At 56.5% G+C, this 57,671-nt stretch carries 52 protein-coding genes and 1 tRNA gene (2 of these 53 cut by a window edge); 25 read left to right on the top strand and 28 right to left on the bottom strand.

The window, feature by feature from the left end; translation table 11 throughout:
* The 4 genes from KP705_RS05695 to KP705_RS05710 all read right to left on the bottom strand — a co-directional run.
* Positions 1 to 1,022: the 5' portion of an ABC transporter permease subunit gene (locus KP705_RS05695; protein WP_215764165.1), read on the bottom strand. Its footprint begins 625 nt before the window's first position; 1,022 of the gene's 1,647 nt are visible here — the first part of the coding sequence; it begins with the start codon at positions 1,020 to 1,022; its stop codon lies beyond the left edge, outside the window.
* A 90-nt stretch (positions 1,023 to 1,112) separates the two neighbouring features.
* Entirely contained in the window at positions 1,113 to 1,568 is a 456-nt protein-coding gene (gene dut / locus KP705_RS05700) for a dUTP diphosphatase (RefSeq protein ID WP_064273230.1), read from the bottom strand.
* Positions 1,569 to 1,591: 23 nt separating this feature from the next.
* Entirely contained in the window at positions 1,592 to 2,782 is a 1,191-nt protein-coding gene (gene coaBC / locus KP705_RS05705) for a bifunctional phosphopantothenoylcysteine decarboxylase/phosphopantothenate--cysteine ligase CoaBC (RefSeq protein WP_215764166.1), read from the bottom strand.
* Between the two features lie 3 nt (positions 2,783 to 2,785).
* A complete protein-coding gene (locus KP705_RS05710; protein WP_064273224.1) occupies positions 2,786 to 3,574 on the bottom strand; it encodes a class I SAM-dependent methyltransferase in 789 nt (262 codons plus the stop codon).
* A gap of 30 nt (positions 3,575 to 3,604) precedes the next feature.
* On the opposite strand from KP705_RS05710, the gene mutM reads away from it, so the two are divergent.
* The 16 genes from mutM to KP705_RS05790 all read left to right on the top strand — a co-directional run bounded on the left by mutM (position 3,605) and on the right by KP705_RS05790 (position 25,420).
* Positions 3,605 to 4,438, top strand: a complete 834-nt coding sequence (mutM, locus tag KP705_RS05715; RefSeq protein WP_215764167.1) for a bifunctional DNA-formamidopyrimidine glycosylase/DNA-(apurinic or apyrimidinic site) lyase — start codon at positions 3,605 to 3,607, stop codon at positions 4,436 to 4,438.
* 124 nt (positions 4,439 to 4,562) lie between these two features.
* The gene (rpsT, locus tag KP705_RS05720) at positions 4,563 to 4,832 is read left to right on the top strand and encodes a 30S ribosomal protein S20 (RefSeq protein WP_046901507.1); all 270 of its coding nucleotides are present in this window, start codon (positions 4,563 to 4,565) and stop codon (positions 4,830 to 4,832) included.
* A gap of 314 nt (positions 4,833 to 5,146) precedes the next feature.
* On the top strand, positions 5,147 to 6,562 hold the full coding sequence (gene dnaA / locus KP705_RS05725) for a chromosomal replication initiator protein DnaA (protein ID WP_046901506.1): 1,416 nt from the start codon (positions 5,147 to 5,149) through the stop codon (positions 6,560 to 6,562).
* A gap of 96 nt (positions 6,563 to 6,658) precedes the next feature.
* Complete coding sequence (gene dnaN / locus KP705_RS05730; protein WP_046901505.1) at positions 6,659 to 7,783, top strand: DNA polymerase III subunit beta; 1,125 nt, start codon at positions 6,659 to 6,661, stop codon at positions 7,781 to 7,783.
* A 10-nt stretch (positions 7,784 to 7,793) separates the two neighbouring features.
* On the top strand, positions 7,794 to 8,897 hold the full coding sequence (gene recF, locus KP705_RS05735) for a DNA replication/repair protein RecF (protein WP_046901504.1): 1,104 nt from the start codon (positions 7,794 to 7,796) through the stop codon (positions 8,895 to 8,897).
* 82 nt (positions 8,898 to 8,979) lie between these two features.
* Entirely contained in the window at positions 8,980 to 11,424 is a 2,445-nt protein-coding gene (gene gyrB / locus KP705_RS05740; RefSeq protein WP_215764168.1) for a DNA topoisomerase (ATP-hydrolyzing) subunit B, read from the top strand.
* The gene (locus KP705_RS05745; RefSeq protein WP_215764169.1) at positions 11,414 to 12,232 is read left to right on the top strand and encodes a DUF3108 domain-containing protein; all 819 of its coding nucleotides are present in this window, start codon (positions 11,414 to 11,416) and stop codon (positions 12,230 to 12,232) included. Before gyrB ends, KP705_RS05745 begins: the two co-directional genes overlap by 11 nt.
* 77 nt (positions 12,233 to 12,309) lie before the next feature.
* Positions 12,310 to 13,644 (top strand): bifunctional UDP-N-acetylglucosamine diphosphorylase/glucosamine-1-phosphate N-acetyltransferase GlmU, encoded by a 1,335-nt coding sequence (gene glmU / locus KP705_RS05750; protein ID WP_215764170.1) that lies wholly within the window; start codon positions 12,310 to 12,312, stop codon positions 13,642 to 13,644.
* The gene (glmS, locus tag KP705_RS05755) at positions 13,644 to 15,470 is read left to right on the top strand and encodes a glutamine--fructose-6-phosphate transaminase (isomerizing) (RefSeq protein WP_046901501.1); all 1,827 of its coding nucleotides are present in this window, start codon (positions 13,644 to 13,646) and stop codon (positions 15,468 to 15,470) included. The genes glmU and glmS overlap by 1 nt, the downstream gene beginning before the upstream one ends.
* 93 nt (positions 15,471 to 15,563) lie before the next feature.
* Positions 15,564 to 18,551: an FAD-binding and (Fe-S)-binding domain-containing protein gene (locus KP705_RS05760; RefSeq protein ID WP_215764171.1), complete on the top strand. Its 2,988-nt coding sequence runs from the start codon at positions 15,564 to 15,566 to the stop codon at positions 18,549 to 18,551.
* Positions 18,548 to 20,128, top strand: coding sequence for a hypothetical protein (locus tag KP705_RS05765; RefSeq protein ID WP_046901499.1), 1,581 nt, complete (start codon positions 18,548 to 18,550; stop codon positions 20,126 to 20,128). Before KP705_RS05760 ends, KP705_RS05765 begins: the two co-directional genes overlap by 4 nt.
* Before the next feature lie 52 nt (positions 20,129 to 20,180).
* Positions 20,181 to 21,149, top strand: coding sequence for a glycine oxidase ThiO (gene thiO / locus KP705_RS05770; protein WP_046901498.1), 969 nt, complete (start codon positions 20,181 to 20,183; stop codon positions 21,147 to 21,149).
* A 41-nt stretch (positions 21,150 to 21,190) separates the two neighbouring features.
* On the top strand, positions 21,191 to 21,388 hold the full coding sequence (thiS, locus tag KP705_RS05775; protein WP_046901497.1) for a sulfur carrier protein ThiS: 198 nt from the start codon (positions 21,191 to 21,193) through the stop codon (positions 21,386 to 21,388).
* Position 21,389: 1 nt separating this feature from the next.
* Positions 21,390 to 22,175 carry a thiazole synthase gene (locus KP705_RS05780; protein ID WP_046901496.1) on the top strand — a complete coding sequence of 262 codons (786 nt, stop codon included), beginning with the start codon at positions 21,390 to 21,392 and terminating at the stop codon, positions 22,173 to 22,175.
* Positions 22,176 to 22,781 carry a thiamine phosphate synthase gene (locus KP705_RS05785; protein ID WP_046901495.1) on the top strand — a complete coding sequence of 202 codons (606 nt, stop codon included), beginning with the start codon at positions 22,176 to 22,178 and terminating at the stop codon, positions 22,779 to 22,781.
* A gap of 74 nt (positions 22,782 to 22,855) precedes the next feature.
* Positions 22,856 to 25,420 (top strand): cation:proton antiporter, encoded by a 2,565-nt coding sequence (locus KP705_RS05790; protein ID WP_064273200.1) that lies wholly within the window; start codon positions 22,856 to 22,858, stop codon positions 25,418 to 25,420.
* Positions 25,421 to 25,436: 16 nt separating this feature from the next.
* Here the strand turns inward: KP705_RS05790 and KP705_RS05795 are convergent, their stop codons facing one another.
* Entirely contained in the window at positions 25,437 to 26,816 is a 1,380-nt protein-coding gene (locus KP705_RS05795; protein ID WP_308267192.1) for an MFS transporter, read from the bottom strand.
* A gap of 515 nt (positions 26,817 to 27,331) precedes the next feature.
* Between KP705_RS05795 and KP705_RS05800 the strand changes: the two genes are divergently transcribed.
* Positions 27,332 to 28,960, top strand: coding sequence for a hypothetical protein (locus KP705_RS05800; RefSeq protein ID WP_064273197.1), 1,629 nt, complete (start codon positions 27,332 to 27,334; stop codon positions 28,958 to 28,960).
* A 38-nt stretch (positions 28,961 to 28,998) separates the two neighbouring features.
* Here KP705_RS05800 and KP705_RS05805 read toward each other — a convergent pair whose 3' ends face one another.
* Genes KP705_RS05805 through KP705_RS05840 form a run of 8 tightly spaced genes read right to left on the bottom strand, consistent with a single transcriptional unit; the run spans position 28,999 to position 36,801 of the window.
* The gene (locus tag KP705_RS05805) at positions 28,999 to 29,790 is read right to left on the bottom strand and encodes an MBL fold metallo-hydrolase (protein WP_046901492.1); all 792 of its coding nucleotides are present in this window, start codon (positions 29,788 to 29,790) and stop codon (positions 28,999 to 29,001) included.
* Complete coding sequence (locus KP705_RS05810; protein ID WP_046901491.1) at positions 29,787 to 30,572, bottom strand: TatD family hydrolase; 786 nt, start codon at positions 30,570 to 30,572, stop codon at positions 29,787 to 29,789. The genes KP705_RS05805 and KP705_RS05810 overlap by 4 nt, the downstream gene beginning before the upstream one ends.
* Entirely contained in the window at positions 30,569 to 32,107 is a 1,539-nt protein-coding gene (gene metG / locus KP705_RS05815; RefSeq protein ID WP_215764172.1) for a methionine--tRNA ligase, read from the bottom strand. The genes KP705_RS05810 and metG overlap by 4 nt, the downstream gene beginning before the upstream one ends.
* 29 nt (positions 32,108 to 32,136) lie before the next feature.
* A complete protein-coding gene (locus tag KP705_RS05820; protein ID WP_046901489.1) occupies positions 32,137 to 33,060 on the bottom strand; it encodes a DNA polymerase III subunit delta' in 924 nt (307 codons plus the stop codon).
* Positions 33,057 to 33,722 (bottom strand): dTMP kinase, encoded by a 666-nt coding sequence (gene tmk / locus KP705_RS05825; protein WP_046901488.1) that lies wholly within the window; start codon positions 33,720 to 33,722, stop codon positions 33,057 to 33,059. The genes KP705_RS05820 and tmk overlap by 4 nt, the downstream gene beginning before the upstream one ends.
* The gene (locus tag KP705_RS05830) at positions 33,706 to 34,977 is read right to left on the bottom strand and encodes a D-alanyl-D-alanine carboxypeptidase family protein (RefSeq protein ID WP_211513667.1); all 1,272 of its coding nucleotides are present in this window, start codon (positions 34,975 to 34,977) and stop codon (positions 33,706 to 33,708) included. The genes tmk and KP705_RS05830 overlap by 17 nt, the downstream gene beginning before the upstream one ends.
* Positions 34,974 to 35,831, bottom strand: coding sequence for a septal ring lytic transglycosylase RlpA family protein (locus tag KP705_RS05835; RefSeq protein ID WP_215764173.1), 858 nt, complete (start codon positions 35,829 to 35,831; stop codon positions 34,974 to 34,976). Before KP705_RS05835 ends, KP705_RS05830 begins: the two co-directional genes overlap by 4 nt.
* On the bottom strand, positions 35,818 to 36,801 hold the full coding sequence (locus tag KP705_RS05840) for a lytic transglycosylase domain-containing protein (protein WP_215764174.1): 984 nt from the start codon (positions 36,799 to 36,801) through the stop codon (positions 35,818 to 35,820). Before KP705_RS05840 ends, KP705_RS05835 begins: the two co-directional genes overlap by 14 nt.
* A 180-nt stretch (positions 36,802 to 36,981) precedes the next feature.
* On the opposite strand from KP705_RS05840, the gene KP705_RS05845 reads away from it, so the two are divergent.
* On the top strand, positions 36,982 to 37,548 hold the full coding sequence (locus KP705_RS05845) for a DedA family protein (RefSeq protein WP_064273192.1): 567 nt from the start codon (positions 36,982 to 36,984) through the stop codon (positions 37,546 to 37,548).
* A gap of 4 nt (positions 37,549 to 37,552) precedes the next feature.
* Positions 37,553 to 38,617 (top strand): ATP-grasp domain-containing protein, encoded by a 1,065-nt coding sequence (locus KP705_RS05850; protein ID WP_215764175.1) that lies wholly within the window; start codon positions 37,553 to 37,555, stop codon positions 38,615 to 38,617.
* A 6-nt stretch (positions 38,618 to 38,623) separates the two neighbouring features.
* On the opposite strand, the gene KP705_RS05855 is transcribed toward KP705_RS05850, so the two are convergent.
* The gene (locus tag KP705_RS05855) at positions 38,624 to 39,088 is read right to left on the bottom strand and encodes an MlaD family protein (protein WP_046901483.1); all 465 of its coding nucleotides are present in this window, start codon (positions 39,086 to 39,088) and stop codon (positions 38,624 to 38,626) included.
* Between the two features lie 128 nt (positions 39,089 to 39,216).
* Here KP705_RS05855 and KP705_RS05860 point away from each other — a divergent pair, with 128 nt between their 5' ends.
* Together KP705_RS05860 and KP705_RS05865 are read left to right on the top strand one after the other, a co-directional pair.
* A complete protein-coding gene (locus KP705_RS05860; RefSeq protein WP_215764176.1) occupies positions 39,217 to 40,059 on the top strand; it encodes an undecaprenyl-diphosphate phosphatase in 843 nt (280 codons plus the stop codon).
* A gap of 39 nt (positions 40,060 to 40,098) precedes the next feature.
* Positions 40,099 to 41,628, top strand: a complete 1,530-nt coding sequence (locus KP705_RS05865; protein ID WP_046901481.1) for an APC family permease — start codon at positions 40,099 to 40,101, stop codon at positions 41,626 to 41,628.
* A 27-nt stretch (positions 41,629 to 41,655) separates the two neighbouring features.
* On the opposite strand, the gene KP705_RS05870 is transcribed toward KP705_RS05865, so the two are convergent.
* Positions 41,656 to 42,588, bottom strand: coding sequence for a GIY-YIG nuclease family protein (locus KP705_RS05870; RefSeq protein ID WP_046901480.1), 933 nt, complete (start codon positions 42,586 to 42,588; stop codon positions 41,656 to 41,658).
* A 122-nt stretch (positions 42,589 to 42,710) separates the two neighbouring features.
* Positions 42,711 to 43,898: a mechanosensitive ion channel family protein gene (locus tag KP705_RS05875; RefSeq protein WP_064273188.1), complete on the bottom strand. Its 1,188-nt coding sequence runs from the start codon at positions 43,896 to 43,898 to the stop codon at positions 42,711 to 42,713.
* A gap of 174 nt (positions 43,899 to 44,072) precedes the next feature.
* Between KP705_RS05875 and KP705_RS05880 the strand changes: the two genes are divergently transcribed.
* Positions 44,073 to 44,147, top strand: a tRNA-Met gene (locus KP705_RS05880).
* Between the two features lie 72 nt (positions 44,148 to 44,219).
* Positions 44,220 to 45,089 carry a glycosyltransferase family 2 protein gene (locus tag KP705_RS05885; protein WP_200898352.1) on the top strand — a complete coding sequence of 290 codons (870 nt, stop codon included), beginning with the start codon at positions 44,220 to 44,222 and terminating at the stop codon, positions 45,087 to 45,089.
* A 40-nt stretch (positions 45,090 to 45,129) separates the two neighbouring features.
* Here the strand turns inward: KP705_RS05885 and KP705_RS05890 are convergent, their stop codons facing one another.
* Both KP705_RS05890 and prmC read right to left on the bottom strand, forming a co-directional pair.
* Positions 45,130 to 45,564: a DUF4167 domain-containing protein gene (locus tag KP705_RS05890; protein WP_374195552.1), complete on the bottom strand. Its 435-nt coding sequence runs from the start codon at positions 45,562 to 45,564 to the stop codon at positions 45,130 to 45,132.
* Between the two features lie 259 nt (positions 45,565 to 45,823).
* On the bottom strand, positions 45,824 to 46,672 hold the full coding sequence (prmC, locus tag KP705_RS05895) for a peptide chain release factor N(5)-glutamine methyltransferase (RefSeq protein WP_046901476.1): 849 nt from the start codon (positions 46,670 to 46,672) through the stop codon (positions 45,824 to 45,826).
* Between the two features lie 30 nt (positions 46,673 to 46,702).
* On the opposite strand from prmC, the gene KP705_RS05900 reads away from it, so the two are divergent.
* Positions 46,703 to 47,161 (top strand): hypothetical protein, encoded by a 459-nt coding sequence (locus KP705_RS05900; protein ID WP_046902057.1) that lies wholly within the window; start codon positions 46,703 to 46,705, stop codon positions 47,159 to 47,161.
* 4 nt (positions 47,162 to 47,165) lie between these two features.
* Here the strand turns inward: KP705_RS05900 and prfA are convergent, their stop codons facing one another.
* The 6 genes from prfA to KP705_RS05930 all read right to left on the bottom strand — a co-directional run bounded on the left by prfA (position 47,166) and on the right by KP705_RS05930 (position 54,298).
* A complete protein-coding gene (prfA, locus tag KP705_RS05905; protein ID WP_046901475.1) occupies positions 47,166 to 48,227 on the bottom strand; it encodes a peptide chain release factor 1 in 1,062 nt (353 codons plus the stop codon).
* A 3-nt stretch (positions 48,228 to 48,230) separates the two neighbouring features.
* Complete coding sequence (gene hisS, locus KP705_RS05910; RefSeq protein WP_046901474.1) at positions 48,231 to 49,472, bottom strand: histidine--tRNA ligase; 1,242 nt, start codon at positions 49,470 to 49,472, stop codon at positions 48,231 to 48,233.
* Positions 49,472 to 50,623 (bottom strand): flavodoxin-dependent (E)-4-hydroxy-3-methylbut-2-enyl-diphosphate synthase, encoded by a 1,152-nt coding sequence (ispG, locus tag KP705_RS05915; protein ID WP_046901473.1) that lies wholly within the window; start codon positions 50,621 to 50,623, stop codon positions 49,472 to 49,474. The genes hisS and ispG overlap by 1 nt, the downstream gene beginning before the upstream one ends.
* Positions 50,624 to 50,684: 61 nt before the next feature.
* The gene (locus KP705_RS05920) at positions 50,685 to 51,920 is read right to left on the bottom strand and encodes a helix-turn-helix domain-containing protein (protein ID WP_046901472.1); all 1,236 of its coding nucleotides are present in this window, start codon (positions 51,918 to 51,920) and stop codon (positions 50,685 to 50,687) included.
* Positions 51,921 to 51,935: 15 nt separating this feature from the next.
* Positions 51,936 to 52,970, bottom strand: a complete 1,035-nt coding sequence (locus KP705_RS05925) for a nitronate monooxygenase family protein (protein ID WP_046901471.1) — start codon at positions 52,968 to 52,970, stop codon at positions 51,936 to 51,938.
* A gap of 5 nt (positions 52,971 to 52,975) precedes the next feature.
* Positions 52,976 to 54,298, bottom strand: coding sequence for an aspartate kinase (locus tag KP705_RS05930; RefSeq protein ID WP_046901470.1), 1,323 nt, complete (start codon positions 54,296 to 54,298; stop codon positions 52,976 to 52,978).
* 175 nt (positions 54,299 to 54,473) lie between these two features.
* Between KP705_RS05930 and ubiG the strand changes: the two genes are divergently transcribed.
* Positions 54,474 to 55,229 carry a bifunctional 2-polyprenyl-6-hydroxyphenol methylase/3-demethylubiquinol 3-O-methyltransferase UbiG gene (ubiG, locus tag KP705_RS05935; protein ID WP_046901469.1) on the top strand — a complete coding sequence of 252 codons (756 nt, stop codon included), beginning with the start codon at positions 54,474 to 54,476 and terminating at the stop codon, positions 55,227 to 55,229.
* Between the two features lie 41 nt (positions 55,230 to 55,270).
* Here the strand turns inward: ubiG and KP705_RS05940 are convergent, their stop codons facing one another.
* The 4 genes from KP705_RS05940 to KP705_RS21095 all read right to left on the bottom strand — a co-directional run.
* Positions 55,271 to 56,542, bottom strand: coding sequence for a lactonase family protein (locus KP705_RS05940; RefSeq protein WP_046901468.1), 1,272 nt, complete (start codon positions 56,540 to 56,542; stop codon positions 55,271 to 55,273).
* A 105-nt stretch (positions 56,543 to 56,647) separates the two neighbouring features.
* Positions 56,648 to 57,124 carry a DUF2147 domain-containing protein gene (locus KP705_RS05945; RefSeq protein ID WP_046901467.1) on the bottom strand — a complete coding sequence of 159 codons (477 nt, stop codon included), beginning with the start codon at positions 57,122 to 57,124 and terminating at the stop codon, positions 56,648 to 56,650.
* Complete coding sequence (gene grxC, locus KP705_RS05950; protein WP_046901466.1) at positions 57,125 to 57,382, bottom strand: glutaredoxin 3; 258 nt, start codon at positions 57,380 to 57,382, stop codon at positions 57,125 to 57,127.
* A 7-nt stretch (positions 57,383 to 57,389) separates the two neighbouring features.
* Positions 57,390 to 57,671: the 3' portion of a phosphoribosyltransferase family protein gene (locus tag KP705_RS21095; protein ID WP_308267193.1), read on the bottom strand. 195 nt of this gene lie beyond the right edge of the window; only the last 282 of its 477 coding nucleotides appear in the window; the start codon falls outside the window, past its right edge; the stop codon is at positions 57,390 to 57,392.

Raw genomic sequence — 57,671 nt, forward strand, 5'->3', positions numbered from 1 at the left:
CTCTGCGCAACGGCGACACCCAGAAAGAGCAGGGAGGCCGCAGGAACAAGCCAGCCAGGCACCGGCAGGGATTTCGGGGAGGAGGGTTGAACGTAGCGCATCGTCCGACCGATCCGGCAGTTACCGATCCCGCTAATGAGCGTGTGCAAACTCACGCTAACACCGTTCAAAAGACCTGTTTCTCTCCAGAACTGAAGCATCCAGGAGTGCGTACGTTTTTTCTGTGGCTGAGGACCATCCAGCCTGTACCGCTGCGCCCATCCGGTCATAGGCCTGATCAGACACTGGTCCATGATCACGATCAGAAGAACCGCGCAGACTCCAGCTTCCAGAAACCAGCTCAGATGATGGGTTTCAAGCGCGACCAGCGCCTGCGCCCCGCACCCTCCGACGTCACGCCGCATCAGTAGGGTCATAAGACCCTCCACACACAGCAGGCGAAACCATAACCCCGGAATGGCCTGCACAGCACGGAACGTCACCAGTGGAATGGCAACCGGAACCTGCAACCGCCAGAAGTGCTGCCAGCCCGTCATACGCAGGCCTGTGGCGACTTCTTCAAGCTCGGCTGGAAGCGTGTCCTGGGCGTCAAGAAGAGCCGTCAGAACACGCCAGATCATATTGAAGGCCGTTGCCGCTACAATCACGACAAGGGGAGGAAACAATAGAAGTAAAAGCCCCGTCAGGCCAAGCCCCGGAACAGCGCGTGCAACAGAGAGTGCAGGCACCAGAATACTGCGAAACCGTGGAAACTGTCGCGCCGTACCTGCCAACACGAGCGACACAACAACAACTGTCGTCAGAGCCAGAACCGCGTGGAAAACAGTCCAGACGACTTCCTGCCAGATCGGGAATGCCGGCTTGAGTGGCAAGGGCAAGGTGCCTGGCACCCAGACCGCGCTCTTCAGCAGGAAAAGACACAGACCCGTCATGGCAAACAGAATGGATAACTCTACGCCACTCATACGCTGTCGCCAGCGATGCATGACGCGAATGGGCATGGCCAGCGGGCTGCCCGTCATGATGACTGTTGTCCTCCCGGTTTCATGATGACCGAGAGTAAGGAAGGTTCTTCCGGAGGCTCAAGTGTTTTCTGCATATCCCGAAATGTCTCAGTGGCCTGTGCTGCCAAAACCGCGTGCACCGCGATCCGTTTCATCGAGAGAAGAAACTTCCTGCCACTTCAAATGGGAAACCGGTGCCAAAACCCCCTGAGCAATGCGGGTGCCACGCTCTACCGTGAAGGGCTCACTCCCGGCATTCATGACAATAATGCCAATTTCCCCGCGATAATCTTCATCAATCGTGCCAGGAGAATTCGGGAGTGTAATGCCGTGCTTCAGGGCCAGGCCAGACCGAGGGCGGATTTGAAGTTCGTAGGCAGAGGGCAGGGCAATGCATAACCCTGTGGGAACAAGTGCACGACCACCCGGTGCGATGACAATCGGTTCTGCAATCGCAGCAACAAAGTCGAAACCAGCAGCACCAGAGGTGGCGTAAGCTGGCAGAGGCAGCCCCTCGGAATGAGGAAGGCGTGTAATCCGTACATCAATAAGATCGGTCATCATGGGGCCTTTCTTATCTTGGATTTTCAGGGGATTGAAGAGACGAGGACGTCAGAAATCCGCTGTACCAGTTTCCCGGCAACCTGAGACTTGTCCATTTCAGGCCAGGTTTCGATGCCCGTCTCAGTGATCAGGCTGACCAAATTTCTGTCTGCTCCAAAGACACCGCGACGCACATCGTTGGCCACCAGCCAGTCACACCCCTTGCGCTGACGCTTGGCAACAGCATTTTCGAGCACGTCATCAGTCTCAGCGGCGAAGCCGACGATCAGTTTCGGCCTATTTGCCAGTCGACAGAGAGTTGCAAGGATATCCGGGTTTTCAACCAGTTCTAGAACTGGCGGTCCCTCACTGGTCTTCTTGATTTTGCCCTGAGCCGCTGCCTTTGCGCGCCAGTCACTGACCGCGGCGGTGCAAACGGCAATTTCGGCAGGAAGCGCGGCTTCACATGCCCCTAACATCTCACGTGCTGTCTGAACCTTTACACAGACGACACCTGCCGGGACAGGTAGAGTAACCGGACCACTGACAAGTGTTACTTTTGCGCCTCGCGCAGCAAGAGCGGCGGCAATCGCATAGCCCTGCTTGCCAGAAGAGTGATTGGAGAGAAACCGAACAGGATCCAGAGGTTCAACTGTTGGCCCCGCAGTAACAAGCGCATGCCTGCCGTCCAAGGAATGATCGGACGCCAGCGCCTCCAGAATTGCGTCCCGAATGACGTCAGGTTGGCTCAGACGGCCCGGACCAAACTCCCCACACGCCATACTGCCTTCATCGGGACCTACAACCCGCACACCACGCTTTTTGAGAAGGGCGAGGTTGGCCTGTGTCGCGGGATGCTCCCACATGCGCACATTCATGGCAGGAGCCAGCAGTATAGGCGTCGTGGTGGCTAAAAGGAGCGTTGTGGCCAGATCATCGGCCATGCCATGCGCCATACGGGCCAAGAGATTGGCTGTAGCCGGACAGACCACAACAAGATCTGCGCTGCGCGCCAGAGCGATATGGCCAATCTCGCTCTCCTGCGTGGGAGCAAAGAGCGCATCATGCACCTGCTCCCCCGACAGAGCTTCAAGGCTAAGAGGTGTAATGAACGCTTTTGCCGCATCCGTCATAACCGGCGTCACGGAGACATTGTCTGCCTTCAACAGACGCACCAGCTCCAGCGCCCGATAAGCAGCAATGCCTCCGCCAACAATCAGCAGAACGCGGCGCATCAATTACAGACGCCAACCGGAGTGGATGGCAGCAATACCGCCAGACAGGTTGCGATACTGAACACGCTCCAATCCTGCATTCCGCATCATCTGAGCAAGTGTTTCCTGGTCCGGGAACATACGGATGCTCTCAGCAAGATACTGGTAGCTCTCAGCGTCCTTGGCGATCAACTGCCCCATCTTCGGGAGAACCTTGAAAGACCACGTATCATAGACAGGCGAGAGAGCCGCAATTTCGACACGAGAGAATTCAAGACAGAAGAAGCGTCCACCTGGCTTCAGAACACGACGCGCTTCACGAAGCACTGCATCCTTGTCCGTGCAGTTCCGCAGACCAAAAGCAATGGTCACGCGATCAACAGAACAATCGGGCAGGGGAATCGCTTCGGCGTCGACGACGCACACTTCAATCTGGCCAATCAGACCAGCCTTGATTGCGCGATCACGCCCTACGGACAACATCGCCGAGTTGATGTCAGAGAGAATGGCCGGGCCACCGCCCGCACGCAGCCAGCCGAATGTAATGTCACCTGTACCACCAGCCAGATCCAGCAGCTTCATGTTCGGACGGGCACCGAGCATGCCCACGAAAATCCGCTTCCAGACGCGATGGATCCCCAGCGACATGACATCATTCATGATGTCATATTTGCCAGCGACGCTCTCGAACACCTCCCTGACCATGGTCTTCTTCTGGTTCCGCGGGACATTGCGGTAACCAAAATCCGTGGTGTCTCCGGTCTGCTCGGAAGACGGGAAGGGCGGGACGTTATGTTCAGCGCTATCGGTCATGGGGCAATCGATATATCTTTGTGACCAGTCATGCCAGAGCTTCCAGAAGTCGAAACCGTCATGCGTGGGTTCCAGGATGCCTTTCAGGGGCAGAGGATCCGTCACGTTACTGTCAACCGCCCGGACCTGAGGTGGCCATTTCCCTTGGATCTCCGGGAAAGGCTTGAAGGGCAGACCGTGCTCTCCTTTCATCGTCGCGCAAAGTATATCCTGATGCGCGTCGAGAACGGATGGAGCATGATGCTGCATCTGGGAATGTCCGGCAGACTGCTCCTTGGGCAGTCTGGCATGAATACGACTCCGCCAAAACATGAGCACCTTGTCCTGCAAACGGAAAACGGAGCACGCGCTGGCCTTGTTGACCCACGCAGGTTCGGCATGGTGGATGTGGTTCCCACACATCAGGAAAACGCACATCGCCTTCTGAGCAGCTTGGGAATCGAGCCTTTATCCGCGAATATGACTGGCACGTATCTTCATACGGTCATGCAGGGTCGCCGCACGCCGATCAAAACAGCGCTTCTGGACCAGAAGCTGATTGTGGGCCTCGGCAATATTTATGTGTGTGAGGCACTGTTCCGAAGCCATATCCATCCCGCACGCGCTGCCACAACGCTGACAGAGGCAGAAGCCGACAGCCTTGCGAATGCCATTCGAACTGTTCTGGAAGAGGCCATCGCGTCAGGAGGCTCCTCTTTAAGAGACTACGTTCAGGCTGACGGTACGAAAGGGGGATTTCAGGATCTCCACCTTGTTTATGGGCGGGAAGGCGAGGCATGCCGCCACTGTGGGGCAGGCTCCATCATTTCACGCATCACCCAGGCGGGGCGCTCCACATTTTTCTGTGCAAACTGCCAGAAATAGTGGCCTCCGCCCCATTGCCGGCAGTGTGTATAAAATGTGTAAAACGCTTGACGCCGCCGCTCATGACGGGTAGAGGGCGCCAATCATTTTCCGCGACAAGACCGCTAACTGAACCGAAAGATCCATGGCAAATACAGCTTCTGCCCGTAAGCGCATCCGTCAAAACGAACGTCGCCGCGAGCGCAACGTCGCCCGCATGTCCCGTATGCGTACCTTCATCAAGAAGGTCGAACAGGCCATCCAGTCCGGCGACAAGACGGCTGCTGCCGAAGCATACAAGGTTGCACAGCCTGAAATGCAGCGCGCTGCCGGTAAGGGTGTCGTTGCAAAGAACACGATCAGCCGCAAGCTGTCTCGTCTTTCTGCCCGCATCAAGTCTCTCGCCACGGCCTGAGACCCTTTGCAGGGTTTGAACTGAAGAACGCGCTCTCTCACGGGAGCGCGTTCTTTTTTGACTATATGGCAACACCCCTCTGCAGCACTTCTGAACCTTTCGTGTTCCAGCTTGCTTCGGTCTGACCAGAAGCCTATCCTGTCAGATCAAGTCAGTGCCAGAGGCTCTGTTTTCTCCGGGAAGCGTCAGCTTTTTCTGAAGCGCCATGCAGCTTGTGTGGTCACTTCCCGTTGAGGACGTATTCACCCTGCGCGCAGGGAATCAAGACAGACGCCCCGCAAGTCCCGGGGCCGAAATGAAAGGGGGTACCATAGGTGGAAAACGCTCAGTATCTGGACGCCAGCGCCTCCGCCCCCGGCTCGTCGAGCCCGCTGGAAACTTCCTGGCACAGGGTTCGCGAGAAACTGAAGGGCGAGGTCGGTGAAGTCGAATACCGCACCTGGCTTCGTCAGATCGTTCTTGGCCCACTGGAGGATGGTGAACTCATCCTTTATCTGCCGACGCGCTTTCTGAGAGACTGGGTTCGCAGCCAATACGAAGAGCGTCTCCAGACCCTGTGGCGCACCGAACGACAGGACGTGCAGGGCATTGAACTGCAGGTCAAACGCGGCCTTCCCGAGGTCCTTCCATCAGTTGAGACGGACGGTGACAGCGTCATCGAGGAAGTGACAGCGCAGGTTGCGACCAGTCATGAGGTTCGCAGCGACCTTGCTGTTCCGCTGGACCCACGCTTTTCTTTCGATACGTTCATCGTCGGCAAGCCAAATGAGTTTGCCTATGCCTGTGCACGTCGTGTGGCCGAAAAACCATCCAGCCCCGGTTTTAATCCGCTCTTCCTGTATGGTGGCGTCGGCCTCGGCAAAACGCATCTTATGCATGCCATTGGGTCTGAACTGACGAAGACGGGCAATGTCTCGGTTGCCTATATGTCAGCTGAGAAGTTCATGTACCGCTTCATCGCGGCGATCCGCTCGCAGTCCACCATGGAGTTCAAGGAACAGCTTCGTTCCGTGGACGTCCTGATGATCGACGATCTTCAGTTCTTGATCGGCAAGGATAATACGCAGGAAGAGTTCTTCCACACGTTCAACGCCCTTGTTGATGCCGGACGTCAGATCATCGTCAGCGCAGATAAAAGCCCATCCGATCTGTCGGGGCTTGAAGACCGCCTGAGAACGCGGCTCGGCTGCGGCATGGTCGCAGATATTCATGCCACCACCTTTGAATTGCGTATTTCCATTCTGGAAGCCAAGGCGAAAGCCTCAGGCACGCATGTTCCCTCAAAAGTGCTTGAGTATCTCGCCCACAAGATCACATCGAACGTTCGTGAGCTTGAAGGCGCACTGAATCGCCTTGTCGCACACGCCGATCTGGTCGGGCGCCCTGTCACACTGGATACGACGCAGGATGTCCTCAAGGACATGCTGAAAGCGCATGACCGTCGCGTCACAATCGAGGAAATCCAGCGCAAGGTTGCCGAGCACTGGAATATCCGCCTGACGGACATGTCTTCTGCGCGCCGTGCACGTGCTGTTGCTCGCCCACGGCAGGTGGCAATGTTCCTCGCAAAGCAGCTGACAAGCCGCTCTCTTCCCGAGATCGGACGCAAGTTTGGCAATCGTGATCACACAACCGTCATGCATGCGGTCAATCGCGTTGGTGAACTGATGGAGCAGGATCCGTCCTTTGCAGAAGACGTCGAACTTCTGCGCCGGATGCTTGAAGGCTAAGGAAGACGACAAGTCGCCTTCGGTGCCTTTCACCGGAGGCGGCTGTCTGCTAAGAAACGGCAAAACTTAAAGATTGCCGACCCAGGGAAAAAAACGATGAAATTCAAGGTTGACCGCACCCTGCTGCAACGGGCCCTGGCGCATATTCATGGCGTTGCAGAAAAGCGGAACACCATTCCCATTCTGGCGAATGTTCTTTTGTCTTATGAAGGCGATGTGCTTCGCCTCACGGCCACGGATATGGAAATTGCGGTCGTCGAAGACGTTCCGGCAGCAGGTGAGCGTCTAGGTTCCACCACAGTCCCCGCAGCCGTGCTTTTCGAAATTGTACGCAAGCTGCCAGACGGCGTGGAAATCGAGTTCGATCATCCGGAGAGCGACGCGCCTCTCGCACTGCGTGCAGGCCGTTATGCGACGAGCCTCAACGTTCTTCCAGTTGATGATTTCCCGGCCATGGTTGCTGGCGATCTCCCGCACCGCTTCCGTATTCCTGCGGGAACGCTACGCGGCCTGATCGACCGGACGAAATTTGCTATTTCCAACGAAGAAACGCGTTATTACCTGAACGGCATCTATCTGCACGTTACGGAAAGCGGCGCCATCCCGATGCTCCGCGCCGTCGCAACGGATGGACATCGCCTTGCGCGCGTCGAGACCGAACTTCCGGAAGGCGCACGTGGCATGCCGGGCGTTATCATCCCGCGCAAGACCGTTGCTGAACTTCGCAAGCTGCTGGACGAGGGCGCTGCGGATCTGGAGGTTTCCCTTTCAGATACACGCATTCAGTTCCAAGCTGGCCCTGTCCTGCTGACGTCCAAGCTGATTGACGGCACGTTCCCGGAATATGAGCGCGTGATCCCCAAGGGCAATGACCGCATCCTGCGCATCACGAAGAAGGATTTCGCAGCCGCAGTAGGTCGCGTTGCTGCCATCAGCCAGGAGCGCTCCCGCCCAGTCAAGCTCTCTGTCACGCACAACATGCTGACATTGTCGGCCATCAGCCCCGATCAGGGCGTGGCACAGGAAGAGTTGGACGACAGCACGGTCACGTATGACGCGCCTCCGATCGAAATTGGCTTTCAGGCGCGGTACCTGACGGACATTACGGATCAGATCGATGTTGAAGTCGAGTTTGCTTTCGCAGATAGCTCAGCTCCAACGCTGGTTCGTGACACAGCATCACCTTCTGCATTGTATGTTCTGATGCCGATGCGGGTCTGATCGGTCCGCATTGAGACTAACGCGCCTTGCCCTGACGGATTTCCGGAATTACCGGCACTCCGTCTGGAAGCCTGAGACAAATATCTCCGTTCTGACCGGCCAGAATGGCTCTGGAAAGACCAATCTTCTGGAAGCCGTTTCGCTTCTGGCTCCTGGACGAGGCCTGCGAGGCGCACCTCTTCAAGCGCTGTGCCGCACAAATGCCGATCACTGGGGCGTTGCAGCAACGCTCTCTCATGGGATCGACCAGACTATTCTTGGGACTGGAGCAAACCTCTCCGAGAACGGCCGGCGTTCATTTCGGCTTGATGGCTCTTCCGTTCGGTCTCAGGCAGAAATTGCTCAAATCTTTTCCTGCGTCTGGCTAACGCCACAGATGGATCGGATTTTTCTTGAAGGCGCGGGCGGCAGGCGGCGCTTCCTTGACCGCCTGGTCATGGCACTTTCTCCGGATCATGCCCGGCAAATGACCGCTCACGAGCGATCAGTTTCCAGTCGTAACCGCTTGCTGTCAGAAAGACCGGACGAGGGGCTCTGGCTCACGTCGCTGGAAGATTCCATTGCCCGGCATGCGGTCGCCGCATCAGCCGCTCGGCTGGCGCTTGTGGAAAGCATGAACACTCACCCCTTCGACAGTTCCGATTTTCCAAAAAGCCGCCTGCATCTTGACTGCGCCATTACGCAGCAACTGATGATCAGCCCTGCTTTGCAGGTGGAAGACTGGTTGCGGGCGAAGTTAAGGGACAGTCGGCGGGAAGACCGCCTTAAAGGCAGTACATCTTTGGGTGCTCATAAGGCGGATTTTCTTCTTTTTGATCAGACCACAGGACGGTCTGCAGAACTCTCAAGCAGCGGGCAGCAAAAAGCCATGCTTTTGGGGGTCGTTCTGTGCCATGCTGCACTGATCGAACAGAGCAGGGGCGACGCACCTGCCATTTTGCTGGATGAACCGCTTCTTCATCTGGATGAGCCCAGACGGGACGCGCTTCTGTCCAGTCTTAGCAAGCTGAAAACGCCGGTTCTCCTCACCGGAACAGATCCTGATCCGTTTTCCAGCCTGATTGAAAAAGCAGGCTTTTTCAGCGTGCAGGATGGCCATATCCAGCCCGCATGATGTGTGTGCTCTGGCCTCACGGCCTGTGACACGCTATAGTCATACAACAGTTTTTCAGAGTTCCACGGAGACCGCCTCGCGCATGTCAGAGACCCAGAACCAGCCGGAGATTCCAGGCGCAGACGGTGACGATTACGGCGCCTCCTCGATCTCGGTACTGAAGGGACTGGACGCTGTCCGCAAACGCCCCGGCATGTATATCGGTGACACGGATGATGGCTCCGGCCTGCACCACATGGTGTTCGAAATCATCGATAATGCCGTTGACGAAGCCCAGGCCGGACACGCCACCCGTTGCATCCTGACACTCAACGGAGACGGCTCCGTTTCCGTTCGTGATGACGGCCGCGGCATCCCAACAGACATGCACGAGGAAGAGGGCATCAGCGCCGCTGAAGTCGTGCTGACCAAGCTGCATGCTGGCGGCAAGTTCAACCAGAATTCCTATAAGGTTTCCGGCGGTCTGCATGGCGTGGGCGCAGCTGTGGTGAATGCTCTGTCCGAATGGATGGAAGTTCGCATCTGGCGGAATGGCCTGGAGCACAAAATCCGCTTCCAGCACGGTGAACGCGATGAAGCCCTGACGGTTGTAGGACCGTCAGACGAGCCACGCGGCACATTAGTGACCTTCAAGCCAAGCAAGCAGACCTTCACGAAGGTCGATTTCGAGCTTTCCATTCTGGAACGTCGTGTTCGCGAACTGGCATTCCTGAATTCCGGGCTGGAAATTATTTTGCGCGATGAGCGTCACGCTGAAAGCAAGGAACTTCGGTTCTTCTACGAAGGCGGCCTGAGTGCTTTCGCGGAATGGCTTGATGCTTCCAAGACGTCCATTGTTAACCCGCCAATCACGGGCCTCATTGACCATACTGAAAGCGGTATCCGCGTCGAGTTCGCTCTGACGTGGAACGACAGTTATCACGAGACAATGCTGTGCTTCACCAACAACATTCCGCAGAGAGACGGCGGCACACATCTGGCTGGCTTCCGTCAGGCATTGACGCGTGTTGTTGGCAAGTATGCGGAAAGCGTTGCCAAGCGTGAAGCAGGGTCGCTGACGGGTGAGGACATGCGTGAAGGCATGACCGCCATCCTGTCCGTCAAGGTTCCGGACCCGAAGTTCTCGTCCCAGACGAAGGACAAGCTGGTATCGTCCGAGGTTCAGCCGGTCGTTCATGCAACGGCAGCTGACTCGATTTCGCATTGGTTTGAGACGCACCCCAAGGAAGCCAAGGCGATTGTCGCCAAGATCATTGACGCAGCCAGCGCCCGTGAGGCTGCCCGTCGTGCGCGTGAACTGACGCGCCGTAAGGGTGTGCTCGACGTTTCTTCGCTGCCTGGCAAGCTGGCTGACTGTCAGGAGCGTGATGCGTCCAAAGCAGAAATCTTCATCGTTGAGGGTGACTCTGCAGGTGGCACAGCCAAGCAGGGACGTGACCGTCGCTTCCAGGCCATCCTACCGCTGCGCGGCAAGATCCTGAACGTTGAGCGCGCCCGTTTCGACAGAATGCTTGGGTCTGCCGAAATTGGTACACTTATCACGGCGCTCGGTACGGGCATTGGTCGTGGTGAAGTCGATCAGGGTGGCTTTTCGGCTGCCAAGCTGCGCTACCACAAGATCGTCATCATGACAGACGCTGACGTGGACGGTTCCCACATTCGGACGCTGCTTCTGACGTTCTTCTTCCGCCAGATGCCCGAACTGATCGAACAGGGATATCTTTATATCGCCCAGCCGCCACTCTATCGAGCCAAGCGTGGCCAGGAAGAGCGTTATCTGAAGGATGATGCTGCGTTGGAGCAGTATCTGCTCGACAAGGCCCTGGCAAATGCTTCGCTACGCTTCGGTGACGGCCTTGAGCTCACAGGAGAAGAACTTCGTGAAGAAGTCCGCTTCCTGATTGCAGCGGCACAGAACCTGAAGAATATCGCAACCAAAATTCCTGTTTGGATTTTGGAGCAGGCGGCTGTATCCCGCGTGCTTGATATTGATCCAGCAGCGATCAGCGATCGTATTCCAGAGTTCCAGCGCCACCTGGAAGAAGCGTCGCCTGCCAATGAACGTGGTTGGAAAGTTTCACTGTCCAGCACGGGTATTGAATGTGCCCGCTCAGTTCGTGGCGTCAGCGAGATCTACCGTCTGGAGCAGAGTATTTTAAAATCTGCTGAAGCACGCTGGCTTGCTTCGGAAGGCGAGCGTCTGGCCCGTGACTTCATGACGCCAGCCATACTTCGTCTGGACACGCAGGAGTATCCGCTGTTTGGCCCGTCCAACGTCATGGACCGGATTTTTGCTCAGGGTCGTCGTGGCCTGACAATCAACCGGTTCAAGGGCCTTGGCGAAATGAATGATGAGCAGCTCTGGCACACAACACTTGATCCTTCGACCCGTACTTTGCTGCAGGTCAAGGTTGGCGATGTGGAAGAGGCTGGCCAGGTGTTCTCCACACTGATGGGCGATGTGGTTGAGCCACGCCGAGACTTCATCGTGGGTAATGCCCTCAAGGTTGCCAACCTTGACGTTTAAGGGCCTTCGCGCGCTGGCCGCAGCAGGAATGTTGTTGGCTGGCCTCGCGCCTACAGCTCATGCGGCCGGACAGGTCAACACAACGTTCGCCATTTATATGCGCGGACTTCATGTGCTTGACGCAGATGCCTCATATCAGATCGAACCTTGGGGCTACGGCGGAACGACGCATATCAGACCGGCAGGCCTGATCAGCTGGTTCGTGACGATGGATATTCATTCCCGCGTCGAGGGCGACTTCGTTCCGGGCGGGAATGTCAAACCCATCCGTTATGACAGTGGAGGGTTATCCCGGGGCCAACATCGGCGTGTTTTGCTGACCTACAATGGCAACACACCGCATGTAGACATTCTGGAGCCTGCTGAGACAGACCGCGATCCCATTCCGGACAGCGATCTCCCCCATACCATTGATACGCTCAGTGGAATGGCACGACTTCTTGAAACCCTGACCCAGACGAAAAGCTGTGAGGGATCTGGCGTTATTTTTGATGGGCTTCGTCTGACAAAAATGACGGTGCATGGTCCCATTACATCTGACATTCCTCAAAGTCATAAGCAGGCCTATTCCGGCCCGGCGCTTCGCTGCGACTTTGTCGGGCAACAGATTGCAGGCTTTGTAAAAGACTCTCCAAATCGCTCGAAAATGGCCGCGCCACAGCCAGGGTCAGCCTGGTTCAAAGAGATCGATGGTGTTGGACTTGTCCCAGTGCGGATCGAATTCAATCATCCCAAGCTTGGGCACGTCACTGTTGTCATGCAACAGCCACTTCCACCGTCAAAATCCACAGCCGTCCTTTCGCAATAAATGGCAATCGGAAGTGATGGAGCCTAACTCAACCATCGTTTGACGGATTGGCGTGGTTTGGATACCCGGAACGGAACATGACCAATACCGCACGCCACACCACAGCCATCATCCTTGCAGCGGGCCTCGGCACGCGGATGAAATCACGTCTTCCCAAGGCTTTGCATCGCCTTGGAAACCGCCCGATGATCACACACCTCATCGATACTGCCCGAGAAATTTTTGACGACGTCGTTGTCGTCGTTGGACCCGATATGCCTGAACTGGAAAAAGCCGTTCAGCCATACCGGACAGTCGTTCAGACCGAACGTCTGGGCACCGCACACGCGACCAACACTGCAAAAGACCTGTTCGGAGACGGCGACATCGCAGTTCTCTATGCAGACAACCCGCTCATCACAGCCGATACAATGCGTCGTCTCACGGAAGCCCGACAGGGCGGGGCGAGCCTAGCACTTCTTGGGATGCGCCCGAGCAATCCAGGTCGTTATGGACGCATTGTTGAAGAACAGGGCCGCGTCAGCCGAATTGTAGAATACAAAGACGCAAACGAGCAGGAACGTGAAATCACACTCTGCAATGCAGGCGTCATGTGCGCAGGTGCCGCAGATTTCCGGCGGTGGCTGGCCGCTGTTGGCAACGACAATGCGCAGGGTGAGTATTATCTGACCGATGTTGTCGCAATGGCCGCTTCGGAAGGGCGCGTCCAGTGCGTCGAAGCGCCCGAGACTGAGCTGGCTGGCGTCAATTCACGTGTAGAGCTTGCCCAGGCAGAAGCCACACTTCAGCAGCGTCTGCGCATGTCTGCGATGGAAGGCGGCGTCACACTTGTCTCCCCAGAAACCACATTCCTCAGCACTGACACCTGCCTGGAGCCGGATGTCGTCGTTGAACCAAATGTCTTTTTTGGACCAGGCGTCACGGTTCGCAGCGGTGCCCTGATCCGTGCATTCTCTCATCTGGAAGGCTGCACCGTGGGCGAGGGCGCCATGATCGGCCCCTATGCACGACTAAGACCCGGAACAATCTGCGCTGCCGATACCCACGTCGGTAATTTCGTGGAACTGAAAAATGTCGATCTTGGCCCTGGCGCAAAAGCCAATCACCTGACCTATCTGGGTGACGCCTCCGTCGGTGCACAAACCAATGTCGGAGCAGGGACCGTCACCTGCAATTACGATGGATACCTCAAGCACCGGACGACGATCGGCGCCCGCAATTTTATCGGCTCTGATGCCATTCTGGTGGCCCCCGTCACAATTGGCGATGACGCGTTGATCGCTGCGGGAAGCACCATCACGGAAGACGTTCCGGCCGGAGCACTCGCTTTCGGGCGCGCTCGCCAGACAATCAAGCCAGACCGCGGACTTGAAATCAAACAGACCCTTAAAGCCAAAAAGGAGCAGGGCTGATGTGTGGAATTTGTGGCGTTGTAGGCCATCGTCCAGCCACCCCGATCGTCTTCGAGGCTCTCCGCAGGCTTGAATACCGCGGATATGACTCCGCAGGCATCGCCACGCTTACAGCCGACGGCACGATTGATCGCCGACGCGCTGCTGGCAAACTTGATAATCTTGAGGCTGTTCTAAAGGCTGATCCGCTAACCGGCACCACTGGCATCGGCCATACGCGTTGGGCCACGCATGGCGCACCGACAGAAGCCAATGCCCATCCCCATGCGGCAGGCCGGGTTGCCATCGTGCATAACGGCATCATCGAAAACTTCGCGACATTGAAGGCCGAGCTTGAAAGTGAAGGCCGGATTTTCCTGTCCGACACAGATTCAGAAACAGTCGCCCATCTCGTCGATTTCTACCTTGATCAGGGCAAAGCACCGCGTGATGCCGCTTTCGCGGCCATCAAGCGTCTTGAAGGCGCTTATGCCATTGCCATCATCTTTCAGGGTCATGATGGTCTGCTCATCGGCGCACGCCACGGTGCGCCTCTCGCTGTAGGTTACGGCGACGGCGAGATGTTCCTTGGCTCCGACAGCCTCGCCCTGGCACCTCTGGCAAGCCGCATCACCTATCTGGATGATGGAGACTGGTGCGAACTGACGCCTGGGAATGTCATCATCTTCAACGGGGACGGTCAGGAAGTCAGCCGTCCGATCCAGAACATTGCGTTCATGGCGGGGCAGGTCGGCAAGGATGGCTATCGCCATTACATGGAGAAGGAACTGCACGAGCATCCGGTCGCCATCGGCCAGACGCTCCAGCGGATCACAGACCCAGCTTCCAAAACAATTGCCCTGCCGAAAATGCCTTTCGATCCGGCACAGGTGCCCCGCGTCACGATTACCGCCTGTGGGTCTGCTTTCTATGCGGGCATGGTCGGGCGCTACTGGCTTGAATCACTCGCTCGCGTTCCGGTGGAAATCGATGTGGCGTCTGAAATGCGCTATCGCGATGCACCGCAACCAGACAAGGGCGTGGCACTGCTGATTTCCCAGTCTGGAGAGACGGCAGATACGCTTGGCGTCCTGCGCAGCCTCAAGAAGGCAGGACAGAGCATTGTGTCGGTTCTAAATGTCGAGCATTCAACGATGGGTCGCGAAAGCGATCTCGTCCTGGGCATGGTTGCTGGTCCGGAAATTTCTGTAGCCTCAACCAAGGCTTTTACGGCGCAACTCTCCGTTCTTGCAGCTCTTTCTGTTGATTTTGCACGCGCTCGTGGAACGATCGACAAGGCACGCGAAGAAACCCTGACAGCAAGCCTGCTTGATTTGCCGTCCCGGGCCGCCGAAGTGTTCACACGCGTTGAGGCCATTCAGGAAATGGCGCACATTGTCGCGGAAGCTCGCGATGTTCTGTATCTGGGTCGTGGTATCTGCACACCAATCGCGTTCGAAGGCGCTCTAAAACTCAAAGAAATCAGTTATATCCATGCGGAAGCTTATGCAGCTGGTGAACTGAAGCATGGTCCGATCAGCCTGATCGATAGAACCGTTCCGGTTGTCGCGATTGCTCCATCAACCATCCTGTTCGACAAGACGCTTTCCAATCTTCAGGAAGCCAAGGCTCGCGGCGGCCGTATTCTAGCCTTTACAGATGCCGCCGGCGCCAAGCGTCTGGAAGGTGTTGCGGAGCATGTTGTCATCCTGCCAGACGTCGATGCGTTCGTTGCCCCCATTCTCTATGCTATCCCAGTACAGATCTTAGCGTATGAAGTCGCACTTCTGAAGGGTACGGACGTCGACCAGCCTCGCAATCTGGCGAAATCTGTCACGGTGGAATAAGGACATTTTCTTTCCGTAAGGAAGGCTTTCCAAGACGCTTCATTTCGTCGAGGATAGTCTTCCAACACGCTATACGACCGGGGAGAAACGAACATGGGTGGCGATGCAGATCTGACAGGTGTGGCCGGACGGTCCGGCCTCTATCTTGCCGCATCTGAATTGCACATCCGCGATGTTTTCCTCGCCAGACTGGCTGCCGAAGGCTTTGAGGGTGATGTCACACCTCAGGTGTCTGCCCGATTAGTCGGAGCGACAGACAACAGCATTTACCAGCGCCTTCCACTGGCCGTCATCTACCCCCGAACAGCTGAAGACCTGAACCGTGCCGTGCGTGCGGCAGAAGACGGCTCTCTCACACTCGCCATGCGTGGAGGCGGCACAGGAACCAACGGTCAATCCCTGACTGCAGGGATTGTCGTTGATGTGGCCCGATATCTGGATCGCATTCTGGATTTTGACCCTGACACTGGGCACGTAACCGTCGAACCCGGCGTTGTTCTGGCCAGACTTAATGCCTTTCTCAAGCCCCATGGTTATTTTTTCCCGCCTACAGTTTCAACTGCGACCCGTGCCACGATCGGCGGAATGATTGCGACCGACGCTTCAGGCAAGGGCTCTCGCATTTACGGCCGCACATCCGACTACATTGAGACCATGGATGTGGTGCTGTCGGATGGCAGTAATCTCTCTGTTGAAAAACTGACCAGCGACGCTCTTGAGCACAAGAAGACCGGTAGCGATCTCTCTGCGCGGGTCTATCGCGAAGTGTACCGCGTAGTGACCGAGCAGGCGAACGAAATCCGCCGGGTTTTCCCAGACATGAACCGAGGACTGACGGGTTATAACCTCGAAAACGTTCTTCTTGAGAACGGCCAGTTCAGTCTGGCTCGCCTGCTGGCGGGTTCAGAGGGAACACTGGCCCTAACGAAGCGTGTTGTGCTGCGTGTTCGGAAGCTTCCGAAATATCGTCAGCTTCTCGTCGTGCGCTACGCCAGTTTCGACAGCACCCTTCGAGACGTCCAGACCATTCTTCCTGCCAATCCTTCGGCAGTAGAAGTGCTGGATGACCGTGTGCTGGAGAAAGCGTCACAGGATATTGTCTGGCAATCCCTGGAAAGCGTTCTTGGTGCCCGTTCTGAGCAACCCGTGCGGGGGATGAGTTTTGTTGAGTTCGTTGGAGATGACGAAGACCATCTCCATCAACAGATGCAGGAAGCCGTCACCCTTCTTGAAAGCTCCCCTTACGAAGTTATTGATTATAAACCCGTTTCTGATCAGTCGATCATCAACCAGCTCTGGACTCTGCGTGAAAAATCCGTAGGGCTTCTCGGCCGTCCGGATGGCCGCAAACAGGGCGTGGCTTTTGTCGAAGACACAGCCGTTCCACCGGAAGCCCTAGCTGATTATGTGTCTGAGTTCCGGGCCATTCTCGACGGATATGGATTGTCTTACGGCATGTTTGGGCATGCCGATGTTGGCTGCCTGCATGTCCGTCCTTTTCTGGATATGCTGTCCGAACATGATCGAGCCCTGATCCGCCCGATCTCCGATGCCGTGGCCAACCTGACCAAACGCCATGGTGGGTTGTTGTGGGGGGAGCATGGGAGGGGTTACCGCGGAGAATTTTCACCTCTTTTCTTTGGGGAGACACTCTTCGCAGAGCTCTGCCGCATTAAAGAAGTCTTTGATCCCAAAGATATTTTTAATCGCGGAAAGCTTGCGCCCGTTGGCGTCAAGTATCCAGTAGAACGGATAGACGGCATTCCGTTCAAAGGTCAGTTTGACGAGCAGATTTCCTCAGATCTGCGAGATGACTTCAGCCTCTCCGTGAGCTGCAATGGAAATGGGGCCTGCTATAATCGCGAACCTGACATGGCCATGTGCCCGTCTTACAAGGCTACCAAGGACAGGCTTCAATCACCTAAGGGCCGAGCGACCTTGCTGCGAAGCTGGGCGCGACTGAATTCGCTCCCAGATACCGCCGCTGACAAAAGTGCGCTTCCCGAGATGACAGCCGAGCTCAAAGCCAGTCTGGACACATGCCTGTCCTGTAAGGCCTGTGCCACGCAATGTCCGATCCGGGTGGACATTCCATCCATGCGGTCAAAGTTTCTGGACCTCTACTTCCTCAAGCATCGCCGCCCGGTAAGGGACTATCTCGTGTATTGGCTCGAGCCTCTCCTGAAAGTCGGTCGACAGATGCCGACGCTCGCCAATATTCTGATGCAGAACCCGATCTCGACTGTGTTTCTCAAGCAGCTGGGGCTTGTCGATCTTCCGAAGATCAGCCCCGCGAGACTGCCCAAAATCACGCAGGTCAGCACCGAATGGCTTGAACAAGCAGGAAACAATGACCGGTCCGTTGTTCTGATCCAAGACTCGTTTACGGGAAGCTTCGATGGTGGTGTCATCGAAAGCGCATATACGCTTCTCAAATCTCTTGGGATGGACCCGCGCGTCACGTCCGTTTGGGATAATGGCAAGGCCAGGCATGTACGAGGATTTCGTAAAGGCTTCTCAGCCACTGCTCGCAAGACCCTGAAGCAGCTCAAGAATATCGCTCGTCACGGCGTACCCGTTATTTCTCTGGATGCCGCTACAGGTCTGATGTTTGAACAGGAATATCGGGATGTCGCAGGGTCGGAAGCCATCCCAACCGTACTTCCACTGGAAGCCTTCCTGAAACGCCAGATCACCAAGGGCATCATACCTTCAAATGCGGTAAAACCTGACACAGCAGCATTGACCATCATCTCACATTGCACAGAGCAGGCTGTACGTCCGGGAAGTGCTGAGGACTGGAGCACCGTTCTGCAACACCTCGGCGTTCAGGCACATGCGGGCAAAGCTGGTTGCTGCGGGATGGCTGGCCTGTTCGGCCATGAGAAGGAACACGCCGATCTGTCCGCCAGCATTTTTGCCCAGAACTGGGCCAGCAAGGCGGAAGGCAATATTCTGGCAACCGGTTTCTCCTGTCGTTGCCAGGCAAAGCGTCTTGCGGGACGGCGGCCTGCTCATCCAGTCGAAATACTTGCATCTCACTTTCGGATAAAAAATGAGAAAGTCTTCTCAACTCAATGATATCAAAAATATTTCTTGGAAATTTTTCTTTTAGAAGCGGCTATTTTATTGCCTCGGTCATAGGGCTAACGCTTTATCTCGTTCTAGCGGTTTACGTCTGTTCGCTGTGGCCCAAGACATCGGATCAGGCGTCCTATTTCCTTGCCGGACTGGATGTACTGCATGGAAACTGGCGCCTGCATGACTGGGTTCTGACCCCGCCGGATTTCTGGACGTCCGATATCCCTCTCAGCGCCCTCCTGAGTGGACTATGGCACCTGTTAGGCAGACCGGCAGGCAGCCCATTTCTTCTGATGGTGCAACCCGCAATCCTATGGGTCGGCGTTGTCGCGTCAGCTTTCTCGGTGGTTTTTCTGCGCTTGCGAGGCATTGAGGAACGCCTCGGCGCAGCGACCCTCCTTCTGCCAGTGCTTGCCTTTCCCCTGATGCGCTCTCCGATGGCGTATTTCATCACGCTGTCTGCGATCCATATGGGCGCGCTGATTTACGGTCTTTGGGCACTTCACTGGGCTGACCGGTTTCTCTCATCGGGCTCCTACCGGTCACTGGCGGCCGTCGCAGTGATACTGTGCCTCGGGGTGATTGGAGACCCGTTACTCGCAGTGACAGGAGCGGGGGCGATCATCGCCTACGCTTTTCTGGCTCAGCACTTTGCTCTTCGCCAACGTGGGCTTTTGATCCTCGCATCCATGGCAGGCACCGTGTTGGCCAAAGCCATTCTGCACATCAATGCCGTGACCGGCGGCTTTGTCACGGAGCCGTTGGAAACCCGCTTTGCGCCGTGGGAACAACTGGGCAGCAACTTCGGGACATCCGTTCGCTCCATTCTTCTTCTCTATGGAGCAGAACCCTCTGGGCAGGCCGTAGCATCCACGATACCGGAATGCCTCCGGCTTCTTCTCGTTGCCCTTGCTCTTGCTGCAGCTTTCAAGATTGCCCGATCAGGATGGCAGAGCCAGCGCCAGATTGCCGCATTCCCCATGATGCTGCTTCTGTCCGCAGCCCTGAATTTCGTGGCGCTCTCTCTCAGCAACCGCATCGCTCTGGATGGGAGCCCCATTGCTGTCGCGCGGTATCTTTTTCCGCTTTGGATTGATCTGGCCTGCCTCACAGCGCTTGTCTGGCCGAAGAAAGGCGTAACCGTGAGTCTGGCAGCCATGATCTTGGTCGTTACCCTCATTACAGATTACCGGAACCTCCCAGCGCATTCGACTGGCCTTCTAAGTTCCGATGATAACCAGCTTCTCAGCCGACTTGAGCGCGATCTCCCTCCGGATGGTGTGGGTTCCTGGTGGAGTTCCGGCAATCTGGAAGTGGCCTCTCTCGGAAAAATACACATTTACCCCGGGATGAAGCAGGGAGACGGCACGGTTGCGCCGTTCGTGCACATTCGCAAGAAAATGGATTGGCATAGCTTTAATGGAAAAGCCTTTTTCGTCCTGATCCCACACCCGGAAGAAACCTTCGGGGAAGCTGAGGCGCTGCGAACATTTGGCACTCCGGCCAAACGTCTGACGGAAGGGCGCTATACGATCTTTCTGTACCCTGCCGATCATCTCCCCGTGCGCGCCTCCTGACCAAACAGTCAAGCCATGTTAAACACGTCCCGCTTTTACGAGGAGGACATGGATGACTGGACCTCGCATTCTGGTTCGAGGGGCTGGCGTAGCCGGAATGGTCACTGCTGTGGCTTTGGCGGAACACGGCGCGCACGTCACAGTTCATGACATCGGCGGCCGCGTTGGCGCTGGTGCCTCGTGGTTTGCGGGCGGCATGCTGGCACCCTGGTGTGAAGCAGAATCAGCACCAGACGAGGTCACTCAGGACAGTTTAACGTCGCTCGATTGGTGGAAATCCCACGTTCCAGACGTTGTGCAGGCGGGCAGTCTTGTCGTCGCGCCACCTCGCGATACACCAGAGTTAAACCGCTTTGGACGCCGCACCAGTCACTTCGAAATCCTCAACGCCTCCCAGATTGATACGCTGGAGCCAGATCTGGCAGGCCGCTTCGATAAGGCGTTGTTCTTTGCGGAAGAAGGGCATGTCGATCCTCGCAAGGCCCTGCTGGCTCTTGCTCAACGCCTCAAGCAACAAGGTGGCCAAGTCCTGACAGTTCAGGCGATTAACGATGATGAATTCGACTGGGTTGTGGACTGTACGGGCGTAGCGGCACGGACCATGCAAAATGACCTTCGAGGCATGCGCGGGGAGATGGTTTTGCTGCGCTGCCCGGAAATCAGCCTTCACCGACCTGTCCGCATGCTGCATCCGCGCATTCCGGTCTATATTGTACCGAGGGCAGACAGCGTCTTCATGGTCGGGGCCACTATGGTCGAGAGTGATGATACGCGCGGCATTACGGTGCGTGCCGTGACCGAACTGCTCAATGCGGCCTATACGCTGCATCCTGCTTTCGCGGAAGCCGAACTTCTGGAGGCTAATGCTGGCCTCAGACCCGCCTATCCTGACAATGTTCCACGGGTGAGGCAGAACGGGAAGAGCATCTCCCTCAATGGCATGTATCGTCACGGTTTCCTGCTTTCGCCAGCGCGTGCACAAGAAGTCTGTGACATCATTTTCGGAACGGATCGGGCCTGAGACCCTTTCTTCCTCTTATACCCCTGGATGGGAGAGACATCATGCAGATCACCGTGAATGACGAACTCCATGAAGTTCATGCGCGAACACTTGGCGCGGTCCTTGATGAACTGGGCTACGGCAAGGCGCGTGTCGCGACGGCCCTGAACGGTTTTTTCATTCCAGCCACCCAGCGGAGTGCACAAACAGTGGAAGAGGGCGCCGTGCTCGAAATTCTTGCCCCCATGCAGGGAGGCTGACATGCAGTTCTACGGCACTGAACTCTCTTCAAGACTGATGCTGGGCACAGCCCAATATGACAGCCCCGCTATTCTCGCAGACGCGGTAAAAGCTGCTCAGGCTGGTGTTGTAACCGTGTCTTTGCGTCGCGAAGCTGCGGGCGCTCAGGCAGGACAGGCATTCTGGTCTTTGATCCAGAGCCTGAACGTCCCCATTCTCCCTAACACCGCAGGCTGTCATGGGGTGCGGGAAGCGGTCACTACCGCACAGATGGCCCGGGACGTTTTCGGAACGGACTGGATCAAGCTGGAAGTGATTGGCCAGGGAGACCTGCTTCAGCCCGATGTCTTTGGGCTGGTCGAGGCCACACGCATCCTGACGGAAGATGGCTTCAAGGTCTTTCCATACACAACGGAAGATCTGGTTGTGGCAGAACGGTTGCTCCGTGCGGGTGCTGAGGTGCTGATGCCATGGGGCGCACCAATTGGTTCGGGCAGGGGGTTGAACAATCTCTTCGGCCTCCGCGCATTGCGCAGCCATTTCCCGGACATCCCCATGGTCGTGGATGCCGGCATTGGAAAGCCCTCTCATGCCACGGCAGCTTTTGAGCTCGGATACGATGCCGTTCTGATCAACACGGCCGTCGCCAAAGCAGGAAACCCGGCCCAGATGGCCACCGCGTTTCGTCTGGCGTGCGAAGCCGGGCTTGCCGGATTTGCTGCAGACCCTATGGAAGAACGCGATATGGCGGTGCCCTCGACCCCGACCCTCGGTCTGGCCCGCAGCCTCGGTGGAGAAATGCTGTAAATGTCCCGTCTGCCTTCGAAAATCTATCCCGTTGTTGATCATCCTCGTTGGGTCGAACGCCTCGGCGGAGCAGGCGCGCGTTTCATTCAGTTGCGCCTCAAGGACATGCCGTCGGAAGAAATCCGGGCACAGGCTGAAACTGCCCAGGAACTGGCCGCCCGCCATAATGTCGCCCTTGTGCTGAACGATTATTGGGAGCTGGCAATCGAACTTGGCTATGAGTGGCTGCATCTGGGGCAGGAAGATCTTGAGACCGCAGACCTTGAGGCCATCCGCCAGACGGGTATTCGCCTCGGCATCTCGACCCATAGCCATGAAGAACTGCAGCGTGCTTTGGCCTGCAAGCCCGATTACGTTGCACTCGGTCCGATCTGGGAAACGAAACTGAAGAAAATGGCGTTTGGTCCGCAAGGTGTTGAGCGCTTGACCGAGTGGCGTGAACTCAGCGGCGATGTCCCTCTGGTTGCCATTGGTGGCATCACGCTTGATCGGCTGCCGTCCTGCCTGAAGGCAGGGGCAGACAGCGTTGCCGCCGTAAGCGATTTCATTCGCGCCGAAGACCCGGAAAGCCAGGTCAGACAGTGGCTTGCCGCCGCTGACACATAATTTGCAAGACAGAGCTATCGTGGGGCGGCAACCGTCTCTAGGATGGTTTTCGAACCAAGGGAGTACGGAATACAATGATGGTGACAGGCCTTGCAGCCGTTCTTCTCGCGATTGCGTTCCTGCTCACGCTCGTCAGCATCATTCAGCCTCTGGCCAAACGGCTTGAGATTTCCGAAACGGTTCTGCTGGCCCTTGCTGGCATCGTTCTGGGTGGCGCTGCGTCTCTTGTTGTTCGTTCCTCCGCAACGGACCTGCTGGATGGCGCCGCCGAAGCCCTGATCTATTTCCCGATCAACAGTGAGGCCTTCCTGTTGATCTTCCTGCCCATTCTGGTGTTCCAGGGTGCCATGGGAATTGATGTTCGTCGTCTGGCCCATGAAACGGCGACAGTGCTTCTGCTGGCGGTTGTGGCGGTTGTGGTTTCCACAGCCACCATTGGTCTGGCGCTTTACCCCTTCGCCAATCAAAGCCTGGTGGTCTGCCTTCTCCTCGGGTCCATTGTCGCCACGACTGATCCATCAGCCGTGGCAGGAATTTTCCGGGAGATCGGCGCGGCATCACGTTTGACGCGCCTTGTTGAAGGTGAGGCGCTCCTGAACGATGCTGCCGCGATTGCGATTTTCGCAATTCTGCTGGCCTCCGTCACCTCCCACCGGCACATCCATCTCGGTGAGGCGGTCGTTGATTTTGCGTCCGCTTTTGGTGGCGCCATTGTTGTCGGCGTCTGTCTTGGCCGCTTGACCCTGCTGCTTATTGCGGGCCTGGGCGGCGCACCGGCAGCAGAAATCACCCTGACGCTCGCTCTGCCATACACGGTCTATATTCTCTGTGACGAAATGCTCGGCTTCTCCGGCGTTGTCGCCACGGCAGCAGCCGGCCTGACAGTCTCAGCTTACGGACCTTCCACCTTCCGTCCGCAAGTCTGGCGCTTTCTGAACGAGCTATGGCAGCAGCTCGTTTTCTGGGCAGGCTCTCTGGTATTCCTGCTTGCCTCCATGCTGGTTCCACGCCTCCTGATTGGCATGACCAAATGGGACTGTGTGCTCATCCTGATCGCAAGCGTAGCAGGCTTGGTCGCGCGCGGTGCCGTTGTGTTCGGTATGCTGCCGATCCTTGCGTTCACGAAGCTTTCGCCTCCTGTCCCAACGCCTTTCAAGGCTACCATGGTCTGGGGCGGACTTCGTGGCGCCATTACTCTGGCGCTCGCGCTGGCCGTGACCGAAAATCAGAGCGTCTCAAGCCCCGTGGCGCATTTCATCGGTATCATCGCGACAGGCTTCGTGCTGATTACCCTACTGGTTAACGGGACGACCCTGCGTTCACTCGTCCTGTTCCTGAAGCTTGATCAACTGTCACCAATCGATCAGGCAATCCGCCAGCAGATCCTCGGGATCGGCCTTGGTGAAGTCGCGGAACGGACGCGCGTGATGTCTGATGAGCTGGGCTTTAGCGAACAGACGCGCATTGGTGTCATCAGCCGGATCGAGAAGCGCGCTGAAAAGGAGAGGGCGGCCAATAACTTTGAATCTGCCCTGAGTGACCGCGCTCGCGTCAATATCGCGCTCATCACGATTGCCAATCAGGAACGCTCTCTTCTGCTGGACCTGTTTCGCATTCAGGGACTGTCGCGTCGTGTCATGGAAACGCTTCTGCGGACGGCTGAAGCCATGGCCGATGGCGCTCGTCTCGAAGGACGCTATGGCTATGTCCGCGCCCTAAAGCGCCGACTACAGCCGCCGGTGAGGTTCCGGGTTGCCCAAGAACTGCACAGCCGCTTCCATTTCGACGAACCTCTGATGTACGCGATGATGGAACGCTTCGAGATGCTGATCATCGCGCATCTCGTGTCACTGTCGTTACAGCGCTTTGTGAGGCAGCGCATGGAGCCAACCCTCGGCCCGCGTATTACGGAAATCGTGTCCGAGGTTCTGGGTCGTCAGCGCAAGCTTCTGGACGATGCTCTGGAGACACTCCGCCTGCATTATTCCGGTTACTCGGAAGCTCTCGAAAGCCGTATTCTTCGTCAGATCGCGCTCCGCCTGGAAGACGAAGAATATGATGCTCTTCAGGCTGACAATCTCATTTCCGAGGAGCTGCATCGGGAACTACACCGGGATATTGAACGCCGGAGCGCCCGGCTTGAAGCTCCTCTGCGCTTTAATCTCAAGAGCGGCATTGAACAGCGGCTGCGAGCTTTTCCTGCCTTCAATGGCGTACCCGACAGCGTTCTTCACACCCTTTCCCGCAAAGTTGCCATGCGATTTGTTTCTCCGGGAGAAGTTCTTTTCAAGCGCGGTCAGAAGGCAAGGATTGTCTACGCACAGGTCGCAGGCCTTGCCGAAGTTCATCTTCCTGAGCGTGAAATCCTGTTTGGCAGCGGAGACCTGATCGGCGCTGCCTCCGTGATCCGTGGAGAGCGGCTACCAGGCACGGTCCGTTCACTTCAGTTCAGCCATCTTCTGGCAATTCCCAAGCCGGTATTCGAGAAGCTGATCACCGATTATCCAATTGTCCAACGCCTCATCATCGCCCGCAGCAACAAGCGCGCAGACGGCCTGCTGGACCCGTACGTGGTCAAAACGGCAGAAGGTGTCAGGCTTGCCCCGGCCCAGGGACTCAAGGGAATAGCATCTTCCTGAGCCCCTAGACCCGACATTAGATAACCTTCTTTTGTGGGGCCAAAAGGTCCCGCCAAAAGAAAGCACATCCCATCAGAATAAATGCGGCCAGAAGGCAGGCCCCACTATGAATGAGCCAGAAGGGAACATCCCCGACATGGCCAATCAGGGTTGAAAGCTTTCCGATCATCAGGTTCGCCAGAAAGAGATGCAGGGTGAAGCAGGCGACAAGGATAGTATTAAGGCTCGCAGGAGCAGCACGAGAATATAACGCCATACCGATCGCGTAGCTCATGCTGAAGCCGATATCGTTGATCGTATGAAAAGCAATGCCCCATAACAGACTGACCTGGTGTGGCGCAGGGTACAGCCATGATGCCAGGGCAAGGATGAGCGGGGCACAAGATGCGACGAACGCCCCAATTGCAACCTTTGTAATTTCCGCGGGATCGGGACGTCGGCGATTGTACAGCTTCCAGAAACCAAGAACAGAAATCGTACAAACAGTACTGACCAGACCATCCAGCGACACAAGACTGCTGACCGGAAACGGGTGCCCCAGAAGTGTCAGTTGGTAATGCTCACGACCCCATAACAAATAACCATCGAAAATTTCAGAATTTGGCAGGGCACTCAGAGCCAGAACTGGCAAAAGCGCCAAAAGCAGAACTGTTGTTTTCTTTTCCGCAGGGGTCAAAGATGGGCGAGGGGCGATTGCTTTGGAATTGCCGTCCTCCGGTAACCAGCGCCTGCCCAGCATATAGACGAAAAGCCCCGTCAGCATCCCTAGACTGGCTGCCAGAAAGCCCCAGTGCCAGACCTTGATGGCAAGATAAGCGCATAGGGCAGGAGCTGCGATGACCGCAGCCTGAACACCCAACGAATAGATCTGATAGGCCTCTGAGCGTCGTGGATCGTCCAGTACATAAAGAGCGCCAACCTGCGCGCGTAGACCACCAGCCGCTCCAAGCCCTAACAAAAGCGTGGTGATGGCGATGACAAAACTCCAGTCAAAAGACATGAGAACATGCCCGACCGTCATAAGGATCGCACCGAGGAGAATTGTCCGGGTTCGACCGAGAAACCGGTCAGCGACGATACCGCCGAGAAGAGGGGTTGCGTAAATCAGCGCCAGAAAAAGGCCGGTAATCGCACCTGCCGTAGCCTGTGTCCCGACTGGTGCGTAAAGCGCGCCAAGGAAAGACTTTAACGCGCTCATACCCAGCACATGGTCCACATGCCCGGGTTGGAGCAGGTAGTCCGCCAGATAGAGCACCAGAATGGCCTGCATGCCGTAAAGCGAGAATGCTACGCAGCCTTCAGTCAGCACCAGGACCCAAAGCCCTCTGGGATGCCCAAACAAATCCCTGGAAGACGGCACTTTCACGGCATCGACCACAGGGTCGTTCGGAATCACTTCGGTCAAAGCAGTCTCACAGCCTGAAGAGAGGAGAGACCATGGGTAAAGGCCAATCAGACCATGGGTAAAGAGGCTCAAAAATTTATGGCAAAATGCCATCAACAATTTGCGATCAGCTGCCATGGCATTTTGCCACTAAACGAAAATTCTCACTCGACGACATGTCAAAAAGCCACAAACATCAGGCAGAGTGGCAAAATGCCATTAATCACTTAACTCAATGCAAAGAACGCCAAAACAGGCCAAAACCGTGGAGAATAAGCAGATTTTAGTCTCCGATGCTGGGTCTGCAAATGCGGAAGAGGCTCCATATTTTGCTTCACACACATGTCGTATAATATATATTATGCCAACTTATATATCAAAAACAGCCGGAAAACTCACATATCCGTGATACACGATGACTTGTTGCGAAGAATGTCATTTTTGGCGCTAACGTGAAACGAAGTTCAATTCTTCTGGTGAACGAACCCATTGTCGTGAACCGGATCCTCCGCTGGAGCGGTTGTTGCATGCCACGCCTTTCATTGCGCCAGATTGCTTTTCTGAGCTGCGTTTTTTCTGTTGGGTCTCTCACGGTTCTTCCTGCAACCGCACACGCCGACGATTACACCGAACTTCTGGATATCCTCCGGGCCAAAGGCAGTCTGACACACGGAGAATATAACAGCCTTCTGGCACACCATCTGCGACACACCCGATCCGAGGCATCCTCGAACCAGGATGGCACCTCAAGCCCTCCGACAAAACGCAACCGGTACCGCCGCTACAATCCAACTCAATATGATGGCAGCCTTGAGCCCCCCGACGTCACAACCATCGCTGCTGCTCAGGCTGCACGCCGTGCAGCCAGTGAAGCTGCGGCTGATGCACGTGACACACGTTCCATGCTCCGCCAGGCGCGCGCGAGCTACGATCCAGACAGTGTTGTGCGCGTCAAACCTTATGTCGCAGGCAAAGGCGTAACCGTTCAGGCCGGCCAGATCGAGATCAATCTCTCAGGCTTCGTCAACGGATTTTACACGTATAACAGCCCTGGTGGCGGCAAGCCCGTCGCCGGTGGCGTCTCCACCGGCTCCAGTGGATTTGATTCCTCATCCGTCAGAAACGGCCTGCTTCCCGGTGGCCTCATCCTGAAGCTGAATACGGTTCAGGATGGCATCAAGCTTGGCGCCGTCTTCGGAATGTATCCGGGACTGAACAACGCAGATGTCGGCGCGTTCAACGCCAACTCCGGTGGCAGCCCCGTGGGCCTCGGAACAGCGGGCGTTGATTTCCGTCAGGTGTACATGACAGCTGGCACCGACAGACTTGGTACGATCAAGATCGGTCGTGACATTGCCCTGTTCGCATCTGATGCCATTCTGAATGATGCAACACTGCTGAGTGTCGGCAGCACGGGCAGCAATGCCAACCCGGCCAATACGTCTCTGGGCCGCATCGGTGTAGGTTACGTCTACACGGACTGGCTCCCACAGATCACCTATATTTCCCCCAAATGGCATGGTCTTCAGGGATCTGTCGGCATCATGACGCCTCTGGATCCATTCAACTATGCTGGCGGTGGACTGTCTGCGACAAGCACGCAGCACAGCTCGCCAATGGTTCAGGGTAAAGTTACCTACGACGCAAAAATTGCAGGTTTCACCACACGCCTCTGGGCCAGCTTCCTGACCCAGCACGTCCAGAACCTGACAAGCTCAACCCTGGGTACAGACAGCCGCAAAGGCGCGACCGTCGCTGCGGGCGATGTTGGCGTCAAGCTCTCCCGGGGACCGTTTGAAGGCGTGGCTTATTACTATTACGGTAATGGTTTGGGCACGACCGGCCTGCTGTTTGACGGCATTTCCCAGTCCGGCCGCAAGCGAAACTCGGAAGGCTACTACGTTCAGGCCTCCTACAAGATTCTGCCACGCCTGAAGCTGGTTGGCAGCTATGGTGTCAGCAATCTTTATCAGGCTGCAGGCGAAGACAATCCATCGCTGGTCCGTCGCAATCAGTCCGAAGTCGGGGCACTTTATTACACACTGACAGACTGGATGTTCCTTGTGGGTGAATATGCCCATACGGAATCCGATGCTCATGGCCCGAACCATGAGAGCGATCACACCATGTCAGCGGGCGCGATGATCACCTTCTGAGCCCGGAAAAACCGGGCAGACCACCCTGCCCGGTTTTTTCAGAACGTCAGAACCATTCCGTCATAAGCCGGACGCACATCCGGCGGCAGTGTCTGGCATAGAATGTCGTAATCCATATCCGTGCCCATATGAGTCAGGATTGTCCGCCCTGCCCTGATTTTCGTGCGCCATTCCAGTACACGTTCCAGCCAGGCATGAGCTGGATGCGGTTCATATTGGAAGCAATCCACAACCCACGTATCCACGCCATCCAGAAGCGTCAGAGCGTCTTCGGACAATGTTTCCACATCCGTGGAATAGGCAAATTTTCCAAACCGCAGCCCCAGAGACGTGATCCGCCCATGTCGCTGCTCGAAAATACGCCCTTCCAGACCGGGAAAATCGACGTCTTCGCCAGCCGTAACAACCTGCTCATTGAAAACTGGACGATAAAAATCCGGGCCTTTCCAAGGCGCAAACGCATAGGCAAACCGCTGCCGAAGCTCTTCCAAAGTGCTTTGCGCGGCCAAAAGCGGAAGTGGTTTATCAATCACACGGTTGATGGCCCGCAGATCATCAAGTCCTGCGATATGGTCACTATGCGGGTGCGTGTAGAGCACTGCATCAATGTGGCTCAGGCCACAATTCAGCATTTGAGAGCGGAAGTCCGGCCCGGAATCAACCAGAAGCCGAAACCCGCCCTCACCTTCAACAACAATCGAAGAACGCGTACGCCTGTTCTTGGGGTTCTGCGGATTGCAGTGCCCCCAGATCCCCGTTTGTGAGCCGTTCTGACCGCCCAGCATTGGCACGCCAGCAGAACCTCCACATCCAAGGATTGTGACTTTCACAGGCGTGTCCTTGCAAAAAGGCGATGTACGTTTTCGGTAGTGATATCCGCGATTTTTTCAGCGGAAATCCCCCGCTCCTGCGCCAGTCGCGCAGCTGTGTGGGCCACATATCCCGGCGTATTCGGCTTACCGCGCTTTGGAACGGGCGCAAGAAACGGACTGTCTGTTTCAACCAGCAGCCGATCCTCAGGAACGATCCGCGCAACGTCCCGGATTTCCTCACATTTCGGAAACGTCAGAAGCCCGGAGAAGCTGATATAGCCCCCGAGTTCGAGCGCAGCCTCAGCGAGCTTGGGCCCCGAGGCAAAGCAGTGAATCAGAAAAGGAAACGCGCCCTTCCCGCTCTCTTCGCGCAAAATGGCGATCGTATCGTCGTCTGCCTGTCGCGTATGAATGACGACCGGCAAACCTGTCTCACGAGCCGCCGCAATATGCGTGCGAAATGCAGCGTGCTGCGCCGGTTTCGCCTCATCTCCACTGTGGAAATAATCCAGCCCGGATTCACCAATAGCCACCACGCAGGATGGCTCAGCTTTCTGAACCAGCTCTTCCACAGAAGGAAGACGCTCTTCACCCACATGATCCGGATGCGTGCCGATGGCACACCAGACGCGAAGGTCTGGCGCGTCAAAGCGCGTCAGACCAATCTGGGTCTCTGCCTGTGAAAAGCGCGTCCCGATCGTAATCATGCCAGCCAGACCAGCCTCACGCGCAACATCAAGTGCAGCGGGGACATCGTCCAGACGATCAAGATGGCAATGACTGTCGATCAGTCCCGTCATTCTGCGTCCTCGACGACGAAGCGCGGGAACAGCCCTTCCGGCTTCGGCAAGGTGCGACCACCTGGAAGCGGCGTTTCAAGAGCGGCGAATGTGCGCTCGTTCTCTTCCACACCAAGTTGGGTCAGCATCTTGTCCATCGTGTTGGGCATATATGGCTGAAGCATCGTCGCAATCGCACGGATCACATCCAGCAACACACGCAGAACATGCGCCATCCGCTCTGGATCAGTCTTCTTCAGCGCCCAGGGAGCCTGACGGTCAATGTACGAATTGGCCGCACGGATGATCTTCCAGACTTCCTCAAGCGCATCCGTAATGGCTTTGCGCTCGATCTGCTCGCTCATCAGAGACGGCAAAAGCTGCGCCGTGGCCAGAATGGCCAGATCGTCTTCCGTTTGTGGCCCGCGTTCCGGGACAACGCCACCAAGATTGCGCGCCACGAGGCTCAGCGTCCGCTGGCACAGATTGCCGAGATCGTTCGCAAGTTCGACGTTTGTGCGCGTAATCATCGAACGACGGCTGAAGTTTGAATCACCACCAAACGGCACTTCTCGCATCAGGAAGAACCGCAGTGCATCCAGACCAAACTCATCAGCCAGCGCCTTCGGGTCCAGAACGTTGCCGAGAGACTTGCTCATCTTCTCGCCTTCGACCGTCCACCAGCCATGGGCGAAGACGCTTTTCGGCAGCTCAATGCCCGCAGCCATCAGGAACGCGGGCCAGTACACGCAATGGAAGCGGGCGATTTCCTTGCCAACAATATGCAGGTCAGCCGGCCAGAACTTCGCACGCGGATCATTCAGATCCGGGTAGCCCACAGCCGTCAGATAGTTGGCGAGCGCATCGAACCAGACATACATGACGTGATCCGGATCGTTCGGAACCGGAATGCCCCATTTGAAACTGGTGCGACTGACGGAAAGATCCCTCAGCCCCTGCTTCACGAAGCTCTCGATTTCCCGACGCGGTCCATGCGGACCAATAAACTCGGGATTGGCTTCATACAGCTTCAGCAGACGGTCCTGAAACTCGGACAGTTTGAAGAAGTAGGACGGCTCCTTGACGCGCTCTACCGGCGCACCGGATGGCGCAACCATCGTGCCATCTGGCTTCTTGACCAGCTCATCTTCACCAATGAACGCTTCATCGCGTGTGGAGTACCAGCCTTCATACGCGCCGAGATAGATGTGACCATTGGCCGCAACTTTTTCCCACAGCGCACTTGCAGCAACCTTGTGGCGCTCATCCGTCGTGCGGATGAACTCATCCGTGGAGATCGCCATGTCCTGCTGCATCTGGCGGAAAGACGCAGAAATCTTGTCGGCATAGGCCTGCGTTTCCATGCCCTGAGCGGTCGCGGTCTGCTCGACCTTCTGGCCGTGCTCATCCGTGCCGCTGACGAACAGAACGTCTTCACCATTCAGGCGATGAAACCGGGCCAGAACGTCCGCCGCGATGGACGTATAGGCATGCCCGATATGCGGAGCGCCGTTCACGTAGAAAATCGGAGTTGTAATGGTGAAGCGCCGCGTCATGTCCACTCGTCTTGTCATGCCTGAGCCATTCACGTTCCGGCAGCGAGTTCCACTGCCTGACGGATGGCCTGGGCCTTGTCCAGATTAAAACCGTCTGTCTGCCGCCTCAGTGTATCAAGTTCCGAACACTGACGGGCAGAAGAATCAGCAACAGGCAGGTCGCCACGTCGTGCTGCCGAGCGTGCACGGTCTGCCAGTCCCTCGCCTAGCAAATCACAGAGCAATGCGAAACCTTCCGTCTCACGGGCAATCCGGTCAATGAAAGGAAGCATATCAGCCGTAAGCGTCTTCCCTGCCAGTATTTCCGCCACAAACGCAGCAATCGCTCCATCCCGATCCTGAGCAAGAAACAATGCGCGCCCAGGAGAACCATGAGACCGTGCAAGAACATCCTCCGGAACGTCAGGAACCAGAACGCGCATATCCGCGTCAGGCAGAGGCGAAAGGGCAAGCGCGCGACATCTGCTGCGGATAGTCGGAAGCAGCCGTCCCGGAGACGCGGTTGTCAGCAGCAGGATAGCTTTCGGAGGCGGCTCTTCAAGAATTTTCAGAAGCGCATTTGCTGCAAAACGGTTCAGATATTCTGCGCCGTCCACGATCACGACACGCCAGCCACCTTCCGTGGCTGTGTGGTGCAGGAAGGATTGCACGGGCCGCACATCTGCAGCGGTAATTTCTCCCCGCAAACGGCCTTTTTTCTCGTCCATAGCACGGGAGATTTCCAAAAGATCTCCGTGCGTCCCAGCCGTAATGCGCCGTGCGGCTGCAGATGCTGGATCTTCTCCATTCAGCAGTATCCGCGCCAGCCGGAACGCGAGCGTCGCCTTTCCAATCCCGGCGGGACCGGAAATCAGCCATGCATGATGTAAACGCCCAGATGCAAGGGCAGCACGAAACGTCTCTTCAGCCGCTTCGTGGCCTCGCAGGTCGAATGTATGCCGTGGATCCGTCACGCGTCAGACGCGCACGCCGTATGACCGAGCTTCTCCGACACAGCATCCAGAAGGGATCGGCTAACAGCTTCAGGAGTCCGGCCGGCGTTAATACGCTTCACGCGCTCCGGTTCTGCCTTGGCAATCGCATCGAAGCCAGAAAGCACACGCTGATGAAAAACCTCAGCCTGTCCTTCGTATCGGTCTGTCCGGCCTCCGCGGCTCTCCAGCCGCTCCAGCGCCTGTTCGCGTGGCAGTTCAAGCAGCAATGTCAAATCCGGCTCTCGCCCGACAAGACGTCGCGCGCCAGTAATGAAGTTCAGACGTTCCGTTGATCCTCGCCCAACACCGTAGCCCTGATAAGCCAGTGTCGAATCATGGAACCGATCGCAGACCACGACTGCGCCGCGCTGAAGAGCCGGAAGAATGAGATTATCCAGATGGTCACAGCGGGCTGCCATATGAGCCAGCACCTCTGCCCGCCAGGACAGCTCTTCTTCTCCAAACAGCAGAAGATGCCGGATTGCTTCTGCGCCCGGCGTTCCGCCCGGTTCACGCGTCAGAATGGCTTCGTACCCTAGCCCACGAATGTGATCTGCCAGAAGGCGCGCCTGCGTGGATTTCCCCGCGCCCTCGCCACCTTCCAGCGTAACGAACAAACCGTTTTTAATTTGCAGGGCCATGACCAAGGCGCGCCATTGCACGTCCAACCAGTCCGAGTTTTGCGACAGATGCACCCGCCTGAAGCGGCACACGAATATCACCCATGCCCGGCGCTGAAATTACGATCGCGCCACAGGCCTGACCTTCAACGACCGGTGCGATCACTGGTGACGCATAATCCACTGCAATATGGGAGCGCTGCTGCCAGCCCACCGGCATGGTCATCACAATGTCAGCACCCGCGACAAGCGGTACAGCCTTGTGTTCACCCATCCAGACCGGCGCATGATCGACAACCTGCCCCTTGCGGAACAACGTGGCATTTTCGAAGTTTGCAAACGCCCAGGACATGAGGCGTTCACCTTCATGCGCGCGCTCATTGCTGGACGCTGTCCCGTTAATCACGACAATCACGCGATTTCCGTTCCGGCTGGAGCTGGCACAGAGACCAAACCCACCAGCATCGGTATGACCCGTCTTCAGGCCATCAGCCAGTCCCTTGTCGACCAGAACGTTACGGTTGCCCTGACGGATCTTGTTGAACGTGAATTCCGTCTCACCGAAGAAATGGTAATATTGCGGGAAGTCACGGATCAGATGCATGGCTACGGTCGCGACGTCATGCGCGGACATGTAATGCCCTTCAGCGGGCAGACCTGTCACGTTCATGAAGTGCGAATTCGTCAATCCGATCTTCGGAGCTTCCTCGTTCATCATGGCGACGAAGCGCTCTTCAGAGCCAGCGATCCCTTCTGCGAGCACAACGCAAGCGTCATTGCCTGACTGAATGACCATGCCCTGGATCAGTTCAGAGACAAGTACGCTCTCGCCCAGCGGCACGAACATCTTGGAACCCTGCGTCCGCCAGGCTTTCTCACTGACCGGGAGCCCCTGCTCCAGGTGCAGACGTCCGGTCGCCAGCATGCCGAACACGATATAAGCCGTCATCATTTTCGTCAGGGACGATGGTGCCATCCGCTCATCTGCAGATTTATCCAGCAGAACTGCACCTGTGGTGGAATCTACAATGTAAGCCCAACGCGCAACAGTATCGAACGGACCAATCGGCGTATTGGCAGGCGTCCCTACCGGAGCTGCCGACACGTCAGAAGCAGCGGCTTTTGCATGAGCTGCAGCATGATGGTGGGGGCGTGCCAACGCACTCAGCGGCCCGCCAAAAGAAGCACAGGCTGCAAAGCCCGCAACACCACCGAAAAGAGAGCGTCTAGTCCGCACGTTCGTCCCCAGTTGTTCGGCCTTTGTCACGGCCGTCATTCCACAATGATCCGCGCGCCCTCTACCCCGCACGCATGGGTCCGGTCCAGTGCCGCATCGGCCTGGGCGGTATCGGTATAGGGTCCGGACCTTACGCGCCAGTCCAACCCTGCTCCATCTGGCACACGCTGAACCTCGCCGGAACAGCGCACAGCCACACTTGCGGCGGCCCCATGCCCGGAAAATTTTCCAAGAAGAACATATAGCCCCTGTGGACCTGTCATCCCCTGAGACCACGTTACAGGCAACGGCGTAAGCGCAGCAGACGGTTGGCCACCCACAGACGAGTCGCTGCCATAGACTTTTTTCGAAGCGCTACCATCAAGCGACTCTGCGCGAACTTCCCCAACCGGAGCAGACTGGACGTCCAGATGCGGCGCACCCGTCAGTCCCTCCATAACGGAACGGCTCGCGGTTTCGTCTTCAACAATCTCAACAGGCGTATCAGACGTCATGCCCAGCATATCTGCGGCCTTGGGGGACAACGCGACAACGCGCCCTGCACTTTCTGGCCCTCGTCGGGTCAGCCGGATCCGAACCACCCGCCCATTCAGCAGATTTCGGACAGTCACAATCGACGGCAGTTGAAGGGTTTGGTGTGACCCGGTCATTCCACCCGAAGACCAAGCCTCTCCGTCAGAAGCCAGTTGCCCATGTAACGGCGCCTCACGTGTCGCAAGACCCGTTGCCCGATAGTCGAACTGCTCATTGGGATAAAACCAACCCTGCGGGCCGTGCCACGCATTCCCCAGTTCATAGTGGGGATGCGGCGCAATAGCAGGCTCATCATCCTGATGACACGCCCCAACCAGGGGCAAGAACGCCAGAAGTGGCGCGAAATTACGGAGAAACAATGCCGGTTCCCAGAAGACCTACGCCCAGCGCGTAATAATCAGACGGGTTGTAACGACGGATCACGTTGAAATTATGGTAAACCATGAAGGCCTGCGTCCCCGGACCATCTGGCTGCACAATCGCGCCTTTTACGTCCGTACGGGAGAAACGCTCACCATCTGCCCGCCGCACGCCGCGAGACATCCACTCTGCCAGCGACTTGGTATTGGTCCGGCCAATCTCACTTTTATCTAACGCGCTGGCCAGTGTGACTTCCTGGCCCCATGGCTCGTAAGGCTGCCAACCGCATTTCCCGAGATAGTTCGCGATAGACGCAAACACATCGGGCTGGGACGTCCAGATATTACGCTTGCCGTCACCATCACCATCAGCCGCATACCGCAGATACGCGCTCGGCATAAACTGAGCCTGCCCCATGGCACCGGCATAGCTGCCCATCATGGCTTCCGGTGCGATATCACCATCATTCAGGATCTGGAGGGCCTTCATCAGCTCCCCACGGAAGAACGTTGAACGCCGTCCATCGAATGCCAGAGTCGCAAGGGCATCCACGACAGAGAAAGTGCCGGTATGCGCACCAAAACCCGACTCGAGACCCCAGATCCCCATCACGCCCCGATCGTCACACCCAAAGCGTTCACTGACAGGTGCCATGACGTTCTCTACGCCCGAATAGACAGTCCGGCCCTTCTGAAAACGCGACTCCGGCAGCACGCGATCACGATACTGCGCCCATGTCAGGGTGAACTCCGGCTGATGCCGATCGAGCTTGAGAACCTTGGCATTGGGTTCTCGCGTCAAAGCCAGAGCACGGGAGACGATGCTGGCAGAAAGCCCCTGCGCCAGTGCCTGCGATCGGACGCTGGCGAGAAATGCACCGTAGTCCTGAGCTTCAGCAGAGCGGATCCCCATCGCAGCCGCTCCGGCAACAGAGGAAAAGGCAGCAAGAAGATGACGTCTTTTAAGCACGGGAATATCAGCCCCCAGAGGGTGGTTCATTTTAAGCGCACGCTAGCAACCTGTGATGCTCCCTACCAGTCTTCCGCAAAACCTTTCGAGCATTCTCCGGTCAAAACGCCCGGCGTGAGATTGTCGCCAGCGCGCTGACATGCGACATCAACGTTCCATGATCATGGAACATCCCGCGGCATGATAGCCATTGGCCCCGCCCTGGCGTCACAGCCTGCCTGGCTGAAAGCAGTCAGCATCATTGTGGGGACCTTTATCCTCGAAGACGTGGCAACCGTTCTTTCCGGAGTGGCTGCGCGTGCGGGGCATGTCAGCATCGCCCTGGCCCTAGGAGCACTCTGGTTTGGCGTCGCAATCGGTGATCTCGGGCTATATGGCCTTGGGGCCGCTGGTGCACGCTGGCCCCGTCTTCGCCGTTTCCTGACGCTTCCCAAGCAGGAACGAACGCAGGACTGGTTTTCCAAGAACGTCATCCGCATCGTCGCCATCTCCCGCTTCGTGCCCGGCGCGCGCCTCCCACTCTACACTGCCTGTGGCTTCTTCCACGCACCGTTCCTGCGCTTTGCCCTGACAGCAGTGCTCGCCACCCTTGTGTGGACAACACTACTGTTCCTGCTGGCCATGCGCATTGGCGGCTGGCTTCTGGCGCATCAGGGAGGCTGGCGCTGGGCCGGACTGGCGGGATTTGTTCTGTGTATTGTTGTTGTCGGGCGCCTGATCGCCCGTATCCAGACCGTGAGCCAGTAACCGAATGTCCAAGACAGAGACTGAACAAAATCCCCTCTCGCTTTTCGAGTTCTGGCCCGGTTCCATCTTTTACACGCCCATCGTCCTGTACTGGATCGCAATGGGCCTGAAGTACCGGGATCTCAGCATTCCGACGGCCGCCAATCCGCGCATCGAGACCGGGGGTCTTTGCGGAGAGAGCAAGTCTTCCATTCTCGACATGGCTGGCCCAATCGCCCAGGAGGCTATTGCTCCTTACGCTGTTTTTGCGAGTGGCATGGGCGCGCTGGATCGTGCGCTGGCCGCGATGGAACGGAAGGAGCTATCATTTCCGGTGGTGGTCAAACCCGATATTGGCTGCAACGGAACAGGCGTGAAACTCGTCCGCTCCCGGGAGCAACTCGAAAACGTTCTTCCTCAGTTCCCGAACGACGTTGACCTGATGGTGCAGGAACTCATCGACTATCCTGTCGAAGCCGGCCTGTTTTACATCCGCCACCCCGATCAACAGCAAGGCCGCATCACGTCGGTAACATACAAGGAAGCCCCGGTTCTTACTGGCGACGGACATTCTACCATCGAAGAACTCATCATGAGCGATCCTCGCATGGGTCAGGTTCCGCAAATCTATCTTCCGCGTCTGGCGGGTCGGGAAAAGTCCGTTCTGGCAGAAGGGGAAGTTCTACCCCTCGTGTTTGCTGGCAATCACTGCAAAGGGTCTGTCTTTCGCGATGGCCGGGCTGATACCACCCCAGAGCTGACCGCGCGCCTGGACGCCATCATGAAAGACGTCCCGGACTTCTATTTCGGCCGTGTAGACGTGAAGGTTCCGTCGGTTGAAGCCCTGCAGCGCGGAGAAGGCCTTCGCATTATCGAAATTAACGGTGTCGGCTCCGAAGCAATCCATATCTGGGACCGCCGCACAACCCTGTGGGAAGCATATCGGGCGCAGTTCTCACACTATCACCAGACCTTCCTCATCGGCGCTGCCAACAAGGCCCGTGGATGGAAGACATCAGGCGCATTCGGAATGCTGCACTCCTGGCGCAAGCAACGCCGTCTGCTGGCGTCCTATCCAATGAACGACTGAGGGAACTCAGTTCCCGAGCTTACCACCGCCAAAGATATAGTTGCTGACCTGCTGCTCCAGCGAAAGCTGGTCGCGGGTGTCCTTGATGACCCCGCCAGCAGACAGCGTCTTAGGGTCTTTCCCCGGTTCAATCTGCAGCGCGTTATCAGCCGTCATGCTCGGCGCACCAATACCGACAGCCGTATCAACCGGAAGATTGAGCTGCTGATCAACGGAAAACGTCACGTCAGCCATCTGGGTTTGTGGGTTGAGGCTGATCGACTGGACACGCCCCACCGTCACTCCGGCGAGATCAACATCCGCCCCAGCTTTTAGGCCATTCGCTGAATTGAACTGCGCGTGCATGACGATGCTGTGCTGAACCGGCCCCTTGCGAAGCTCACCGCCATAAACAAGAAAAGCCCCGGCAACGAGAAGGACAAGACCGCTTGCCAGAATGGCGCCACCGCGCCCGCTGTATCCTGCCTTCATGTGGTGCCTCAACTTTCAAAAAACCCGGTAAGCTGGCGAGTTAGTCTTCCCCCACAGCACGGTCAAGGTTGCGTCCCTTCGCGCCATCAGGCAAGTGACTTCCTTTTCCGCCCATCCGTGCAGGCTCCATGACGCTTTTTCAGGCCATCATTCTCGCCATCGTTCAGGGCATTACTGAGCCCTTTCCCGTTAGTAGCCTCGGCCATGCCGTTCTGCTGCCCGGTATCCTTCACTGGAACCTGGACGAACATTCGGAAATGTTCCTGCCATTCCTGACAATGCTGCACGTCGGAACACTGGTGGCTCTGGCCGGTGTCTTCTGGCGCGACTGGATGGCCATCCTTCGCGGGATGCTCGGTCTGCACGGCCGATACAACCAGCTTGAATCGATTCGGGTTTTTGGTCTTCTCGTCATCGCGACAATCCCGGCCGTTATCTTCGGTGGGCTTTTTGAACATAGCCTGCGCTCCATTTTCGGGGCGCCTCTGGCCGTCGCAGGCTTCCTGATTCTGAATGGCCTGCTGCTTCTGGTCACGGAATGGCTCCGCAGACAGCGCGGACAGGCGGATCACCGTCCGATTTCTTCCCTGTCTCCCAAGGATGCTCTGATTATCGGGTTCTGGCAGTGTCTTGCCCTGTTCCCAGGTCTGTCGCGTTCAGGCGCCACCATGAATGGCGGTCTTCTGCGCGGACTGGATCACGGAACCGCCGCCCGTTTCTCACTGCTCATGGCCCAGCCGGTCGTTCTGGCAGCGACCGTCAAGGAAGGGTGGCAGATGCGGCATATGACGATTTCCCATGACGTGATGTTTCAGTGCGTCGTGGGAGCCATCGCTGCCGGTATCACAGCTCTTATCTGTTCTCTCCTGATGTTGCGCTTCTTCCGCAATCATGACGAATGGGCTCTCAAGCCTTTCGGCATCTACTGCATTGCTGCGGGCCTGCTGGCAGGCGTTCTCATCGTTCTATAAACCTTTCCAGACGCCGCTTTTCCCGGCAGATTAGGGATCATGCCACTTCCGATACAATCCAGCTCATCCGCCTCAGCCACGGCTGCCCGTCGAAAGAGTCTCGAACAGATCATGTCCGAGAATGAAGCGCACGGGTTGAAACGCAGCCTCACGGCCACGCAGCTTATTCTGCTGGGCGTCGGCTCCACCATCGGTGCAGGCATTTACGTCATGACTGGAACGGCTGCTGCCGAATATGCAGGGCCATCTGTTCTTGTTTCGTTCGTGGTAGCAGCCCTCGCCTGCCTCTTCACCGCGTTCTCATACGGCGAGTTGTCATCCACGCTCCCGGTCTCAGGCTCGGCATACTCCTACGCCTACATCTCCATGGGCGAGAAAGTGGCTTGGATCGTGGGCTGGCTGCTCCTTCTGGAATACGGAATTTCCTGTGCAGCCGTCGCTGCCGGGCTATCAGGGTATGCGTCGTCTCTCCTTGCCGTTTTTGGCATCCATATTCCCGCCAGCCTTACTCAGGCGACATTACAGCCCGTTCCCGGTTCGGATGGCACTGCCATTAGCGCCGGCTGGCGACTGGATCTTATCGGCCTGACGGCAGTCTTTCTGGTAACCGGCCTCTTGGTGCGTGGTATTGAGGAATCTGCCCGCGTTAATACGCTGATCGTTATCCTGAAGGTTGGCGTTCTTGGTTTGTTCGTTGCCTTCGGCATCCACGCCATTCACCCCTCAAACTGGCATCCGTTTATTCCACCCAACGAAGGTGGCTTCCACTACGGTGTCAAAGGGATCTTCCGGGCAGCGTCGATCATCTTCTTCGCTTATGTCGGATTTGAAGCCGTCTCGACTGCGTCAACAGAAGCGAAGAACCCGACACGGGATGTCCCCATCGGGATTATCGGCAGCCTTCTGATCTGCACGATTGTATACATCATCGTTGCTGCGGTTCTTCTCGGGATCGTCCCTTACCGAGACCTGGATGTTCCGGACCCACTGGCCATCGCTGTGCGCGTAATGAACACGCCCTGGCTGTCCATTTTCATTAATGTGGGCGCAACCATCGGACTGTGTTCCGTTCTGATGGGGCTGATGTATGCCCAGTCGCGTGTGCTCATGACAATGAGCCGTGACGGCCTGATCCCCTCGCTGTTCGGCAAGGTTCATACCAAATTCCGCACCCCTTGGCTCGGCACGATCGTTCTGGGAATCATCGTTGCCATCATGACGGCAACACTCCCCATCGACATTATCAGTGATCTGGTTTCAATCGGTACAGCGGCGGCTTTTGGTATCGTGTGCTTTACGGTCATTTGGCAGCGGAACACACGGCCGGATCTGCATCGGCCTTTCAGTGTCCCCTTGGGCGGGTTCCGGGTGCGTGGTTTCTGGATTGGTATAACACCACTGCTCGGGATTATTTTCTGCCTCTTCATGACCATTCCGCTCGTCACGGACATGATCCACTCCGTTGCCAATGGTAATCCCGTGCCGCTTATTCTACTCACCGGCTACGTCATTCTCGGCATCGTCACATATGTATTTTACGGACGCCGCAATTCCACAATGGCAGGGTGAAAATCTCGTTTCACGGTAGAATAGCGTTTATTCGGCAACGCTTTCTTCCGTGGAGCCATAACGTCCCATAGCCTGACCAAGAGATACACCGACGCTGTTTTTCCACTCAAACCATCCATTAGCCGACCGCCCGAGCAAATAAGCGGCGGATGAACTGGGGGATTTGTAGAGTGTGTCGCGCGTATAGATGATACGACTTCCCTCCACCTTCAGAATGCCTTGATCAATCAGGTTTTGACGCTTCTGCGAATAATGGTGCTTCAAAAAAGAGTTCAAAACCTCCAATCTTCCATAAGATCCCGCAAGAACAACTAGTCCTTCCTCTGTATATCGTGCCCGAGCGTTCACACCCGCAGCCACACAATAAAATTCCTGTTCTGCATCTTCCGATGCCACAGGATTATAGGTGTCATGCAAAGTGATGACTGGACTTTGAACAACACGAGCTCTGATCAATGGATCAAAGAGCGGATAGCCCAGCGTCGTCAGCAAAATATCGAATGTTTCAAAGATTTCCCGGCATTCGGCTTCCATCGCTGGTGGCGTATGCGGCTTGGTACCGATCGTACCGTTATCTAACTCAAAGCGTTGCGCTTTCGCGGCCCGAGTGATTGACAACCATTCCAGATAATAAGCGTGCGTCAGCGTCAGGCTCTGCGTCAAAGATAACGCCACAACTGCGCGGTTCCAGAAGTCTTTCTTCTCATTGTGCTGCTTCAGGCGCGTACCCAGGTTTCCTGTTTGCCCCACATAAGCCATGGGCGCGGCAGTCTGTTCATTCTCACCAAAAAGAACATACACACCAACAAACCCGGCTTCAGGCATCGCCAAAAAGGACTCAAGGCGCACTCGGGGAATTTCAATCACCTGCACAATACGTGTGGTAATGGCTGCGGTACGAATGCCCTGCGGGTCACCTGACGGAAGAAAGATCTGAATGGTTTGAGGATGTTCCGACATATCTTCTTCAGTCCTGCACAAGGTCCGGCATTCATGCGTAACGGCCATCAGCTGATCCGGCCAGATGCAGAGCGGCTACGTCCCTCAAAAGAAAAACCACCGCCGAAGCGATGGTTACTGTCTCAGGCCCCCGGTGTTCCTGGACCCATATAACTCCCCGGCGGCGGCCGATCGATCTTTGGAGACAAAAGCTCGCTTGGCCAGGCCTCAGCTCCTGGTCGGGGCGGCATCATGGCAAAACGTGCCCGCGGCAGAGCCTCCGGACATTCTTCCCGGATCCGCGCGATAATCTTTTCCCGGATATCACACCTCAGATCCCAGCTCTGAAGAGCATTGCGTGCACTGGCGATAATACGGATCGACATCACCTGAGAGTTACAGTCCGCCACCTGCGCATCAAAAACCTTGCCGTCCCAAAGTGGGCATGTGCGGATGATTTCATTTAGCATCTCCCGGATGCGATCCATCGGCGCCTCATAATCGAGCCATAGGAACACAACACCGATGATCGCCGCAGAATTATGCGTCCAGTTTTCGAACTGGTTCTCCAGGAAGTAAGAAATCGGTACAATATGACGGCGCCAGTCCCACACCCGCAGCACAACATATGTCGCGTTGATTTCCTCAACCCAGCACCAGTCACCATTGATGATGACGAGATCTTCCATACGAATGGGCTGGGTCACGGCAATCTGCACGCCTGCAATCAGATTGGTCAGCAAGCCACGCGCAGAAAGACCCACGATCAGTGACGCGGCTCCAGCCGAAGCAAAGAGCGACACACCATACTGTTTCACGGACGGGAACAGCATAAGGGCAGACGCCACGGTCACAATGCCCACCATGATTTCCGTCAGCCGCCTCAGAACGCGGATCTGCGTCTGGTGCGTACGGATCATGATGTCGTCGGTCTGTTCTCTTGAAGAAAGCCGATTGAGATACGCTTCCGTCATGATCCGGAAAACGATGATGGCAGAGAAGCCAAACGTCAGAACCAACAGGAACAGAAAAAAAAGCCTGAGGTTCTGTTCAGTCTCGTAGGCAAAGCCTGTCACGGCAGGCAAAGCCGCAATCATCGCTAGCAGTGCGATCATAATCCGTGTTGGACGCCGAAGCGCAGCCACGATCCGGCGGATCAGGGCACCACTTCGGGAGCCGGGTATCCGCAACGTCAGGGACGTTACGAGATTACCGCAATAAAAAGCCAGAATACCCACGACCGCGAGCATCAGAACAGAAACAACGGCTGCCGGAAGCCACGTAAAATAAGACCTTACGGCAAACAGCGTGCTGACGAAGTGCTGCGTCACTAGGCAGGAAGCTCCATATCAAGAGGGAATTGAGGGATTCAGAAAACCATAACAGATATGACCATTGTGAAAAATGCGGTGACTAAAATCCTGCATTTTCCTTTTGATAACGTGTTGACACACCAACAGATCCCCCTTAAAAACCCGCCTCAACGCCGGGTTGCCCGGTGGGATGGCGGTGTAGCTCAGTGGTAGAGCAGGGGAATCATAATCCCTTGGTCGGCGGTTCAAATCCGTCCACCGCTACCATCCTTATTTTCCTAAAATTAAATAAAAATCTTTCAGGTATCTGATCTGAAAGCATTTTTGTATCATGCTGACATGATCAAGAAGCCTCTTGCCGTCGTCACCATGGCCTATAATGAACCAGAACATCTTCAGATCTGGCGTCGACATTATGGCGCTCAGGTCGGTGAAGCGTCATGTTACGTTATTGACCATGGCTCCAATGACGGCTCGACAGATCATCTTGGTCAGGTCAACAGGATCCGAATTCCCCGCTCTCCTCAAGATGACGAACGACGCACGCGTGCCGTTAGCGCATTTTGTGCCAGTCTTCTCGAATGGTATGACAGCGTTATTTACAGTGATGTGGATGAGCTTCTCTTGGCGGATCCTGCCATCTACCCGTCCCTCACCCATTTTGCCATTGCAAATAGTAGCCCTGTCGTCACAGCTACCGGGCTGGATGTCATCCATCTGCCCAACAGCGAAACTGACTTCGATTATAGTCGGCTGGTTTCAATCCAGAGGCAGCATTTACGATTTTCGAGTGCGATGTGTAAGCCGGTACTCATCCGCGCGGCGGTGACGTGGGCTCCTGGCTTTCATTGCTGCAAAGAAGTCAGCCCTCAGCTGACAGCACCGTTGTTTCTTTTCCACCTGCGTTACGCCGACCTTGCCTCAGGCCTCAGGCGTCTGAACCGAACCCGAACGCAGCCCTGGAGCTCAGAAAGTGCCGGCCAGCATCAGCGCCTCCTTGATCAGGACTGGGAGAACATGCTCCGCAACATGGCAGGCCTCCCGATTGTGCACCCAACATTCGATCAGCAGGACCAGCGGCTGAAGAACTGGCGTCATGCCGTCGAACAAAGCGCAATTGACCGCGATCGTGACCAGTACCGGCTTGACCTCCACATCAATGGAACCGAGCTCTGGCACCTCCCCGAACGGTTTGTAGGGCGGATATAAAAAGAGCCGGTCCTGAAAAGGTCCGGCTCTTTTTCAAATCTTATTCAGCTTCGGCTGAAGCGTCCTGAGACCGCTGGGCCTCGAAGGAAGGCTGTTCGCCACCTTCACGGTCCCCGCCCTGATAATTTTCTTCGCCATGTGGCTCACGACGGTCTTCATAAGCGCGCTGACGCTGCGCCTGACGCTCGTTGCGCTCCTGCTGACTCTGCTGGGCCGCCTGATTCATCGCATTCAGAATGCGGAAATAGTGCTCGGCATGCTGGAAATAGGCTTCCGCAAGAATACGGTCCCCGGTTCCGGTGGCATCCCGACCAAGCTGGAGATACTTCTCGAAAAGCTGCTGAGCAGTTCCGCGAATTCTGAGGTCCGGGCCATTGCTGTCAAACACATGGTTGCGGTTCAGAGGGGTCTGGGAACTACTTGTGCGTGGTGTCCCGCCGCCTGCACGATGATGCCGGCCTCTTATACGCTTCATATTCATCGACCCGTGATGCACTTTCCTGATGGCGGGCCCCTCTTCTGCCCTTGCAGAAGGATGCATCCGCCGCTGTCGAAAAGACGTCTGTCTATCTCGCTGTGGCTGGACACTGGCCAGCCTTCTCATCTGTTACCGGCTTACTGAAAGACGGCCAACAGGAGCAACTCCGTGAGGAAAAAACCGCCATTACGGCTTTCGCTCCAAAACGTAGCTTTTGGGTCATACCAACTCTCGGACCTTAAGCCAACGTCTTTCCTCAGTTTTCTGTCCGCTGCAGAACAAGAGCGCGTGCAATGCCTCCCAGATCATCATGCCGCGCGACCTCTTTCAGCCCTCGCCGGCTCCCCAGTTCGGACACAGCATCGATCTGCCCAATGCCCATTTCCAGAATGGCATGTCCCCCGGGAACAAGCAGTCGAGGCAACGCGTCACACAACAACCGATAGGCATCCAGGCCGTCCGTTCCTCCATCCAGCGCCCGGGCGGGCTCATAACGCGAAACCTCCGGCATCAGGTCGGGCACGTCAGCACTCTCGATATACGGGGGATTGGAAATCACGACATCAAACTGCCCGTTCAGGGCAGAATCCCAGTTCCCTGCCAAAAACGCACTGCGTTTCTCCAGTCCGTTCCGAACCGCATTCCGCTGAGCCAGAAGCGCCGCTCCAGGTGCAAGATCAACGCCTACCCCCCACGCCCGGGAATATTCTGAAAGCGCGGACAACAGCAGGCACCCTGTCCCTGTCCCAAGATCCAGCATGGTAAGAGCCTCCGCCTTGTCCGGCCGAACGATCAGAAGCGCTTCAATCAGAGCTTCACTGTCTCCCCGGGGAATCAGCGTCTCGGGTGACGTAAAGACATCAAGAGTCCAGAACCCTGTTTCACCCGTGATGAAAGCCAGAGGTTCGCGAAACGCACGCCGCTGAACAGCCGCCTCAAAGCGATTCGCTTCATCCTCCGAAAGAACGTTCAGAGTGAACAATCCAGCCAGATCACGATGCGTAGCCCAGGACAGCAGCAGCCGGGCTTCACGACGAGGATCTTCAAGTCCAGCCTGCTGCAAGACCACTGCTGCACGCTGAAGAATGTCATCTTTTGCAGTCATTTTGTCAGTGAACCTGCTATACCTGTGATCATGAAGTCCAAACGTGCATTTTTCTTCTCGGTCCTTCTTCTGGGATGCGCACTGCATTCAGCCAGCGCCCAGTCTGAACTTCCTGGCACCTTCACCGTCACCGATGAGCGCGCTCCTGAAGAAATCTCCGAAGTCTCTCGCCTTTACCTGAACGGTAACCTGGTGGCGACCTTCCGCCTCGGCCTATCCAAATCGCGAGAAACGCAGACCATCACGCTGCCTGCCGGACGCAACGATGTTGACTACGCCCTGTGCGGCGAAATCACCATCATGCACAACGGTCATCAGGAAACGCATCAGGTCAGCAGCGACGGACAGCTTCATAGCCCGCAAGACCATGCCCTGGATGCTGTTGGCAGTAATAATTTCACAGACTTTTTTTTGGTAGACTACAACGACCCGTCCGTCGCCACTCATCGGCATGGACGGGCCGCTGTCTGCGCAATTCCCAGCAGCTGAGGCTTTAAAAGCCTTCAGCAGCCAGAAGCTCTGTCTGTTCTTCACGCGTCAGCGCATCGATAATCTCATCAAACTCGCCCGCCATGATGCGTTCGATCTTGTAGAGCGTCAGATTGATGCGATGGTCCGTCACGCGTCCCTGCGGGAAGTTATACGTCCGAATCCGTTCTGATCGGTCCCCTGTTCCGACCTGAGAGCGTCGATCAGCGGCACGGGATTCATGAGCAGCTGAACGCTGCCGCTCATACAGACGTGCACGGAGGATTTTCATGGCCTTGGCACGGTTCTTGTGCTGGCTCTTTTCTTCCTGCATCGCCACTACGACGCCGGTAGGAATATGCGTAATGCGAACAGCACTTTCCGTCTTGTTGACGTGCTGTCCACCCGCGCCCGACGCACGATAAACGTCAATCCGCAGATCGTCGTCATTGATCGTGACGTCCACTTCCTCTGCTTCCGGCAGAACAGCAACCGTCACCGTGGACGTATGAATGCGTCCCTGGCTTTCAGTCGCTGGGACGCGCTGTACGCGATGCACGCCAGACTCATACTTCAGGCGAGCAAACACGGAACGGCCGGAAATTGTCGCCATGCCATCTTTTAGGCCTGCAACTTCATTCTCGGCGTATTCCATGACTTCAAAACGCCAGCCATTCTGCTCCGAAAACCGGCGATAAGCATCGAAAAGCTGAGCGGCAAAAAGCCCTGCCTCGTCACCACCTGCCGCCGGACGAATTTCCAGAATAGCGCTGCGTTCATCCGCTGCATCTTTGGGAAGAAGAGCGATTCGGAGATTGTGCTCGAGTTCAGGAATCTGGCTTTCAATCTCTTCCAGCTCCGCCTGAGCCAGCTCTTTCATTTCCGGATCAGAAAGAAGAGCTTTGGCTCCATTGCGCTGTGTGTCGGCGTCCTGCCAAGCCCGGATCGAAGCAACGACAGGCTCGAGTTCTGCATACTCCCGTGAGAGACGCGTGAACTCTTCCCCCGTCGCCTCACCTGCGGACATCAGAGCCTGAATTTCCTCCGACCGCGCAACAATTCGCTCAAGCCTGTCGTCAAATGCCACGTGTCAGGCGCCCTTCAGTGCCTGAACCAGATCCGCAACAGATACTTCCTGCTGATCACGTGTTCCCAGATCACGAAGCTGCACGACATCGCGCGCAATCTCTTCATCACCCAGAACAACCGCATGAGATGCACCGGACTTCACGACGCGCTCCATGCGCTTCTTCATGTTCCCACGTGTCTCAATTTCAGCACGCAGTCCCGCTTCGCGCAGGGACCGGGCAATCGCAGCACCTTTGAGAAGAGCCTCGTCTCCCATAGGAACAATTGCAATTCCAGAAGGAACAGCAGGCGCGTCCTCAAGCAACAGGGCAAGACGCTCGATACCACCGGCCCAGCCAATTGCAGGGACAGCAGGACCACCCATCTGCTCAACCAGACCTTCGTAGCGTCCCCCAGCCAGGACAGTGCCTTGAGCGCCCAGCTTCGTCGTCACAAACTCGAAAGCCGTGTGACTGTAATAATCAAGGCCACGCACAATCCGCGGGTTCTCGACAAATTTCACGCCAAATGCCGTCAGGTAAGACCGCAGGTCGTCCCAGAATTTACGAGACTCATCGTTCAGATAATCCGCAAATGCCGGTGCATCTGCCAGCAGCGCACGATCCTGCTCGGACTTGCTGTCCAGAATTCGCAGCGGGTTTACCTCAAGACGCACACGGCTTTCTTCAGAAAGCGCATCTGCGTGCTGACGGAAATACGCCACCAGAGCCTCACGCCACGCCTGCCGGGACGCAATATCCCCAAGCGTGTTGATTTCCAGAACAACATGCTCTGAAAGACCAAGCGCTTTCAGAATGTCGTAGGCCATTGTGATGACTTCGGCGTCTCGCAGAGGGCCTTCTGCGCCCAGCAGCTCCGCACCAATCTGATGGAACTGGCGATAACGCCCCTTCTGCGGGCGCTCATAACGGAACATCGGCCCGTGATAAAACGCCTTCTGAGGTAAAGACTGGGTCAGGCCGTTCGTCACAAGCGCACGACAGATTGAGGCTGTGTTCTCGGGACGCAGCGTAATGCTTTCGCCGCCCCTGTCCTCAAAGGTGTACATTTCCTTGGAGACGACATCGGAGGTTTCCCCGAGCGTCCGCGAGAAAACCCGTGTGTCTTCGAAGATGGGGGTGCTCCACTCTTCAAAACCATAGGCTTCCAGAACAGCTCTGGCCGTCTGCACCACATGGTGGTGACGGCGCATCGTGTCACCAATAAGGTCGTGTGTGCCGCGAGGTGGCTGCAATCCAGACATCAGTGAGCCGCCGGGTCCAACAACTTGGCTGCTTCAGCTTCTGTCTGAGCCTTGTCTGCCTCAATGGCGGCAACTTTGGTCTCAACCAGGTCCACAATGTGCTCGATCATGTCTTCTGCCGGCATCGTGTGGTCCTGCCGCCCCGCTGAATAGACCATATGGCGACCAGAGCCACCGCCGGTCACACCAATATCGGTCATCAGGGCTTCACCCGGACCATTCACAACGCATCCGATGATGGACAGCGTCAGTGGCGTCTTGATGTGCTGGAGGCGATCTTCCAGTGTCTGGACCGTCTCAACCACGTTGAAGCCCTGACGCGCACAGGACGGGCAGGAAATGATCTTCACACCGCGATGACGCAGGCCCAGAGACTTAAGAATGTCCCAGCCTACCAGAACTTCTTCTTCCGGTGCGGCAGAGAGGGAAACGCGCATGGTGTCACCCACGCCCGCCCAGAGCAGATTGCCCAGGCCGATGGAGGATTTCACCGTACCGGCGCGCTTAGAGCCAGCTTCCGTAATGCCGATGTGCAGTGGGTGGTCACAGCAGTCTGCAAGCTGCTGGTAGGCCGCAACTGCCATGAACACGTCAGACGCCTTCACGCTAATCTTGAACTCATGGAAATCATGGTCCTGAAGGATCTTGGCGTGCTCCAGAGCACTTTCGACCAGCGCTTCCGGGTTAGGCTCACCGTACTTTTCCAGAAGGTGCTTTTCCAGTGAGCCCGCATTCACACCGATACGGATGGAACAGCCGTAATCCTTGGCAGCGTTCACAACTTCACGCACGCGCTCGGCACTGCCGATATTGCCCGGATTGATACGCAGGCAAGCCGCGCCGGCCTTTGCAGCTTCGATCGCCCGCTTATAGTGGAAGTGAATGTCCGCAACGATCGGCACGTTCACTTCATGCACGATTTCCTTCAGAGCGGCCGTGCTGGCTTCATCCGGACAGGACACACGAACGATGTCCACACCTGCCAGTTCGGCGAGACGGATCTGGTCAATCGTCGCCTGCGCGTCAGACGTCAGGGTATTGGTCATGGTCTGCACAGAGATCGGCGCATCACCACCGACCGCAACCTTGCCGACATGAATCTGGCGCGACTTGCGACGCTCGATGTGCTGATAGGGGCGGTAGCTGCTCATGATTTACCTCTTCGTGCCCGGGATAACCGGGTCCTTTGGGTCAGGGGCGTTACCCCCCTGTTTAATGCGATGGAGACGATTGATCCAGTTGCCGGGCATTCAGATCGTCAGCAGAAACTTCTGCGGAAGGCGTAGGAGCTTTTTTAGGGCGACGTATTACAGGCTTCACAGCAGGCGCCGCAGACGAATCATCTGGTGCGGCCGCAGTCGACCCGTCAACATTTTGCTCTGCAGGCGTAGGCACCACGGCAGACGGCTGTGCCGGAAGAGCAACACCATTGCCGAATGCACCTGAGCGGATGGCATCCGCTGTAACTTCAACATTCCGGCGCACTTCGCCCTGACGACCCAGAGGCGCACTCGTGCAGCCATCTGTCGAAAGGACAACACCACCCGCATTGCCGAAAGACATGCGAAACGGCGCTGCAGACGCGTCACCCTGCCAGCTCTCGCCAGCCTTGAGCACGCGAGACACAAGAACATGACCGTCCTTGTCCTTCACCTGCATCCAGACAGGCGCCAACAGACGCACGACAACAGCCCCAGCAGGGACAGCTGGAGCGGGAGTTTCGGCAGGAACATCTGTAGCGGGGCCAAACTGATCCGTATTGTTCGGCGCGGCATCATCATTTTCTGCGCTCTGCAAGGGAGACGCTGACGATGCTGCAGGCGGCTGGGATTCAGTTGGTGCAATAACCGGCTGAGGCGCCGGAGCGGGCACGACAGGCGCGACGGACGCAGGAAGTGGATCATGCGGCAAAGAGGGATCGGGAGTTGGCGCCCTGCCGGGCATAACAGATGCCACCTGAGGAGACGTGGTCGCAGACGTCGCAGCACCTGGCATCAATTCTGCAACTGCAGGGATGCGGCGATCTGCTGGACTGTCATGCGACGCAAACCGGTACCATCCAGCATAGGCCGCCACGACAACAACAAGCCCTGCTCCAACCAGCAGGCCAATTGGTAGCCCACGCTCTCCCTCAGGCTGCGGAAAGACAAGATCCGTCTTCCGATTGACGACCCCGCGATATTCCCGACGGAAACGGGCTACCAGCCCATCTGCATCCAATTGCATGGCATGGGCATACGTCCGCAGGAAGCCGACAGCATACGCCACACCTGGCAGAGACGAGAGATCATCAGCTTCAAGCGCAACCAGCAGACGCGACCTGATACGTAGCCACTGCGCAACATCATCTATCTGCCATCCCAACTCTTCCCGTCGCGTACGCAGAATCGTGCCAACACTGGGCTGGTCTGAGCGAAGCGGCATCGGACGGTCGGAGGGAGGAGACATGCTGATAAAACCTGATCAGGCAGAAGCGTGAACGCGATCTTCCCGCTTCGCAATGGCTTCGACAGCCTGCTCAACGAGTGTGGCAATGATTTCGGAAACCGGACGGACTTCCTTGACCATACCAACAGACTGGCCAGCCATGACAGACCCGTTCTCGACGTCACCCTCGATTACGGCACGACGAAGCGCACCAGCCCAGAAATGCTCGATGGAGAGCTGAGCATCTTCCTTGCTGACACCCCCGTTCTGGAATGTACGGATCGTCTCTGCCTGATGCTTCAGGAAGCCGCGGCTTCCAGCATTGGCAAGCCCACGCACCGGAATGACAGGAAACTGCTCATCAAGCTGCACAGATGTTACCGCATCGCGGGCATTGGCACGCACGAAAGCTTTTTTAAAGTTCTCGTGTGCAATGCTCTCTTCAGACGCAGCAAAGATCGTTCCAAGCTGTGCACCGGAAGCGCCCTGCTCGAGGTAGGACACGATGGCATCACCACGGCCCAGACCACCAGCAACAAAGACAGGAACATCCTTGATGTGCGGCAGGATTTCCTGCGCCAGAACCGTCAGGGACACTGGTCCGACGTGACCACCAGCTTCCGAACCCTCAATAATGAGAGCTTCAATACCCAGCTTCACCAGACGCTTGCCCAGAGCCAGCGCAGGAGCAAAACCAATCGCACGCGCTCCACCATCACGAACACGCTTGATGATGGCGCTCGTCGGAACGCCACCAGCCAGGACGACATGCGACACGTTGTGCGCAACACACACATCCACCAGACGCTCTAGCTCAGGATGCATGGTGATGAGGTTCACACCAAACGGACGCTTCGTCAGAGCCTGTGTGGCAACAATTTCTTCCTCAAGACGCTCGGGCGTCATGGCACCGCAGGCAATCACGCCAAAACCGCCAGCATTGGATATGGCGGAGACAAGATTGCGCTCGCTCACCCAGGACATCGCACCACCAAGAATGGCGACTTCGCTGCCCAAGAAGTCACATCCCGGCTTCCAGAGGCGGTTCAGGGTCTCGCGGGCGTCCGTCATTGCACTCACGTAGAGGGTTCCTCTTTCTTGTCCAGCCCGTACGCGGTGTGCAGTGCACGCATCGCAAGCTCTTTGTATTCCGAATCAATCAGGACGGAGATCTTGATTTCGCTGGTGGAAATCACCTGCACGTTGATCCCACGCTCTGCCAGCGTCCCGAACATGGTCGCGGCAAGCCCGGCATTCGAGCGCATACCCACACCCACAACGCTGATCTTTACCACATTGTGGGACGTCTCAAGCTCGCCATACTGGATAATGCCGTGAGCTTTTTCCAGAACGGCACGAGCCGCAGCCTCATCGCTTTTACCGACCGTGAAAGTCATGTTCGTCATGCGGTCAATACCCGTGCTCTGCACGATCATGTCCACGTTGATATTTGCTTCAGCCAGAGGTCCGAAGATGGCCGCGGCAATACCTGGACGGTCCGGAATGCGCCGGACGGAGAGCTTTGCTTCATCATGCGAGCTGGCAATGCCCGCAACCAGTTCCTTCTCCACGATCTCGTCCTCATCCACCACAATCGACCCACTGTCATCATCCGTCTCGGAGAATGACGACAGCACACGTACACGGACTCCTTCACGCATCGCCAGCCCGACACTGCGGGTCTGAAGTACCTTGGCGCCCACGGAAGCGAGTTCAAGCATCTCTTCATAAGTGATGCGATCCAGCTTCCGCGCACGCTTCACGATACGCGGGTCCGTCGTATAAATTCCATCAACATCCGTATAGATGTCGCATTGATCCGCATGGATCGCGGCGGCAATCGCTACAGCAGATGTGTCCGATCCGCCACGCCCCAGTGTGGCAATCCGGTTATCCGGCCCCACACCCTGAAAACCGGCAATAACCGGCACAATCCCATTATCAAGGCATTTCAGCAATTCAGTGCCGTCAACGCCATCAATGGATGCTTTTCCGTGCGCATCATCCGTTACAAGCGGGATCTGCCACCCCTGAAAAGAGCGTGCCGGAACGCCCAGTGCCTGTAGCGCAATGGCCACAAGACCACTCGTAACCTGCTCACCCGACGCTACAACGGCATCATATTCCTTCGGGTCCGCCAGCGGATCGAGTTCGGAACAGTATCCAACCATCTGATTGGTCACACCGGCCATGGCAGACACAACGACAGCCACCCGACGCCCAAGTGCATGCTCGGCCTTGACCCTCTGCGCAACGATCCGGATGCGTTCAATATTTCCGACGGATGTTCCGCCGAATTTCATGACGATCGTTTTCCGTTTCCCGCTATCCACAGACGTGGAAAGAGTATCGGCACGACCCGAAATCTGGTCGTGAACGGGAGTATCGGACATGGACATCGCGGATAAGGCTCCAGTACGTGTCTGGCGTTGCGCGCTCGGGTCTGGCATCGGATACGGCACAAAACAGATTTGCCGGCCGGTCTTCTGAACAGACTCTGCCGGTCCACATACTCGTCTCGCCACGCCGCGTCCAGCCGACGGCATCATGCGGGCACACAGAAGGACAGTTCTGATGGCCTCAGAAACCGTTTCCGGAAGCACCTCACATCGCTCTTCCGTTTCCGATTCCGAAATCGCTCATTTCAGTGCGCTGGCCAAGGACTGGTGGAATCCGCGTGGTCCGATGGCCCCTTTGCACGCCATGAACCCCCTGCGGACGGACTGGGTCGCCTCCCGAACGACCTCTCTCAAGCCGCCCGAAGGAAAACGCCTTTCCCTGCTCGATATTGGCTGTGGCGCAGGCCTCGCCAGTGAAGCTTTTGCAAAGCTGGGGTTCGAGACACTCGGCCTTGATGCAAGCCCGGACGGGATCGAAGCCGCCCGCGCCCATCAGGCTACCTACCCACTATCACCGAGTGCCGCACCTCTGATTTATCGCAATGGGAGCGCGGAAGATCTGGTCGAGGAAGGCGCAGAATTCGACGTCGTGTCAGCCCTGGAAGTCATCGAGCACGTCAACGATCCGCAAGACTTCCTACACATGCTTGCAACCCTGACCCGCCCGGGTGGCATGATTGCCGTCTCTACAATGAGCCGCACACCGCGTTCGTTCGCGATGGCAAAGCTGGGCGCGGAATACCTTCTGCGGATGCTACCCGTCGGCACACATGACTGGAAAAAATTTATCAAGCCGGAAGAACTGGCCGCCATGGCCCGGAACGCAGGTCTGCGCATGACCGATATTGCTGGCATGAGCTACCTACCCCCGCGCTGGCGCACGACCCGCGACACCGGCGTGAACTACATCGCCATGTTCACGAAGGGCTAAAATAAAAAAGGCGCTCCGATGAGCGCCTTTTCTACTAAAGGTCAGACCTGCGTATTCATGAACGCAAACGTCGTCGGACTACCAACTGGCGTGAAATTCTCGGTGAACGCAAGCTGCCCGGTGTTCTTGTCCACCTTGAAGGACGTCACCGCATCCGAGCGCTGGTTAGCGCAGAACAGGAACGTTCCGGACGGATCAAACATCATGGCACGGCCGTAATCAGCGTGCATCCAGACTTCGTCCTGCAGAGATAGCGTCCCATCCGCAGCAATAGCGAACACCGCAAGAGAATCGCCCAAGCGGTTAGATGCATAAACATACTTCCCACTGGCGGAGATCAGGATTTCCGCCGCCAGTGTCGAGCCTCGAAAGTGCGGCGTGACCGTGCTGACAGTTTGAATGTTTGTAATAGCACCCGTCAGAGGATCAAAGCTGGACACGACAATCTTCGAGTTCTGCTCACACAGATTGTACATAATGCGCCCCGAGTGGTTGAACTCAAAGTGACGCGGTGCCGACCCCGGCTCCATATCGTAATACGGTGTTTTCGCCGAAATAAGCTTCCCAGTCGCCAGGTTCAGCGTCCAGACATAAACTCGATCCAGACCCGCATCATCCGCGATCACGAAGCGACCGCTCGGATCGGAACGAATCATGTGTGGATGAGACCCGGAATGGTCAGAAACGGCAAAATTACCTTGCGGATTATCCGTTGCGCGCTCTGGCTGACGCGGCCCCGTATTGTGAACCACATCGGTTGCTTCACCCAGCGATCCATCGCTTCGGATTGGCAGGACTGCAACACAGCCACCCACATAGTTCGCGACCAGAACATAACGGCCTGAATGATGAACACTCAGATGCGCTGGCACAGCACCACCAGAGCTGACACTGTTCAGCTTGCGCAGGGAACCCGTCTTCTGATCGACGGCAAAAGCCGTGACAGATCCGTCTCCGGCCTTGTTGTAGTCGTCGATCTCACTCAGCGCATACAGAAAATGGTTATCTGCGGAGAGCGTGATGAACGAAGGACTGGCAATGTCCGTGTAGGTCGTGATTGGCGTCAGAACGCCTGAATCCCGATCCATCTCGAACACGGCAATACCCTGCCCATTTCCAGCACCACCTGCAGGGGCATGCTTGGTGTACCCCCCGACAAAACATACTGTTTTGGAAACCAGCTTGGGCAACGGCGGAGGAACAGGGACAATTTTTGGTTCGTCAGCGGCATAAGACGTGCCTGCCACGCTGGCGCCAACCGCACCAGCAGCCAGCCCGAGCGCAAAATCGCGGCGGGAAACAGTGTGGGACATAGTGGTTCCACGGTCCTTTCAGTTCGGCAGAAGCAGAGACCTGAGATTGGCCTGCATGTTCCTAGCAAACCATATCAGAGAGATATGGTCTGCCATTGTAGTTTCTCAGTGAGGCTGCGGAGGCATCTTACACTGTGGCCCGAACGAGCCCCCGGTATATCGCGTCCAGGTCTCGGTCTGACCCAGCAGAGGCATTCCAAGAACAAAGCCACGCAGCTTTAGAACATTTGGCTCAGAGAGCCAGATGTACGCCTGATAGATACGTCCGCTCCGAGGATCAAGGATGTGTCCCCGCCATTTCTGGTCTTCTGCTGCGACAAAATCTGTCAAAATCCAAAGATGGCATTCTGCCCGGCCCCAAACGTCCTTGGGCATCTCCCCGTCATAATCCATTCCGACGAGCTTGCCGCACAGGGCATTGCCGCAGTGTTCGATCGAGAAAACACCGTCTTTACCCGCAGATAACCAAAGGCCCAGCTCTGACGGCGTGGTCGCGGCCTGAGAGACTGCCGGCGCCTCGGCATATCCCATAAAGGGAGTCAGGCAGAGTAATGCGCCAGCGAAAAGCCGTCCCCAGCGCATTCAGGCACCGCCAAGCAGAGAATCAAGCTGTCCGGCTCGATCCAAGGCCATAATATCGTCACAGCCCCCCAGAGATTGCCCATTCACAAATACCTGAGGCACTGTTCTACGACCCGAACGACTCATGGATTCTTCACGCTCTCTGGTTCCGTGTGGCGCGTTGATCTCCTTAAATGCCACACCTTTTGATCTTAGAAGATCGACAGCGTGAACACAGTAAGGGCATCCCGGTTGGGTAAAGATTTCAATTTCTGACATAAAGTTCTTACTCCTCGGGATACGGAACGTCCTGTTCATCGCCTTTGCAGGTTCGCGCTGCAACAAGAATATCCACTGACAATGCCCCGGCCTTCAAAAGAGCACCAGTGCAAACAGAAGCAGTAGCACCGGTCGTCAGCACGTCATCCACCAGAAGGACGGCCTGCCCTTCAATTTGTTTTTCTCGTTCGGCGCGCACAATAATTGTACCAGCAATCTCCGTTTGACGTTCACTGGCGGACAAGCGTGCCAGAGGTCTGGTTGCCTGCTGCCTCATAAGTCCGTCCGC

It is taken from the genome of Gluconobacter sp. P1D12_c (genome assembly GCF_018812105.1).
GTDB classification, from domain to species: domain Bacteria; phylum Pseudomonadota; class Alphaproteobacteria; order Acetobacterales; family Acetobacteraceae; genus Gluconobacter; species Gluconobacter oxydans_A.

Coding starts and splice junctions, on each gene's coding strand:
- glmU (WP_215764170.1), top strand. CDS start 12,310: ATGACCAATACCGCACGCCACACCACAGCCATCATCCTTGCAGCGGGC.
- KP705_RS05940 (WP_046901468.1), bottom strand. CDS start 56,542: ATGTCCCACACTGTTTCCCGCCGCGATTTTGCGCTCGGGCTGGCTGCT.
- glmS (WP_046901501.1), top strand. CDS start 13,644: ATGTGTGGAATTTGTGGCGTTGTAGGCCATCGTCCAGCCACCCCGATC.
- ubiG (WP_046901469.1), top strand. CDS start 54,474: ATGGCCTCAGAAACCGTTTCCGGAAGCACCTCACATCGCTCTTCCGTT.
- gyrB (WP_215764168.1), top strand. CDS start 8,980: ATGTCAGAGACCCAGAACCAGCCGGAGATTCCAGGCGCAGACGGTGAC.
- metG (WP_215764172.1), bottom strand. CDS start 32,107: ATGACGCGGCGCTTCACCATTACAACTCCGATTTTCTACGTGAACGGC.
- KP705_RS05785 (WP_046901495.1), top strand. CDS start 22,176: ATGTCCCGTCTGCCTTCGAAAATCTATCCCGTTGTTGATCATCCTCGT.
- coaBC (WP_215764166.1), bottom strand. CDS start 2,782: ATGCGCCGCGTTCTGCTGATTGTTGGCGGAGGCATTGCTGCTTATCGG.
- KP705_RS05925 (WP_046901471.1), bottom strand. CDS start 52,970: ATGACGGACGCCCGCGAGACCCTGAACCGCCTCTGGAAGCCGGGATGT.
- thiO (WP_046901498.1), top strand. CDS start 20,181: ATGACTGGACCTCGCATTCTGGTTCGAGGGGCTGGCGTAGCCGGAATG.
- hisS (WP_046901474.1), bottom strand. CDS start 49,472: ATGTCTGGATTGCAGCCACCTCGCGGCACACACGACCTTATTGGTGAC.
- tmk (WP_046901488.1), bottom strand. CDS start 33,722: ATGGCCCTGCAAATTAAAAACGGTTTGTTCGTTACGCTGGAAGGTGGC.
- KP705_RS05890 (WP_374195552.1), bottom strand. CDS start 45,564: ATGAAGCGTATAAGAGGCCGGCATCATCGTGCAGGCGGCGGGACACCA.
- KP705_RS05900 (WP_046902057.1), top strand. CDS start 46,703: ATGAAGTCCAAACGTGCATTTTTCTTCTCGGTCCTTCTTCTGGGATGC.
- KP705_RS05845 (WP_064273192.1), top strand. CDS start 36,982: ATGATAGCCATTGGCCCCGCCCTGGCGTCACAGCCTGCCTGGCTGAAA.
- grxC (WP_046901466.1), bottom strand. CDS start 57,382: ATGTCAGAAATTGAAATCTTTACCCAACCGGGATGCCCTTACTGTGTT.
- KP705_RS05765 (WP_046901499.1), top strand. CDS start 18,548: ATGATATCAAAAATATTTCTTGGAAATTTTTCTTTTAGAAGCGGCTAT.
- KP705_RS05800 (WP_064273197.1), top strand. CDS start 27,332: ATGCCACGCCTTTCATTGCGCCAGATTGCTTTTCTGAGCTGCGTTTTT.
- KP705_RS05860 (WP_215764176.1), top strand. CDS start 39,217: ATGACGCTTTTTCAGGCCATCATTCTCGCCATCGTTCAGGGCATTACT.
- KP705_RS05830 (WP_211513667.1), bottom strand. CDS start 34,977: ATGACGGCCGTGACAAAGGCCGAACAACTGGGGACGAACGTGCGGACT.
- prmC (WP_046901476.1), bottom strand. CDS start 46,672: ATGACTGCAAAAGATGACATTCTTCAGCGTGCAGCAGTGGTCTTGCAG.
- KP705_RS05810 (WP_046901491.1), bottom strand. CDS start 30,572: ATGACGGGACTGATCGACAGTCATTGCCATCTTGATCGTCTGGACGAT.
- KP705_RS05760 (WP_215764171.1), top strand. CDS start 15,564: ATGGGTGGCGATGCAGATCTGACAGGTGTGGCCGGACGGTCCGGCCTC.
- KP705_RS05920 (WP_046901472.1), bottom strand. CDS start 51,920: ATGTCTCCTCCCTCCGACCGTCCGATGCCGCTTCGCTCAGACCAGCCC.
- mutM (WP_215764167.1), top strand. CDS start 3,605: ATGCCAGAGCTTCCAGAAGTCGAAACCGTCATGCGTGGGTTCCAGGAT.
- rpsT (WP_046901507.1), top strand. CDS start 4,563: ATGGCAAATACAGCTTCTGCCCGTAAGCGCATCCGTCAAAACGAACGT.
- thiS (WP_046901497.1), top strand. CDS start 21,191: ATGCAGATCACCGTGAATGACGAACTCCATGAAGTTCATGCGCGAACA.
- ispG (WP_046901473.1), bottom strand. CDS start 50,623: ATGAGCAGCTACCGCCCCTATCAGCACATCGAGCGTCGCAAGTCGCGC.
- KP705_RS05710 (WP_064273224.1), bottom strand. CDS start 3,574: ATGACCGATAGCGCTGAACATAACGTCCCGCCCTTCCCGTCTTCCGAG.
- dnaN (WP_046901505.1), top strand. CDS start 6,659: ATGAAATTCAAGGTTGACCGCACCCTGCTGCAACGGGCCCTGGCGCAT.
- KP705_RS05780 (WP_046901496.1), top strand. CDS start 21,390: ATGCAGTTCTACGGCACTGAACTCTCTTCAAGACTGATGCTGGGCACA.
- KP705_RS05850 (WP_215764175.1), top strand. CDS start 37,553: ATGTCCAAGACAGAGACTGAACAAAATCCCCTCTCGCTTTTCGAGTTC.
- dut (WP_064273230.1), bottom strand. CDS start 1,568: ATGATGACCGATCTTATTGATGTACGGATTACACGCCTTCCTCATTCC.
- KP705_RS05865 (WP_046901481.1), top strand. CDS start 40,099: ATGCCACTTCCGATACAATCCAGCTCATCCGCCTCAGCCACGGCTGCC.
- KP705_RS05885 (WP_200898352.1), top strand. CDS start 44,220: ATGATCAAGAAGCCTCTTGCCGTCGTCACCATGGCCTATAATGAACCA.
- KP705_RS05945 (WP_046901467.1), bottom strand. CDS start 57,124: ATGCGCTGGGGACGGCTTTTCGCTGGCGCATTACTCTGCCTGACTCCC.
- KP705_RS05870 (WP_046901480.1), bottom strand. CDS start 42,588: ATGTCGGAACATCCTCAAACCATTCAGATCTTTCTTCCGTCAGGTGAC.
- KP705_RS05930 (WP_046901470.1), bottom strand. CDS start 54,298: ATGTCCATGTCCGATACTCCCGTTCACGACCAGATTTCGGGTCGTGCC.
- KP705_RS05790 (WP_064273200.1), top strand. CDS start 22,856: ATGATGGTGACAGGCCTTGCAGCCGTTCTTCTCGCGATTGCGTTCCTG.
- KP705_RS05855 (WP_046901483.1), bottom strand. CDS start 39,088: ATGAAGGCAGGATACAGCGGGCGCGGTGGCGCCATTCTGGCAAGCGGT.